This window comes from Blautia sp. AF17-9LB, from assembly GCF_003479185.1.
In the GTDB taxonomy this organism is placed as follows: Bacteria; Bacillota; Clostridia; order Lachnospirales; family Lachnospiraceae; genus Fusicatenibacter; species Fusicatenibacter saccharivorans.
On the sequence record NZ_QUGU01000024.1, the window covers coordinates 1 to 48,914 of the forward strand.

A 48,914-nucleotide genomic window follows, 5' to 3' on the forward strand; every position below is an offset into this window, starting at 1 on the left:
TTTAATTATCAAGGATCTTTGCTGTTCCGACTCGGATCAGCTCGTTTATTTTACCACAGAGCTTTTCGTTTGTCAAGAACTTTTTTGATTTTTTTTGAAGTTTTTTTAACTTCTTCGCTGTTCTTTCAATCAGCAACTCGTTTATTTTATCAAACTCATTCGCTTTTGTCAAGAACTTTTTTAATTTATTTTTTGGATTAGTTTTTTCAAACCTATCACCAACTCTGCTATCTTATCAGATGTGAAACTGTTTGTCAAGAACTTTTTCCACAAAAAATATCATTTTGTTTTTGGCTTTTAAACGGAGAAGGAGGGATTTGAACCCTCGCGCCGGTTACCCGACCTACACCCTTAGCAGGGGCGCCTCTTCAGCCACTTGAGTACTTCTCCAAATGCCTAAATATAAAATGATATGTGCAGTCACTCATTCGTGACGCATGGTTTATTATACAAAAACCTTACGTTCTTGTCAACCCGTTTTTTCGAATTTTTTGTTTTTTTCTTACTATTATAGAAAATATGCCTTACAGAACCCAAATCAGCCCCCAGAATAGCAGAAAAGAGCGCATATCACGCTCTTTTCTGAAACCGCTACGCGGTTACGACGGCTTCAATTCTCTTCTTTACCATCTCGGCAATCTCTGTTGTCTTCATTCCCTGGTATTCCTCGTATGGGATCGGGTCGAGAAAATGGACTTCTACCGTTACGGGACGGACGGTATTGGAGTCAAACGGAACAAAACAGTTTTTTAACGCAACCGGCACGATCGGGCATTTTGCTTTTACTGCGATCTTGAAGCTGCCGCTTTTAAACTCCAGCAGCTGGTTTCCCTTTCTGCTCCTCGTTCCTTCCGGAAACAGAATGACGTTTTTGCCTTCTTTTACGGCATCGGCCGCCTCATTGATAACCTGCATTGACTGCCGCAGATTCTCCCGGTCCATAAACAGCGCGTGGATGCACGCAAAGACCTGTTTTAAAAACGGAATATGCTCTACCTCTTTTTTGGCAACAACTGTAAAGGTACGCGAGCACGCTCCTGCGATCGCCAGCACATCGTACAGTCCCTGGTGATTCGGATACATCACAAAACCGTCCTGCTCCGGAAGATTTTCTGCTCCATAGGATTCCACAATGACGTTTCCGCCTTTGTTCGCCCGCTGTACAATAAAGCGCAGCATTTTAAAGTGCTCTTCCAGACTGTACTTGTCCGGATGCGCTGCATGGTAACAGAGCCGGCACCACATCCACGGAACCAGAAGCAGATTCCGCAGCACCATCAGTAAAATTCGTTTCATATTTTTCTCCCCTTCCCCAAACGAGAAAAACGTGCCTGAGCTTTTTTCTCTCAGACACGTTTTGCGACGCTGTATTATTCCTTCGTTTCCTCAGAAGCACTTTCGGTCTCTTCCACCGAAACCGGAGTCTCCTCGGATGCCTCTTTGTCTCTTACCTTTGCAATGCTGGCAACCTTGATTTCACCGTCCACATCCATCAGCTTGACACCGGACGTGATACGTCCCATAACAGAAATGCCGGAGCATGGTGTACGGATAATGATTCCCTCTGTGGTAATCATCATAATCTCATTATCCTCATTGACTGCCTTGGAACCGATCAGGTTTCCGGTCTTTTCGGTAATCTTATAGCATTTGACACCCTTGCCGCCGCGGAGCTGTACGGTAAACTCTGCCATCGGCGTCCGTTTGCCCATGCCGTTTTCGGATACGACAAGGAGATAGTCTCCCTGCGTGCAGATCTGCATGCCGACTACTTCATCGCCGTCCAGAAGGTTGATGCCGCGTACACCCATGGAAACACGGCCTGTCGTACGCACATCGTTTTCCTTGAAGCGGATACACTGGCCGAATTTCGTTACCAGAATAATCTCTTTCTCGTTATCAGTTGTCTTAACTTCAATCAGTTCATCATCATCGCGGAGCGCAATGGCAGCAAGACCCGTTTTTCTGACGTTCTCGTATTCTTCGAGCGGCGTCTTCTTCACCAGTCCCTTTTTCGTTGCCATAAACAGATAATGGCCCTTCTCATATTTGCGCATTGGAATAACAGCGGTAATCTTCTCTCCCGGCTGCAGCTGGAGAAGGTTGACAATCGCCGTTCCTCTTGCGGTTCTGGACGCCTCCGGAATCTCGTATGCTTTCAGACGGTAGACTCTTCCCGTATTCGTAAAGAACATGAGGTAATGATGGGTCGTCGTCATCAGAAGCTCCTCGATGTAGTCGTCCTCGATGGTCTGCATGCCCTTGATTCCCTTGCCGCCACGGTTCTGGCTGCGGAAGTTGTCAACGGTCATACGTTTGATATAGCCCAGTTTCGTCATGGTGATGACGGTATTCTCGCGCGGAATCAGATCCTCCATGGAGAGATCGTACTCATCAAAGCCGATGGAAGTTCTTCTGTCATCGCCGTATTTTTCGGATACGGTCAGAATCTCCCTGCGGATAACGCCAAGAAGCACCTTGCGGTCTGCGAGGATGGCTTTTAACTGCTCGATGCGCGCCATCAGCTCTTTGTACTCGTTCTCGAGCTTCTCCCGTTCCAGACCGGTCAGAGCGCGCAGACGCATGTCTACGATTGCCTGGGCCTGGGCATCACTCAGATCGAAGCGTTCCATCAGGTTCTTCTTTGCCTCTGCCGCATTCGCGGATGCACGGATGATATGGATCACTTCGTCAATATGGTCAAGCGCTTTTAAGAGTCCTTCCAGAATATGGCTTCTCTCCTGCGCTTTGTTCAGGTCGTATTTCGTTCTTCTCGTCACAACCTCTTCCTGGTGCTGCAGATAATACGTCAGCATCTCCAGAAGGTTCATGACTTTCGGCTGATTGTTTACCAGTGCAAGCATGATCACACCAAAGGTATCCTGCATCTGGGTATGTTTGTACAGCTGGTTTAAGATGACGTTTGCATTGGCGTCGCGGCGCAGTTCGATACAGATGCGCATACCCTCACGGTTGGAGTGGTCCGCAATGCCGGTGATGCCGTCGATCTTTTTATCTCTTACCAGCGCGGCGATGTTCTCGATCAGGCGCGCCTTGTTTACCATGTACGGGATCTCGGTTACGATGATCTCGCTCTTTCCGTTCGGCAGTGTCTCGATGTTTGATACCGCACGAACACGGATTTTACCACGGCCGGTACGGTAGGCCTCGTCGATGCCGCGGGTGCCGAGGATTTCTGCTCCGGTCGGGAAGTCAGGGCCTTTTACAATGCCGAGAATCTCCTCGAGATCTGTCGTACGGTCCTCCTCGATGATATTATCAATAATTTTTACAATGGCACTTACCACCTCGCGCAGATTGTGCGGCGGGATGTTCGTTGCCATACCGACTGCGATACCGGAAGTACCGTTTACCAGAAGGTTCGGGTAGCGGGCCGGCATAACAACAGGCTCTTTTTCGGTTTCATCAAAGTTCGGGGCGAAGTCTACGGTGTCTTTGTTGATATCCGCCAGCATCTCCATCGAGATTTTGCTTAAACGTGCCTCGGTGTATCGCATAGCCGCAGCGCCGTCGCCGTCGACGGAACCGAAGTTTCCATGGCCGTCCACCATCGGATAACGGGTTGCCCAGTCCTGTGCCATGTTGACGAGTGCTCCGTAGATAGAGCTGTCGCCGTGCGGGTGATATTTACCCATCGTATCACCGACGATACGCGCGCACTTACGGTGCGGCTTATCCGGCGTATTGTTCAGTTCACTCATGGAGTACAGAATACGTCTCTGTACCGGCTTTAAGCCATCGCGGACGTCTGGAAGTGCACGGGATGCAATTACGCTCATCGCGTAGTTGATGTAGGATTCCTCCATCGTGTCTTTCAGATCGACCTCGTGAATTTTATCAAAAACATTATCTTCCATCTTTTCCTCCACTTCAGTTCACAGGACTTTTAGATATCCAGGTTGTTTGCGTATTTTGCTCTCTCTTCGATAAAGTCACGGCGCGGTTCTACCTTGTCACCCATGAGTGTATTGAAGGTCAGGTCAATTTCAGAAGAATACTCTTCGTCGAACACAACGCGGCGCAGAACACGGCGTTCCGGATCCATGGTGGTCTCCCAGAGCTGCTCCGCATCCATCTCTCCCAGTCCTTTGTAACGCTGGATCTTATTGTCTCCACGTCCAATCTCATTGAGGATCTGATTCATCTGATCGTCGTCGTATGCGTACCATACTTTTTTGTTTTTCTCAATCTTGAACAGCGGCGGCTGTGCCAGGTAAACGTGGCCCTGTTTGATCAGCTCCGGCATGAAGCGGTACAGGAACGTCAGCATCAGTGTGTCGATGTGCGCGCCGTCGACATCGGCATCGGTCATGATGATGATCTTGTCGTAGCGCAGTTTGGTGATATCGAAATCGTCGTGGATTCCGGTTCCGAATGCCGTAATCATCGCTTTGATCTCGGCATTGGCATAAATTTTATCGAGACGTGCTTTCTCTACATTCAGGATTTTTCCACGCAGAGGCAGGATCGCCTGCGTTGCACGGCTTCTCGCGGATTTTGCGGAACCGCCCGCGGAATCTCCCTCGACCAGGAAGATCTCACAGTTTTTCGGATCCTTGTCGGTGCAGTCTGCCAGTTTTCCAGGCAGGGACATGCCATCCAGTGCGGATTTTCTTCTCGTCAGGTCACGCGCTTTTCTTGCGGCCTCTCTGGCACGCTGGGAAAGCAGGGATTTTTCGATAATCGTCTTTGCAACAGCCGGGTTCTGCTCCAGGAACAGTTCGAGCTGTGTGCTCACGATATTATCGACAGCTCCTCTCGCCTCGCTGTTTCCGAGTTTCTGCTTCGTCTGGCCCTCGAACTGCGGCTCCTCGATTTTGATGCTGACAATCGCCGTCATACCCTCGCGGATGTCTTCTCCGGTCAGGTTCGGCTCGCTGTCTTTTAACAGTTTATTTGCTCTTGCATATTCATTAAAGGTTTTCGTCAGCGCATTCCGGAAGCCCACGATATGGGTACCGCCCTCCGGTGTCGTAATGTTGTTGACAAAACCATACGTATTTTCCTGATAGGAATCGTTGTGCTGCATTGCAACCTCAACAAGAACGCCGTCTCTTTCTCCCTCGCAGTAGATGATGTCCGGGTAGAGCGCCGTTTTGCTCTTGTTCAGGTAGCTGACAAACTCTTTGATACCGCCCTCGTAGTGGAATGCTTTTTCCACTACCGGATCCGTGCGCAGATCGCGCAGAACAATGCGCAGTCCCTTGGTCAGAAATGCGGTCTCGCGGAGTCTTGTTTTTAAAACGTCGTAATCATAAACCGTCTCCTCGAACATCGTGTCATCCGGCAGGAAACGGACCTCGGTACCTGTTTTTTCGATCGGACAGGTATCGATGACCTCCAGCTTATTCATGGTTTTTCCGCGCTCATACCGCTGGAAATAAACCTTTCCATCGTGATAAACGCGCACCTCAAGCCAGTTGGACAGCGCATTTACAACGGATGCACCAACGCCGTGCAGACCGCCGGATACCTTGTACCCTCCGCCGCCGAACTTTCCGCCTGCGTGCAGCACCGTAAAGACAACCTCAACGGCCGGAAGGCCCGACTTATGATTGATGCCGACCGGAATACCACGGCCGTCGTCGATGACGGTGATGGAGTTGTCCGGGTTAATCGTAACGTCAATATTTTTGCAGTATCCTGCCAGTGCCTCGTCTACCGAGTTGTCGACAATCTCATAGACCAGATGGTGAAGTCCCCGTGCGGAGGTACTGCCGATATACATACCTGGGCGCTTCCGTACGGCTTCCAGACCCTCCAGAATCTGAATCTGGTCTGCACCATACTCTGTCTTTTCCATGTTCTCTGTACTCATTTAGATTCCTCCTGTTTCTTTGTGAAACACAGATCCCTCGACCACCTGGAATACGCTGTTTGCCTCAAAATGATTTTCGACAAACTCGTCCAGTCCGGTACAGGTAATCAGTGTCTGTATGCTGTGAATGCTCTGCAGAAGATAATTCTGCCGGCTGCCGTCCAGCTCCGACAAAACATCATCCAGCAGTAAAACCGGTGTATCGTGAATTTCCTCCTCGACCAGACGGATCTCCGCCAATTTCAGCGAAAGCGCCGCCGTCCTCTGCTGCCCCTGGGAACCGTATTTACGGATATCAATGTCGTTGACCCGCACACAGAAATCGTCCCGGTGCGGCCCGGTGTAGGACTGTCCGAAACGCAGATCACGCTCTCTTCCGGCTTTTAACTCTTCGGAAAACGCTTCCTCGGACACATTCGGTTCATAGGTAATCAGAATCTGCTCCTTTCCTCCGGTCAGATTCTGATGGATCTCGGATAAAATATCATTCAGGCGGCTGATAAATTTTTTCCGCTCGGAAATAATGCTTGTTCCATAGCGGACCATCTGCTCATCCCAGATCTCGAGCGTATCCGCCATTCTGCCGGAAAACGAAATCTCTTTAAGCAGCTTGTTTCTCTGCGCCACCACTTTATTATAATTGGCAAGCTCGATCATGTATAGTCTTGACAATTGACAAATTTCGCTATCCAGGAAACGCCGGCGCTCCGCAGGACCGTTTTTGATGATATTCAGATCCTCCGGAGAGAAAAACACAATATTTACAATGCCAAAAAGTTCCGACGCTTTGCGGATCGGAACTCCATCAATGGCGATTCCCTTGGATTTATTTTTTTTTAGATGCATATCGATTTTATGCGTGCTGCCGTTCCGCTCCACCATCATCCGGATATGGGCTTCCTCCCGGTCAAACTGGATGATTTCGCGGTCCTTGCTGCCACGGTGCGATTTTGTCGTACCCGCGAGATATAAAGCCTCGAGAATATTCGTCTTTCCCTGGGCATTGTCGCCGTAGAGAATATTCGTTCCGGGGCTGATATTTATGCATAAACTCTCATAATTCCGATAGTTCTTCAGTTCTAAAGATTTGATATACATGAGCACTCGTCCGTGAAAAATCAGCTTAAGTTTTTAAGCCTTATTTTTTAATTTGTATCTCATTTCCATTGTAGCAGACAACATCTCCGTCATAGAGCTTGCGGCCGCGGCGGGTATCTACTTCACCGTTTACGGTCACTTCGCCGTCCTTGATGACGAGCTTTGCTTCCACGCCGTCTTCTACCAGAGCCGCAGCTTTTAATGCCTGGCCCAGTTTGATGTAATCTTCACGCAGCGTAATAATTTCCATTTTTTCCTCCTGCACTGCCGTGCCTTTTCCTCACGTAAGTTCGCAGTTTTCAACCTGTGTGGCTGTAAAACCGCTGAAAGTTCTTTCAGAAAAGGTTCCGGCAGATTTCAAACTTATGTGACTTATCTCACGGAATTGAAGTTTACCGGCAGAATCAGGTAGATATAGCTCTCTTCTTCGTTCCGGATAAAACATGGAGCCTTCGGGTTGACCAGATAAATCGAAATCTCCTCGTCGTCAATAACACGAAGTGCATCGATCAGGAATTTCGGGTTAAAACCGATCATAATATCCTTGCCTTCTTTGTTGATATCGATCTCTTCTTTCATGGAACCCATCGCGGAGTTGATCTGCAGTTCCATCGCTCCATCCTGGATGTCGATGATGATCGGTTTTTTGTCGCCTTCTTTGACAAGAAGCGTCGCACGGTCGATACAGCTTAAGAATTCTTTTTTGTTGATCGTCACTTTTGTCTCGTAATCACTCGAAAGCATCTGGTCGATGCGGAAATATTCACCGTCGATCAGTCTGGAAACGACCGTTGTATCATCGAACTTGAACATAATGTGGTTTTCCGAGAAGTAAATATCAATCTGATCATCCATCTCACCGGACAGAATTTTGCTGATTTCGTTCAGGGTTTTTCCCGGAACAACGACTTTTCGGTCCGGATACGAATCTTTCAGCTCAATTCTGCGGATCGCAATACGGTGTCCGTCCAGAGATACGACGCGAAGTGTGTTATCTTTGATTTCAAAAAGCTCACCGGTCATCAGTTTGTTGTTCTCATTGGCTGCAATGGAGAAAATGGTCTGACGGATCAGTTCTTTTAAGGTGAACTGGGAAATGGAAACACAATCGGAAGTTTCGAGAATCGGCAGATAGGAAAAATCTTCTCCTGACTGTCCCGGAATGTTGAATTTTGCTTTTTCACATGTAATCGTGGTTACCAGATTTTCATCTGTTTCTATTGTAACCTGATTATCCGGAAGTTTTCTTACAATCTCAGAAAAAATCTTTGCATCCAGAGCAACAATACCGCGTTCCAGAATCATACCTGTGACGATGGTTTCGATTCCGAGTTCCATATCGTTGGAGGTAAATTTGATCACGTTGGAAGATGCATCAATCAGAATGCATTCCAGAATCGGCATGGTTGTTTTACCGGAGACAGCTTTCATAGCGATACCAACGCTTTTTACAAGGTCTGCTTTGTCAAACACTAATTTCATAATTGTGGATAACTCTCCTTTCCTCACTGCTTGGTGAGTCTGCTTATAAAGAAAAAATATAGTAAAAATCCGTAGTCTTAGTCGTAGAGGCTGTGGATATGTGGAAAACCCCGTCAAGAATGCGGAAATACTGGAAAAATCGATCTGTATAACTCTGTGAATAATCGAACGTGAACCTGTGTATGAAATGTTGATAACTTCAGGCCCCAAATTTGTCCACAATTCATCCACAGGCTTTCCACATCGGTTTGTGTATAAATAAGGGCCTGTCAACCGATGAGTTTCTTCTTATATAAATGTAAATCGGTTTTAATCGTTTTGACAGAGTTACAAAGGCTCCGCCTATTTCGACGGGTTGATCTTCTTCTTTAAGATGTCTACCGTGTTGCGGACACTGTCTTTAGCACTCATTTCCTTTTCGATCTTCTCAATGCCGTGCATGACAGTGGTATGATCGCGGTCGCCCATCATTTTTCCGATTCCGGTCAGCGGGGCATCGAGCATTTCGCGGCACAGATACATTGCGATCTGGCGCGGGAATACGATTTTGCTGCTCCGCTTGCTGCCGACAATGTCGGACGGCGTAATATCGAAGTGATCTGCAACGGTGTCGATGATAAATTCCGGCGTGATCACCTTCTTCTCGTTCGGGGAGATGATGTCGCGCAGCACCTGCTCTGCAAGATCAATGTTGATTTCACGTTTTTCAAGGTTTGCGTATGCAATGATTTTGTTGAGAGCGCCTTCCAACTCACGGATGTTCGATTTAATATTGGAAGCGATGTATTCGATCACATCGTCGCTGACGGAATAGCCGTCTAATTCCTGTTTCTTTCGGAGAATGGCGATTCGCGTCTCATAATCCGGGCTCTGGATGTCGGCAAGGAGTCCCCATTCGAAACGGGAACGGATGCGGTCTTCCAGGATATCCATGTCTTTCGGGGGACGATCCGAAGAAAGGATGATCTGTTTGTTGGCGCCGTGCAGCGTATTGAAGGTATGGAAAAACTCTTCCTGCGTGGATTCCTTTCCTATAATAAACTGCACATCATCGATGAGAAGTACGTCGATATTGCGGTATTTCTCACGGAATTTGGTCATTGCGGTGTTGTTGCTGTTTCGGATAGCCTCGATGACTTCATTGGTAAATTCTTCACTCGTTACGTAGAGAATCCGCGAAGACGGGTTCTTCTGAAGAATAAAATGTGCGATCGAGTGCATCAGATGGGTTTTGCCCAGTCCAACACCACCGTATAAAAACAGCGGATTGTAGATTTCTCCCGGGGATTCGGCCACGGCGAGAGAAGCTGCATGGGCAAATTTGTTATTGCTGCCGACCACGAAGGTATCAAAGGTATACTTTGGATTCAGGTTCGGCACATAGAGATTTTTCTGGACGGGAGCAGGCGCTTTTTCCTGTTTCACTTCTTCCGGAAGAATAAAGCGGATCTCATAGTTGACACCTGTGATTTCCGCGATTGCCACTTTAATAGGAAGAGTATATTTTTTGCTCACGTAATCGAGACCCATTTTTTCGGATGGAACCAGGATTGTGATCAGATTGTCCTCAACCGAATGGATCGTAAGTGGTTCAATCCATGTAGTAAAGGAGATCTCAGATAATTCGTGCTCGTCCCGCACTCTCTGCAGTATTTCTTTCCATTTATCTTGTACGATTTCCATGCTTTTTCTGTCGCTCCGCTTCTATAATCATTGCTTTTTGGGGATAACTTCTGTCTGGAAAACGAAATTTCCCCCGAATAGTCGCATTTTTACTTCTATATGATATAATAAAATGCCGTTTTATTCAACCCAAAAATGTGGATAATTATTTTTTTATCCACAGAATGTGTAAAAAATTTTCCTGTTGATGAAATGGAGGATAGTTTGTGGATAACAGGGAATCTTATGTTGATAAAATTGTGGATAGAGGGCTGGAAAAACCGAAATGTGTAAAGTCTGGAAAACTTATATACACATTATACATGGCGTAAATACTGGAAAAATTGGAAATGCCCACAGGTTGTACACAGCAAAACCGAAAGTTATCCACAAGGTTATCCACAGATTGTGGATAATGTTGATTACGGTTACAAGATATCGTGTGGAAAGCACAAAAATCGAACTGGTATTTGTACGCGTGCGGCGGACAGTGTGGATAAGTTGTGGATAAACCGAAAATCAGCACACGGAAGGCACGGGCAGCGGCAGACCGGAAAACCGCGTCAGAGCGGCATTTTTTCCGAAAAAAACTGCGAAAATTATTGATTTTAGGGTTGACGAAATGGGGGTTTATGAATATAATTGAAATGATGTTTTCTGTCATACATGTAGTGAAATACTGCCTTGCAGGCAGTTATTGATTAGAATTTAAAGGAGGTGCCTTATCTTATGAAAATGACATTTCAGCCGAAAAAAAGATCCAGAGCTAAAGTTCACGGATTCAGAGCAAGAATGAGCACAAAAGGTGGAAGAAAAGTTTTAGCTGCAAGAAGATTAAAAGGAAGAAAAAAATTATCAGCATAAAACCAAAGGCCGCATAAAATTTATGTGGTCTTTTCTTCTATCTAAAGCTATTCAATGAAAAGAAAATTTAGACAAATCATGAAGGAAAGAATGGATTCATGAAATATTCGGAAAGCCTGAAAAAAAACAGAGATTTTCAGCTGGTTTATAAGCAGGGAACATCGTTTGCAAACCGATTTCTGGTCATGTATGTGAAGAAAAATCAGCTGGGACGGAACCGGATTGGAATTTCAGTAAGTAAAAAGGTGGGAAACAGCGTTGTGCGCCACCATCTGGCGAGACTGATCCGGGAGAGTTATCGTCTGCATGAAGAGGAATTTCAGTGTGGAATGGATGTAGTTGTGATCGCAAGAGTTAATGCAAAAAACTGTACGTATTTCGAGATAGAGGGAGCACTTTTGCATCTGGGAAAACTACATCATATATTAAAGGAAACAGAAAAATGAAGACGGTATTGATAAAAGGTATCCGGTTTTATCAGAAGTACCTGTCTCCTCTGAAGAGGGTGCACTGCCCTTATACGCCGACCTGCTCGCAGTACGGGCTGGAAGCGATTCAGAAATATGGTGCTTTCAAAGGAAGTCTGCTGGCATTATGGAGAATACTGAGATGTAACCCGTTTTCACACGGAGGTTACGACCCTGTGCCGTAGATAAATAAGGAGGAAAAGACGTTTTGGATATCGTACTGAGTAAGTCAACGTGGCCGATTATCGGGTGGGTATGCCAGATCCTCGGCTGGCTGATCAATGGAATTTATTTTTGCCTGGAAAAAATTGGAATTCCGAACATCGGTATTGCGATTATTCTGTATACGATTATCATTTATCTCGTTCTGACGCCGCTTCAGATCAAGCAGCAGAAGATGTCGAAGATGATGAGCGTAATGCAGCCGGATCTGCAGAGAATTGAAAAGAAATATCAGAACAAAAAAGACCAGGCTTCTCAGATGAAAAAATCTGAAGAAACCATGGCAGTTTATCAGAAATACGGTGTCTCCCCGACAGGAAGCTGCAGTACACTGCTGGTTCAGATGCCGATTCTGCTTGCGCTGTACCAGGTTATCTATCATATTCCGGGATATATCGGAAGTGTCCGCAATGTATTCCAGGGACTGACAACACAGATGATGGGTGTATCAGGATATTCTGACATCCTGACACAGTTTATCACAGATAACCGTGTTACCATGTACAGTAAAGTAAGTGAAACATTAACCGAAAATAACCTTCTGGACATGTTTTATGTGCTGAAACCGTCCCAGTGGACGAAGCTGGCCGATATCAGCGAGTTCTCCGGTATTGCGGATACCATTACAAAAACCGCCGCGGAGTCCAAGCATATCAACATGTTCCTTGGATTTAATATCACACAGTCTCCGATGGATGTCATCCGCGAGGGTATGGCAAACGGATCTGCTCTTCTGATTGTAGGAGCAATTCTGGTGCCGGTTCTGGCATGGTTTACCCAGTGGCTGAATTACAAGCTGATGCCGCAGGCACCATCTTCCAACAACGGAAATAAGACAGCAAACTCCATGGAAAATTCTATGAAGACCATGAACACGGTAATGCCTGTTTTCTCCGCATTTATGTGTTTATCGTTCTCCATCGGTATTGGTATTTACTGGATTGCAGGTGCGCTTGTTCGAAGCGTACAGCAGATTGTGATCAACCGTCATATGTCTTCCATTGACATGGATGAGGTGATCCGCAAAAACCAAGAAAAAGCTGCAAAGAAGAGAGAAAAAGCCGGCCTTCCGCCGCAGAAAATCACACAGGCTGCAACGCAGAGTGTGCGTAATATTCAGGTACAGGAGAACGAAGAGCCGTCTGCTGAGGAAAAAGAGGCAGCAAGAAAAGCTTCGACTGAGTATTACAACAGTAATCAGGAATACCGCGCCGGAAGCATCGCTGCGAAAGCAAACATGGTAAAACAGTTTGATGAAAAGAACAGCAAAAAGAAAAAATAGGGGGTAAATCTTTATGGAGTTTATCGAAGTATCCGCAAAAACCGTGGACGACGCTATTACAAAAGCCTGCATTGAGCTTCAGGCTGCCAGCGATAAACTGGAGATCCAGGTCATCAGCGAAGGCAGTTCCGGATTCTTTGGAATCGGAAGTAAACCGGCTGTGATCCGTGCCGCTGTAAAAGCCGCACCGGAAAAAGAACCGGAAGCACCCCAGAAACCAGAGAAAAAAGAGGCAGCTCCTGCACCGGTAAAGGAAGCGCCGAAAAAAGAAGCTGTAAAGAAAGAAACGGAAAGAAAATCTGCTCCGCGTCAGGCAGAAACTGCAAGACGCTCCGAGCCAAGAGAAGAGCGTGAAGTAGTTCAGAGAACAGACGAGGAAATCGCCCAGATCAAGGCAACGGCACTTGAGTTCTTAAGCGGTGTATTCAAAGCCATGGAGCTCCCGGTTGAGATCCAGATGGAGTACAATGCCGAGAACGGTTCTCTTGAAGTTGATTTTGCCGGTGAGGATATGGGCATCCTGATCGGCAAAAGAGGACAGACGCTGGATTCCCTTCAGTATCTGACCAGCCTTGTAGTCAATAAAGAGCAGAAGGATTACGTTCGTGTCAAACTTGATACGGAAAATTACCGCAAGCGCAGAAAAGAAACACTGGAAAACCTGGCAAGAAACATCGCTTACAAAGTGAAAAAGACCAGAAGACCGGTTTCCTTAGAGCCGATGAATCCTTACGAGAGAAGAATCATCCACTCTGCACTGCAGGGAAATAAATTTGTGGAGACCTACAGCGAGGGCAGCGAGCCATATCGCCACGTTGTTGTAGCGCCGAAACGATAAGAAAGCGTAAAAAATATGCAAAAAGACGGTACCTGTGTAAAATACGGGGTACCGTCTTTTCTGGTTTTCTGCTAAAATGGAACTATTCAGAGCCATGCGAAAGGAAAGAAAAGATGTGGATCTGAATACTGGGATCCCCCAAAAGAGAGGTTTTAGAAAGGACTGGAAACAATGGCAGGATTTCATTTGGATGATACAATTGCCGCAGTGTCCACAGCGATGGCGCCGGCGGGAATTGGTATTGTAAGAATCAGCGGAAACGATGCATTCGAAGTGGCGGATCGCGTATTCCGTGCAAAAAAAGAAGGAAAAAAGCTTTCTGCGGTCAAATCCCATACGATTCATTATGGATGGATTACCGAAGGGGAGGAAGTGATTGATGAGGTCCTTGTCATGGTGATGAAAGGGCCGAAAACATATACGGGCGAGAATACCGTCGAGATCGACTGTCACGGCGGGGTGCTGGCGGTGAAAAAAGTGCTCGAGGCAGTCTTAAATGCCGGTGCGCGGGCGGCAGATCCGGGTGAGTTTACGAAACGGGCGTTTCTGAATGGAAGAATGGATCTGACGCAGGCCGAGGCGGTTATGGATGTCATCTCGGCAAAGAGTGCGTATGCCTTAAAAAGCTCCGAGAGCCAGCTGCGCGGAACGGTGAAAAAGGCGATCCGGGCAATTCGCGAGAAGCTGATTTATGAGATCGCGTTTATCGAGTCGGCGCTTGATGACCCGGAGCACATCAGTCTGGACGGATACCCGGAGCGGCTGGCCGTGGTTGTTGCGGAGCAGAAAAAGCAGGTTGAAAAGCTCCTGGCATCTGCGGATGAGGGTAAGATGATCCAGGAGGGCATCAAGACAGTTATTCTTGGAAAGCCGAATGCCGGAAAATCGTCGCTTTTGAATCTGCTGGCCGGAGAGGAAAAGGCGATTGTAACGGATATCGCCGGAACGACGCGCGATGTGCTCGAGGAAAATCTGGTGCTGAAGGGTATTTCCCTTCGGATTCTCGATACGGCGGGTATCCGCAAGACGGCGGACACGGTCGAGAAAATCGGCGTGGACCGTGCGCTCGAACACGCAAAAGATGCGGATCTGATCCTCTACGTGGTGGATGCGTCGGTGCCGCTCGATGAGAATGATGCGAAAATTATGGAGATCCTGAAAGGGCGCAAGGCGATTGTGCTGCTGAATAAATCAGATCTGACCGCGGTGATCGAAAAAGAGGAGATGGAGCAGAAGACAGGTGCTCCGGTCATCAGCATTTCGGCGCGGGAAGAGACGGGCATGGAAGAGCTGGAAGAGCAGATGAAAAAGATGTTCTTCCAAGGTGAAATTTCGTTCAACGATGAGGTTTACATCACGAATGCGCGCCATAAACAGGCGCTTCTGGAAGCAAAAAAGAGTCTGGAGCTGACGGCAGGCAGCATCGAAATGGGTATGCCGGAGGACTTCTTCTCGATTGACCTAATGAATGCGTATGAGGAACTTGGCTCGATCATCGGTGAAGCGGTAGGAGAGGACCTTGTGAATGAGATTTTCAGCAAGTTCTGTACAGGCAAATAATCACGAAACAGTTCGTAGAGTTTAGATAGAAAAGGACAGGAAAAATGGCAGTTTTAGAAGAAACAATTGATATTGCCGTCATCGGTGCGGGCCATGCGGGATGCGAGGCAGCACTTGCGGCAGCGCGGATGGGGCTGGAAACGGTTGTATTTACGGTAAGTGTCGACAGCATCGCGATGATGCCGTGCAATCCGAACATCGGAGGAACCTCGAAGGGACACCTCGTAAAAGAGATCGACGCGCTCGGCGGCGAGATGGGTAAAAATATTGATAAGACGTTTATTCAGTCGAAAATGCTGAATAAATCAAAGGGACCGGCGGTGCATTCGCTGCGTGCGCAGGCAGACAAGCGGGCGTACAGCCAGTCGATGCGCGAGGTTCTCGAAAACACCGATCATCTGACGATCCGCCAGATGGAGATTGCGGAGCTGATCGTGGAAGACGGCGTTCTGACGGGCGTAAAAGCCGTTTCCGGTGCAATTTACCACTGCAAGGCTGCAGTGCTCTGTACCGGTGTTTACCTGAATGCGCGGTGCATTTACGGTGATGTGAGCACGTATACGGGACCGAACGGTCTGCAGGCGGCAACGCATCTGACGGATTCCCTGAAAGCAAACGGCGTGGAGATGGTGCGCTTTAAGACCGGAACACCGGCGCGTATCGACAAGCGGAGCATCGACTTCTCCAAGATGGAAGAGCAGTTCGGCGATGAGCGGGTTGTGCCGTTCTCGTTCTCGACCGATCCGGAGAGTGTACAGATCGATCAGGAATCCTGCTGGCTGACGTATACGAACGAGGAGACGCACAAAATCATCCGCGAAAATCTCAGCCGGTCGCCGCTTTATTCCGGCATGATCGAGGGAACTGGTCCGCGGTACTGTCCTTCGATTGAGGATAAAGTCGTAAAATTTGCCGATAAAAACCGCCACCAGGTGTTCCTGGAGCCAGAGGGAAGATACACGAATGAGATGTACGTCGGCGGCATGTCGAGTTCACTGCCGGAGGATGTGCAGATTGCGATGTATCACACCGTGCCGGGTCTGGAGCATGCAAAAATTGTGCGGAATGCGTATGCGATCGAGTATGACTGTATCAATCCGAGACAGCTTCTGCCGTCCCTGGAGTTCAAGGCGATCAAAAATCTGTTTTCCGGCGGCCAGTTTAACGGCAGTTCAGGATACGAGGAAGCTGCGGCACAGGGCCTGATCGCGGGCATCAATGCGGCGCTCCGCGTGCAGGGAAAAGAGGAGCTGGTGCTCGACCGTTCCGAGTCGTACATCGGTGTTCTGATCGATGACCTCGTAACGAAAGAGAACCACGAGCCGTACCGAATGATGACGAGCCGCGCGGAATATCGTCTGCTGCTCCGCCAGGACAATGCGGATCTGCGTCTGCGCAAATACGGATACCGCGTGGGACTGATCAGCGAGGAGCAGTATGCGGCACTGAAACGGAAAGAACAGCAGATCCAGGAAGAGATTGAGCGTGTGGAGAACACGTATGTGGGAACGAGCTCGAATGTCAATGAACTGCTGGCAGAATATGGTTCGACGCTGCTTTCCGGCGGAAGCTCACTTGCAGAGCTGATCCGCCGGCCGGAGCTGAACTATAAAATGCTGGCAGAAGTAGATCCGAAACGACCAAAGCTGCCGGAGGATGTGCAGGAGCAGGTCAACATCAACATCAAGTATGACGGCTACATCAAGCGCCAGATGAAGCAGGTGGAGCAGTTCAAGAAGATGGAAGAGAAGAAAATCCCGGAGAACATCAATTACGACGAGATCCAGAGCCTGCGCATCGAGGCGAAACAGAAGCTGAACCTGTACCGCCCGATCAACATCGGCCAGGCGTCACGTATTTCGGGCGTTTCCCCGGCGGATATTTCGGTTCTGCTGGTGTATCTGGGACATAAATAAAAGACGGAGAAAAGTATGAAAGAATATAATCTTGAGGGATTTGAGCGCGGCCTTGCGGAGCTTGGCATCGCGCTCTCCGAGGAGCAGAAAACGCAGTTTCTGCAGTATTATGCGCTGCTGGTGGAGTGGAATTCGTTTATGAATCTGACGGCGATTACCGAGTTCGATCAGGTTATCACGAAACATTTCCTCGACAGCCTGTCGCTGGTGAAGGTCTGTGATGTGGCACAGGCGGGACGCATTCTCGATGTGGGAACGGGAGCCGGTTTTCCGGGAATCCCGCTGAAAATTGCGTTTCCGGAGGTGGAAGTCGTGCTGCTGGATTCGCTGAATAAGAGGGTGAAATTCCTGAATGAAGTGATCGGACAGCTTGGACTTTCCAAAATTACGGCCATTCATGGAAGAGCCGAGGATTTCGCACGCCAGAAGGAGTACCGGGAGCAGTTTGATCTCGTGGTATCGCGCGCGGTGGCGAATTTGAGTTCGCTTTCGGAGTATTGTCTGCCATATGTGAAGGTCGGAGGACGGTTTGTCTCATATAAATCGGGCAAATTGAATGAGGAGCTTGTCGCAGCTCAAAAAGCGATTCATGTGCTTGGCGGCGAGGCAAAAGAGCCGGTTTATTTCCAGCTTACGGGAACGGAGGACGAGAGATCGTTTGTCTGTATCGAGAAGGGGAAGGCAACGCCGAAGAAGTATCCGAGAAAAGCGGGAACACCGGCGAAGGAGCCGATTCAGTAAAGAATAATATATTTTGAAAACTGAGCGTCGCATTCTTGTTATTTCAATGATGAGTTAGACGCGCAAAATTTTGAATAAAAAGCAAGGCAGCATACCACAGAGAAATTTGTGGCATGCTGCCTTGCTTTTTGGTTGGGAGAATAATGGTCAGATAAGCGAACATAATAGATTATCATACAAAAAATATGTGTTCCCAGAGATGCTTTATTATAATGTGTTTGAAAAGAGAAGTTAATGAAATTTTGTGATCACAAGATTCACGTCGAGCATGTAAAATTTTCTGTGATGCAAAATTTTATAAAGAAGGGAACACGCTATGAATATTTATGGTTACATACGAGTAAGTAGCCGAGATCAAAATGAAGATCGGCAGTTATTATCGTTGAAACGAATTGGTGTTTTGGAAAAGAATATTTATCTGGATAAGCAGTCGGGCAGAGATTTTAACCGTCCGCAATATCGTAAAATGATACGAAAATTAAAGAAAGATGATTTGCTGTATATAAAAAGTATTGATCGACTGGGAAGAAATTATGAGGAAATTTTGGAACAATGGCGTGTGCTGACAAAAGAAAAAGGTGTTGATATTGTTGTCCTTGATATGCCATTGCTCGATACTCGAAGGGGAAAAGATCTGATGGGAACCTTTTTGAGCGATATTGTTTTACAGGTGTTGTCTTTTGTGGCAGAAAGTGAAAGCAAAAATATTCGTCAACGGCAGGCAGAAGGAATTGCAGCTGCAAAAGCAAAAGGAGTGAAATTTGGCAGACCGTCGCGGTCGGTACCGGATAATTTTGATGAAGTTCATAGGGAATGGAGAGAAAAAAAGATAACGTTAAAGGAAGCTGCGAAAGCATGTGACATGCCGGTTGGGACGTTTTATGGGAAGATAAGAAAAATGGAAGATGAAAAGCAAATGACAGGAGAGCAGAATTTGTAAATGTGTACTTTTGCAAATTCTGAAAATTCAAGTTACTTTGTTGTATTATACAATATTAGGAAGAAAAAAACAATGTGTTTTAGTGAAAATATATAAAGAAATAGAATGTATTTTCTGATCTGCAAAAGTACACTTTCTGAAAACGGGGGATTAGGTAGGGGGGATGAAAAAGAAAAAATCGAAATCCAAAACCAAAGATATAGAAGCAGGAGGAATGTGTTATGACACGAAAAAAACAGATGTATTTGTTTTTAATGGTCTTAAGCATGATGATGCTAATTGGATGTGGTAAGTCAACATCGGGAACCAAAGAAGTTACAGATGGCAGCATTGTGGTTCAAGTTCCAGAGGGCAGTACTGTAGAGAGTTTATTTGATTTTACATCTACAGAGAATATCAGCTTAAGTGGTGCAGCAAGTGGAATAATTCATGTGGGAAATTTGGCAAACGGCAACTCAGTAGTATGGAAATCAGATTCAGTTTTTCTGTATCTGCAAGGAAAAGCCCAAGATGTAAGTGTGATATATTACTCGAACAGGCTTGATGATGATCCGATTCCCTATAGCGAATTTAAAGAATAATTTATGGTTCATGTTTGAAAAGAAGGAGAAAAATTAAATGACATATATACGTATCGGTGGCAGCAGTTTTTCTGATGAAGATATTTTTGCGTTTGTTATAGTTGTTTTAGTGATAGGAATCGCTTCCTGGATTGGATACTTTATTTTGAAATCAAAGGACAATTCCAAGCCACTGGAAAAATCGAAAGTAAAAATTCTTGAGAAACCAGTACAAAAAGGAAACATTGAATGGTATGTGGTTGAATTTGAAAATGGAGAGCGTAAAAAGCTTAGAAGTTTTCATGCAGACACCATATTTATTGCAGTAGGAGATGAAGGCATCCTAGAATATCGGGGAATTACAATTCAATCGTTTCGGCCATTAACAGCAAAAAAATAGATAAAAAAATAAATTAAGAGAGAAGGAAGGATATGGGAACAGCTACATATGTAAAAATTTGTTGTCCACGGTGTGGAGAAAAAGACTTAAATATTATAGGAGATCGGGATATAGGAGGTGCTGTAGCAAGCGGAATGGGTGTTTCTGTGTTTGCTGGTACGAAAGCTGGAGTATTAGCCGGAGCGAGTGGCTTACAACAGAAGACATATTGGATCTGTAAAAAATGTGGAAGAAAATTTAGAAATCCAGATGAACTTATGGCAGAGATAGAAGCATACCAAAAACGGGCTAAAGGATTTAAAATTGTAGGAATAATAATGTCAGTATTGATGCTGGTAGCGGCGGCAGGAATGCTCATTAATGGAATCGGAATCATGGCATTGTTTTTCTTGATTCTGGATGCACCATTTATTTTATGTATGCGGGTATCTGCATACCAAGTTCAGAGCCGAAAACAAGAGCTGAACGAAATTATGGAAGGGATGCAAAGAATGTGGCAATCTGGATCCAAATAAAATAGTGTTCGTGATAAAAATTTCAAAATGTGGAGGGAAATAAATGCTTTGCAAAAAATGCGGAACAGAAAATCCAGATGGGGCAAAATATTGCAGTAAATGTGGAAAAGCGCTAAATGAAAAGTCACCTGCAAAAAAAAACAGAGAAAAGGGTATTGTATTAGCATTGTGTGTGATTGTAGCAGTCGTACTTCTTGTTTATACACTTGGGGGAAGAAGCTACAAAAAGACAATAGATACATTTGTAACGTCGCAGTTTGCGGTAGATGCACAATCTATTGTAGAATTGCTTCCGGAAAAGGTAGTAGATAAAGCATTAGAGGAGACAGGATATAGCAAAACAGAGTTGGTAGATGAGGCGAATGATTCTCTCAAGAAACAAGTGGATTCCTTGGATCAATCGCTGGGAGATGACTGGAAACTGTCTTATAAAATGACAAATGTTGAAGATGTGACAGATGATGACCTGGATGATTTAAAAAGCAATTATGAAGATATAAACGTAAAAGTATCTGCAGCTAAAACTGTAGAGGTTGAGTTTACTTTGAAAGGAGATGAAACAGAAGTAAGCAATTCTCTGGAAATATCTGTAATAAAAGTAGATCGTTCTTGGTATTTAGATCTGTATACAATGGGAAACCTGTTTTAGAAGAAAAATCAGATGAAAAAAGGACTCTGTATGTTTTATACGGGGTCCTTTTTTGAAAGGAGCACAAATGGAAAAGAAAATGAGGAATATTTTGATCGCGTTGATAATAGGGTTTCAAGTATTTCCGATTACGGTATATGGAAAAGGGAAAGATGCTTTTCTGGCATATCAGGAAGCAATGCAGAAAACAGTCGTGTCAGGAAACTGGAAAGAAGAACTGGATATGGATGCAGATATGACAATTATCCAGGGAAAAGCAAAAACGAAAACGAAAGTTACATTGGATGCAGTTACAGAGGTATCTGGTTATGATGAGAATGACAGTTCTGCAGTTCAAATGACAGGCTCTGCCAGTATGGCTGTACTTGGACAAAAATATATATGGAATATGACGTATCGAGATGGGACGGCTCATTATGAATATAAGGAACCAGTAAGCAAAACGGTAGATGTTGAGATGAATCCAAATTATTTTCAGTTCTCTTCATTAACGCAGAATATGATGAAAAAGAGTAAAATTTCTGGAAATGAGATTACCTTTACAATTCCGGCAGAGAAAGCGAATGAGATAGGAGTAGCCGCTGCTCAGATGGTAGAGGGAGTAGAAAATTTAAAATACAGCGATATAGAAACAAAAATAACCATAGATAAAACAACAGGAAAGATTGATGAAATTCTTATGGACTTTCAGGCATCTATGCAGTATCAGGGATATGATGCGGATATGCAGTATACAGTAAAATATAAATTTTTAAGTCTCGATCAGGGTGGAGCAGAGGAAACGGAACAGCAGAAGAATGAGGAGGAAAGCACACCAGAAGATGGATTAGCGGTTTATTCAGATTATACCAGTCTGAGTATTTGTAAAGATAATATCATTACGTTAAGTGCTGGAATTTTCAACAATGGAGAACTGATGGATGATGTTTCCGGAATTACATTTTGGGTAGATGATTCATCAGTTCTTGAACTAAAAAAAACAGGTGTGGCAGATAAACGACGTTATACAGAATGGAAAGGAATTCAGACGGGAACGGCACATGTGTTTTTTCAAGACACAAATACAGGGTATATGAGTGAGATTCCAGTTACAGTGTATAAAGACCATGAGTATTCCTATACGGTAAATGCTGTGCCTGTACAATATATTGAAAAAGAATATGCTACCAATATTTATAATATGAATGGTTTATATATTGACAATTATGCATATGAAATAAATAAAGATAATAGGACAGCAAGTGTATCGTTTGATGTATACAACAGCAGTTACATATATGGAAGTGTAGAGACGTATGATGAAAATGGACGTTTAAAAGATGTGATTTTGATTAAAAAGATGAGTTCCAGTAATACGAGTATGAAAGGTGCATTGTGGGATAACACAAGTGGATTGATTTCTGATTTGAAAGATGGAACAATAGGAAGTTATCGACAGAAAAGTGGATTTTCAAAAAAGACGTCAGTCAAGATAGAAATACCAAAAGATGGGTATATTAAAATCAGCAATGATCCACAGGATTCGGCAGTGGTCAATATTATAAATTCAGCGGATCTCCTGATTGGCATTGGCAAACTGGCAAAGACGATCAAAAATTTTGATGTGGACAGTGAAGTATTTAGCAAAGCATTGACTAAAAAACTTCTGGAAAGTAAAACATTTGTGACTTTAATTGAAGATGGAAGCGAGCTTCCGCAAAATTTATGTAAAGGTGTTTCAGATAAAGTATTTTTTTCGACAGAATCGTTGGGTTCATTTAGCGAAACCATTATAAAAAATTTAAATGAATTTGATTTGATGGAGGTCATTGAGGATACAGCTAACGATTTCGGTGTGAGTATTGGCGAAAAAATATTTCATTTTGTATCTGGTCCTGCAGGAAAAGCTTTAGATGCAATATTTGTTATGGGAAAAGTTGAAAATGAATTTTTGCAGCATATGAATTTTATCAGGTCGCAGGGCGTGGGTTCTGTTTATATTCAAAATCAAAAAGGATTTCGGGCATCGCAGCAGATCAGGGTGGAGAGCAAAAATGGATTTTCAGATGAAACATCGTTGAGCGTTTTTAAAGTGGAGTTGGATTTTGAAAAATTGGAGGAACTAAAGAAAACAAATTTAGCGGCTTACAATGCGATTAAAGATCGAACATCTTACACATACAATATTTCACTTATGGAAAGCGGAGAAGAAATACAGCCAGAACAAAATGTGCAGGTATATATTCCAATTCCAGAAAAAATGAAGCTTTTTGCCTATCTTGGAAAAACAAAAATTTACAGGGTGGAAGCGGATGGATCCTTAACAGAAATGGATGTGAAAATAAAAAATGGAGAATTTACATTTGAAACATCACATTTTAGCGTTTATACATTGATAGAGGAGAGTCTAAGAAAAGAGATTATGTTAGTAATATTAAGCATTTTAGTTTTTGCTGGAATATTAGTATATTTGAGGAAAAGAAAAAAATAAATTGTAGGGCATTGTGTAACAAAAAAAGAATGTATTAAATCAAGTATAAAAAAGCAAATAAAGGTCATATCCAGTTATGGTGTAGAATTACGAAAACAAAATATTCCGATCAGCCAGACACTGGAGATTCACTGTTCCGCAGTTGCTGATTCGTCTTATATCGAAACTGACGATGCACAAGGAGGAACCAATATTGTCCTTGATGTTGCAAATCAGCCGGTGAAACATCAAAATAAGATGTTGGTAATTACTTTAGGAATTGGGATTCTGGCAATTGTTGTTATAGCTATTTTAGCAATTAAAAGGAAACAAAGAAAGTGAAAGGAAAGACCGGATGAAACATATCTAAAAACTAAAAGCTTGTAATGAAGAAACAGGTGCTATCTGAGAAAAAGAGATAGCACCTGTTTCTTCGTTATCCACAGCAGCCCGGAATCAGAAATCCGATGTAGCTGATGAGAAACAGTACAAGCCAGACTGCTCCCGGCAGGAGTGTCAGATGGCAGGAGGCGCGTTTCCACTCACCGGGAAGCTTTGCAGTGAGTGAAGAATAGCCGTCATCGATCCAGACCATCAGCGGGACGAGCGCCGGCATCAGGTAGCGGCCCTGCGACTGGTAGTCGCTGAAATACGTGTTGTACATGTCCATGAACAGCGTGATCAGGCAGGCGAGGAACAGCATCACAAAGAGGAGAAGCTGCGGCTTTTTGCGGAACCAGTGCGGAACCATGCCGAGGAACAAAAACACTAGGAATCCGAATGCCATCAGGGCGCCGTACAGCAGATAAAGCACCATCGGGAGATGAACGGTCATGTAGGAGAACGAGCCGATGAAGCTGCTGACGGTCGAGAACAGCCAGTTGGAAGTGCGGCCCTCCGGGGTTTGTAAATACGTCTGCTTAAAGCTCCAGCCTTCGGATGCCGGTGTCTGCCGGTTTTCCGGTTTGTACTCCTCAGTGGCATACAGCGATGCGGATTCCTTTGTGGTGCGCATGCCGAGCAAGTCTCCGTCGTGGATGACGGCATTGCGGATGAAGAACCAGCCGCCGATCAGGAAGGCGATAGCGAAAACAGCCAGCGCTTTGACAAAAATTTCTTTTGCCGGTTTCCGGAAATGAATCATCAGCGCGAAGAACAGCAGAATGCTGCACAGCAGGTACGCGTAGGCGTTATAGTACGACAGCGCGCAGAGTCCGCAGCCTGCTCCCAGGCCGATACAGTCTTTTTTGCAGAATGCGCTTTTCATGCCGCGAATCCAGAAATAGATGATCAGTGCGACCGTGAAAACGGCGAACGAGTCGTTGTTCACATAGCAGGAGAGGAACACGAACTGCGGCAGAAATCCGACGAAAATACCGCCAAGCAGTGCCGATTCGCGGCGTTCAAAGAGCTCTTCTCCGATCAGAAAGACAACGATCAGTGTGCCGGTGCCGGAAAGGACGCTGGTGAGGCGGGCGGCAGTTAAAAGAGCCGCTGCACTTTTCGTAAACAGCGATGTAATGGCCATAAACACGGAGCTGATGATCGCGGTCAGATACGGATACAGCGCATAGGAGAATCCCCACAGCGGATGGCGCACCGATTCTTCCATGCCGTTCGGCAGTGTGTGGTGTGAGACGATGTATTCCGGAATCAGCATCCGCATCGCCTCATCGGGGGCGTGTTCGGTTTTCAGGAAAATCGAGGTGCCAAAAGAGATGCAGAAAAAGCCGAAAATCAGCATATACTTGGCCCAGTAGTAGTCTTTTTTATTCATAGAGTCTCCTAAAATCTCCAGTCCCGGACGGGAAAAAGTCCGGCGTAATATTTTGCGGCGGAACAAAAATGGAAAAGCGTCCGTCCGCGGATACGTTATAGTATACATGATTCTTATGGTAAAAGAAATTGATTTTTCGTCGAAAAACAAACAAACTGCTCCATGGCTTCACTGTTTTTTCACAAATTTTCCAGCAAATTATCACATTTTCAGAATAAGATAAAGTGTCTTTAGAAAATGAGAGCATCTCCGGCTCTTTCACCCCCAAGGGCGGGCCGGAACTGCTTTAAGAAACAAGGAGGAAGGAACATTGATAGAGGTTAAAAATCTGGTGAAACGCTATGGCGACCACGTAGCTGTCAACAACCTGAGTTTTACCGTAGAAGAAGGCCAGATCTATGGTTTTCTTGGCCCAAACGGTGCCGGAAAATCAACGACCATGAACATCATCACCGGCTATCTGGCATCTACGGAGGGCGAGGTGCTGATCAACGGCCACAATATCCTGGAGGAGCCGGAGGAGGCAAAGAAATGCATCGGCTATCTGCCGGAGCTGCCGCCGGTCTACACGGACATGACCGTTCTGGAATATCTGAAATTCGTGGCGGAATTAAAGAAAATTCCAAAGGATCAGAGAAAGAAACAGATTCTTGAGGTCATGAATCTGGTGAAGATCACCGATATGCAGAACCGTCTGATCAAGAACCTGTCGAAAGGATACCGTCAGAGAGTCGGACTGGCACAGGCGGTGCTCGGTTATCCGCCGATCATCATTCTCGACGAGCCGACCGTAGGTCTGGACCCGAAGCAGATCATTGAGATCCGCGATCTGATTAAATCACTGGGCAAAAAACATACCGTTATCTTAAGTTCCCATATCCTTTCCGAGGTCAGCGCCGTCTGCGATTACGTCATGATTATCGCAAAGGGACAGCTCGTTGCGAGTGATACCCCGGAAAACTTAAGTAAACTGATGCTTGGATCAAACACGGTTACATGTACCGTTCACGGAACGAGAAAGCAGCTGGTTCCGGCGCTTAATGCGCTCGATGCAAAAGAGATCCAATATGAAAATACGCCGAATGAGGAGCAGATTAAGGTAAAAATTACCACGGAAAAGGATAAGGATATCCGCGAGGAGCTGTTCTATGCACTGGCAAAGGCCAACTGCCCGATCCTCGAGCTGACTTCCTCCTCGATGTCTCTGGAAGACGTCTTCCTGGAGCTGACCGATGATTCCGGAAAGGCTGCAAGAAAGCTGAAAAAAGCAGAGAAAGAACAGCTGAAACAAAAAGAATGTGAAAAAGAATGTGAACCAGAAGCAGACAAAACGGCTGTCGGGGAAACGTCTGAAGAAAAAAGCACAGATGCAGCGGAATCAGCCGCTGAAACAAAACAGGAGGAGGGAGACGCACAATGACGGCGATTTATAAAAAAGAGTTAAAAAGCTATCTGACAAGCATGATCGGATATCTGTTTATGGCGTTTACTCTGGCGCTGTTCGGCCTGTATTTTACGGCCATCAACCTGCAGCAGGGTTACCCGGAGATCGGATACGCGCTGCAGAATTCCGCATTTATTCTGCTGATCGCAGTACCGGTTCTGACAATGCGTGTCCTGTCGGAGGAGCAGAAAAATAAGACGGATCAGCTGCTCCTTACCGCACCGGTAAAAATTTCCGATATTATCCTTGGAAAATATCTGGCACTTCTCACCATTTATGTGATTCCAGTGCTGATTATGTGCCTGTATCCGCTGCTTCTTGGAACCCACGGAACAGTTTCCTACGCTGTATCCTACACTTCGATCCTTGGCTATTTCCTGCTGGGAGCAGCCTATATTTCGGTCGGTGTGTTCGTTTCCTCCATCACCGAGAGCCAGGTCATCGCAGCCGTTGTCGGCTTTGTGATCCTGTTCCTGTGCTACGTGGAGAGCGGTATCGCAAACTTCTTCCCGGAAGGAGCCGGAAGCTCTTTCTTTGCTTTCTTTATCATCATTGCACTGGTATGCCTCTGGATCGGCAGTATGATTAAAAACCCGATCATTACAGGTGTGATTGCCGTGATCGGCGAAGGCGCGCTGACGGCAGTTTACTTTACAAAATCCACCCTTCTCGAGGGCAAAATCCAGGATCTGCTCGGTGTATTCAACATGGCAGGCCATATGGATAACTTTGTGAACGGTATTCTGGACATTGGCGGTGTTGTTTACTACCTGTCCGTCATTGCAATCTGCACTTTCCTTGCAATGCAGTCCCTGCAGAAGAAACGCTGGAATTAGGAGGTGGAGACGATGAGCAGCGAAAAGAAAGAAAAGAAACAGCATAAAATGAATTTTAATATTAAAGAAAAGCTGAAAAAGACGTTCTCCAAAGAACATCTGAAGGAAGTGTTTACCGGCGAGGAGCAGAAAAAGCATCTGAAACAGGGCTCTTATTCTTCGATTATGACGGTGATTGTTCTGGCTGTGATTGTGGTTATTAACCTGATTGTGGCGCAGATTCCGACCAGCAAAACACAGATTGACCTGAGTACGCAGAAAATGTATTCCATTACAGATGAGACGAAAACGGCATTAAAGGATCTCGATCAAGACGTTACCCTGTATTATATTGTGCAGAAGGGCAGTGAGGATGACACCATCGAGAAGCTGCTGGAGCACTACGATGAGCTTTCTGACCATATCAAAGTAGAGACAAAAGACCCGGATCTGTATCCGAAATTTACGAGTCAGTATACCGATCAGACGGTAGCTGCAAACAGTGTAATTGTCGTATGCGGCGATAAGAGCAAGGTGGTCAGCAACAGTGATATGTGGGAGACTTCCACAAACTATCAGACCTATCAGACACAGACAACCGGCTTTGACGGCGAGGGTCAGATTACCAGCGCCATCACGTATGTGACGAGTGAAAACAACCCGAAGGTTTACTGGGTAACCGGCCACGGCGAGGCTTCCGAGAGTGATCTCTCTACAAACTTTAGTGATGCCATTAACAAAAACAATGTGGAAATCAGTGATCTTGCCCTGATGACAGACGATATCCCGGAGGATGCCGAGGAGCTTGTGATCATGTCCCCGACCACCGATTTCTCCGAGGATGAGGCAAATAAAGTCATTACCTACCTGGAAAACGGCGGAAAGCTTCTGATGTTCACCAGCTATACCGGAACGGATATGCCGAATCTGGATTCCATTCTGGAAAATTACGGCGTGAAACGCTCCAGCGGAATTGTTGTGGAGACCGATTCCCAGCATTATTATCCGCAGATGCCGTATTATCTGCTGCCGAACATTCAGAGTGATGACATTACAACCGAAGTAAAGAGTAATTACATTCTGATGCCGGTTGCACAGGCAATTCAGAAGCTCGATTCTTATCGTGATACCATTACGATCAAGAGCCTTCTGACGACCACCGAGGACGCTTATATTGAAAATGACCCAGAGAACAGCACCTGGTCGAAGAGCGCGGACAGTGAGACGGGCGCATTTGACCTTGGCGTTTCCATCACAGAGACCGTAGATGATAAAGAGACACAGATTATTTATTTCTCGAGTGCATCGATGCTGAGCAGCCAGATTGACCAGGCAATCAGCGGTGCGAACTCGAAGCTTGCAGCGACTGCACTGACCTCCATGTGTGATGTGGAGCAGACCGTCGTTATTCCAAGCAAGAGCACAAGCTATACAAACCTGGTATTTACCCAGGGGGCAGTTAACACCTGGTCTATTATTACCATTGCGGGAATTCCGCTGGTACTTGTTGTGATTGGCGTGATGATCTGGATGAAGAGGAGAAAACAGTGATGAAGAAAAAAGGAAAGATGGCGGCCTGCCTGATCCTTTTGGTACTGCTTCTTGCCGTACTGGTGGTGCTGACGAAGAAAAACAGCACCGCCGATGCGGACAGCGGCAGTTCGAATTCTGGTGCAGACGCCGAAAAAGTGGTTGATTTTTCAAAAGATGATGTAACAGCGCTTTCGTTCCAGATCAACGGAGAGACGGTGTCCTTTACGAAAACAGCAGGAGACGATGATACCGATATCTGGACATACGATCAGGAGGATGGATTCCCACTGGATGAGGGCAAGATAACGAACGTTTTAAGCTCTCTTAGCAGCATGACAGCAGAAAGAGTCATTGAAGGCGATGAAATCGATTCTATGGCCGATTTTGGGCTCGAGACGCCGTCTCAGGAGGTTGTAGTGACTGCGGGAGACGAGAAAACGACGATTCATGTCGGAGATAAGAACAGCTCGAGCAGATACTATATTTATCTGAACGATGATACGAGTAAGGTTTATCTGGTAAGCACATCGCTTGGAACGATGTTCCCGTCCGATATGATGGAGTGGGCGACAACGGAATCCATGCCATCTGTGACGGCGGAAAACATTACAAAGCTGCAGGTGGAGGGTGAGAACGGATATACGCTGACAAAAGAAGTAAGCGCTGCTGATTCGGCACTCCAGACGGATGAATGGCAGGTTGTGGACGCAGATGGAGCGGCACATGGCGGTGATGCGGATTCGATCGGCACCATGACAAGTGCAGTGGCATCTCTTAGCTTTGGAGATCTTGTTACGTACAACGCATCGGATCTTTCCCAGTACGGACTGGATCAGCCAAAGACGACGATTCGCGTGCATTACACGGAAGAGCAGGAGGTTGAGGCTGACGATACAACAACGGCAGATACTTCTTCGGATTCCACAACAGATTCTGCATCAAGCGACAGCACTGCAACGAGCTCTTCTTCCGAAACGACAACCGTTACGGTGGAGAAAGATCTGGTATTGTATGTCGGCAATGCAAATGAGGACGGCGGTTCTTATTACGTGAAGCTGGACGGCTCGAATGAAGTTCATCTGATGACGGCTTCGAACGTTGAAAGCTTCACCGGAAAGAAGGCATCTGATTTCTGGAACATGTATATCGGCATGGAAAATGTATCGGATCTGACGAGCCTTGATATTACGTATAACGGCGAGACGAAGACGTATGTACGCCATGTGGAGGAGAAAAAGGATGACGACAGCGATTCCACAACACAGGAAATCAGTTACACCTGCGGCGATGAAACGATTGATAAATCAACGTTTACCACCTTCTATTCTTCACTCATTGGCCTGAAGGCACAGACGAAGGATGAAAGCCTCGTGCAGGCCAAGGATGCCGAGTTTACCGCAGTCTTCCATATGACAGACGGCGACCTGACATTTGCTTACAGCCCGTATGATTCGAGCTTCTATTACACGGTAGATGAGGACGGAGTTCCGTCACTCGTGAATAAAAATAACGTGAAGACCATGCTGGAAAATTACGAGACACTGCTTGCGGCAAAGACGGAGGATGACAGTTCTTCGGATACGGCGGAGTAAAGAGTCATTAAAGGCTGGTTAAAATTGAAAACGGAGGATTTACTGACATGGAAATATCAGTAAATCCTCCGCTTTTTTTGTCTCATTTTTTCGCTCGCGGCCGGGAGCAGAAGGGGGTATTACTGTACCGGTGCGAAGAAGATCTGGATCTGGTCTAAGAGGGCCTGCGGGGCCTCCATCTGTGGCATGTGCTTTGTTTTCGGCAGGATCTGGGTTTCGATGGAGGTGTTGAGCGCTGTGTACAGCGCAAAGGTTTCTGCGATGCCCGGCTCTTCCTCGCCGCCGATGAGGAAGATGCTGTTGTCAATGTGCTTTAAGGCGTGGCCGATGTTGAGGTTCACGTAATTGCCCGCAAGGCTTGCAAAAAGGTACTTTCCGGCGCTGCTCTGGAGGTGGGCTGACTCATAGAATGCGTCTACGTCCTCCGGCGAGCGGTGGAACGGGTTGTGGTAGTAGCTCTCGGTGAATAAAAGCTCGATGTTGGATCGGCCGGTGAGCGTGTGGTACAGCAGCGTTCCGACGAGCGGGAGCTCGATCATGCGTTTCAGGAAGCGGCTGCGTTTATCCGGGATTTTGTTGAGCTTGGCAAGGTCGGTCGGGTTGATCATCATGATTCGGCCGAAGCATTTCGGGGCTGTATTGCAGGCGGTTACAACGAAAGAGCCGGATAAACCGGATGCAATTACGTCGGTTGGACATCCGATGACCTGTTTGATGAAGGTGACGATGAGCTGTACGTATAAAAAGTTCGTGTACGTGATCGCCGGCTTGTCGGAACGGCCGCAGCCGAGGAGATCGAGTGTGTAGACGGTGTGATCCTGGGCAAGAGCATCCTCAATATACTGCCATTCGCGGCCGCTGGAGGCACAATGTAAGTCATGAAGTAAGAGCATCGGGGTTCCGGTGCCTTTTTTTGTGTAAAAAATATCGCCGAACTGCCAGGAAAAGCTCTCTTTTTCAGCCGATGCGAGCAGGTTTTTCCGTACGGCGGCGGTATCGAGCGTTTTATTCAGAAAGTAAATCGCTGCGCCGGACATCGTGGTGAGGACACTCAAGGTGACCAGTTTTTTGCTGTGTTTCATATGATAAAACTCCTTTCAGGGGTCTCCCGGAGGGGAGGAATCGGTTCAAAACGTTGTGTTGAGCTTATTATAAGCGAAAAAAGGGAAAGATACAATGCAAAAATTAAGGGAAAAATGAGAAAAAGAGACGAAAATAAGGCGCAATTCGGCGAAAAGCGTAGACAATTCTAGGAAAACTACATTATGTCAACTACTGGCGAATGGCATATTTAAATGGTTTACATAACTGTAAAAAACAGAGAAAAAATGATGCAATAATACACATAAAAGCATGAAAACGGCACTATGGGATAAAATCCTTCCAGATTGGCAAAAATCCCTGAAAAAATGGCCTCAAAATGCGTTTAGTAAATGGTTTGGAAAATCCGAAAAAACGAATGTAAAAGTTCAATTCATACGAAAATATAAAAATATAATTAAATAATTTAATAAAAGAGAGAAAGCAGAGACGAAAAACTGCGTGAAACACGCAAAAATACAGGAAAAATGTAGAAAAGACGGGAAAATCAAAAAAAGAATAGAAAATACGATTGTTTTAAAAATAAGAGAGGTGAAAAATGAGAGTGATTTTCGGAAAGTCGGGAAGCAAATCGCTTCTCATTGATCGCCGAAGACCGAAAATCGTAAAAACGATGTTTCACGTGAAACATTTTGAGAGACGTGAAACGTGAAAAATGAGACGGGGAGAGTGACATAAGTAGAACGAAAAAATAAAGGACGATCTAAAAAAAATGGCAAAAAGAGGGTGTAAAACGATGGAAGAGGCGGAAAAAGCAAAAAAAGATAAAAATGAGTTGAGAAAAGGCAAAAAACTACTGAAAAGGGGAAAATGTAGTATAGACATGGGCGAAAAGAATAAAAACGGGAGGGAGAGGCAGTGAAAGGCGAGAAAATGGTGTGAAATGGCGATGAGGGATAAAAAACGGAGAGAAGGAATAAAAAATGTTGATAAAAGAGAAAAAGTGAGATCGTTTACAAAAAAAGAGAAAGGTAAGCCAGAAAGATGGAAAAGAGGATAAAAGACGTGGCAGCGAGAGAAAAATATTAAAACCATAAAAACAGAAAAATTATAGTGAAATCAAATAAATCGATAAAAAACAGAAAATGTGCAGCTTGGCCTGTAAAATGAAAAAAATCAAAGAAAAACCGCCCAAAAAGAGAAAAACTGGAGAAAAAATAAAAAAGAGGATGCCTCACGGATTATGCCTCTTACTGATGAAAATAAAGAGAAAAATGCTGAAAATTTGAAAAAAGCGAGGAAGAACGATGAAAAAACAGAGCCCTGGTGAATAAAAATACATTTTATATACAAAAGAGACATTTACGATCACCGAACAACCATAAACAGTTTTGATTCCTGATCTATGTATCAATAATATCCTGATAAGTTGATTTTTTCTTCCTAATCACCTGAGATTTCCTTGAAAAAGAGCATCACACGATTAAAATAACGTTTCCAGTATATTTGTACCTCAAAAACGTCAAAAATTAAAATGTTTCACGTGAAACATTTTATAAAAACTGTGTGAAACAGAAAAAAAATGTTCTGACATCGCAGAATTACTTGGAAACCATCAAAAAATGCAAAATCATCGCTGAAAAAATTCCAAAAAGCCTTTAAACAGCGTAAAAACCGAGAAAAATCATTGTAAAACAGTGCTTTTCAAAATGTTTCACGTGAAACATCGCCAAAAATCTCCAATTTTCTTATGCTTCACACCGTCTAATCATGCAAAAATGCAGAAAATGTTTCACGTGAAACATTTCCAGTAGTAAAATCCGGCGTAGTATGATAAAATATCTTTGTCCCAAATTGGGGCAATTTTGAGATAGAATCTGAAGAATTCCTCAGATAGACTGGCATAGAAAAGGAGATTTTTCCTATATATATGCCAAAACACCTGCCGCATGAATCATTTTTTTGAAAGAAGTGCCGGCAGGTCATTTCCTGTAAAAAGGAAAAACTGCAAATGGAAAACAAAAAGATGAAAGGAGGCAATACATATTTTGGGAAGAACAATTGCAATTGCAAACCAGAAAGGCGGCGTAGGTAAATCTACCACCGCAATTAACCTTTCTTCCTGTTTAGGAGAAATGGGACAAAAAGTTCTGACCATTGATATGGACCCGCAGGGAAATACCACCAGCGGAATGGGAGTAGAGAAAAATGAAGTGGAAAATACCATCTATGAGCTGCTTCTTGGAGAGTCAAAACTGGAGGACTGCATCATTCCTCTGAATTTTGACAATCTTTCCCTTATCCCTTCCAATGTCAATCTGGCCGGAGCGGAGATCGAGCTGATCGGGGTGGAAGACAAAGAATTCATCCTGAAAAACGCAATTGATCAGGTCCGCGATCAGTACGACTTCATTATTATTGACTGTCCGCCATCCTTAAATATGCTGACAATCAACGCGATGACCACCGCGGACACCGTTCTGGTGCCGATTCAGTGTGAGTATTACGCACTGGAGGGCTTATCCCAGCTTATGCACACGATTGAGCTGGTGCAGGAGCGTCTGAATCCGGAACTGGAGATGGAAGGCGTTGTCTTTACCATGTACGATGCGAGAACGAATCTTTCTCTGCAGGTAGTAGAAAACGTAAAAGACAGCCTGGATCAGAATATCTACAAAACCATTATTCCGAGAAATGTCCGCCTTGCGGAGGCACCGAGCTACGGTATGCCGATCAACTATTACGACAAGCGGTCCACCGGTGCAGAGAGCTACCGTCTCCTGGCAGACGAAGTGATTCACAGGGGGGATGAAGAGTAATGGCAGCGAGAAGAGGAGGCTTAGGCAAGGGCCTGGATTCCCTGATTTCACCGGGACATTCGGCCAAAGCAGAAGCAAAAGAGAAACCGGCAAAACCGGAGGTCAAAGTAGTCGAGAAGGTTGTTGAAAAAGTTGTCGAAAAACCAGTCGAGATGAAACTGAAAATCTCCGAAATTGAACCGAACCGCGAACAGCCGCGAAAATCCTTTGACGAGGACGGCCTGATCGAACTTTCGGAATCCATCAAACAGTTCGGAGTTCTGCAGCCGATTTTGGTGCAGAAAAAAGATGATTATTATGAGATCATCGCAGGGGAACGGAGATGGAGGGCTGCAAAGCTTGCCGGAATCAAAGAAGTACCGGTCATCATCAAAGATTTTACCGAGCAGGAAGTTGTCGAGATTTCCCTGATTGAAAATATTCAGAGAGAATCCCTGAACCCGATTGAGGAGGCACACGCATACAAACGCCTGATGGAAGAGTTCCATCTCCGCCAGGATGAAATCGCAGAGCGCGTTTCCAAGAGCAGAACGGCGGTTACAAACTCGATGCGTCTCCTGAAACTGGACGACAGGGTACAGCAGATGGTTGTCGATGAAATGCTGACAACCGGTCATGTGCGTACGCTGCTGGCGCTGGAGAATAAAGAGCTCCAGTACAATACGGCAATGAAAATCTTCGATGAAAAGCTCAGTGTCCGTGAGACCGAGCGCCTGGTCAAAGAGATCCTGAATCCGAAGGTGAAGAAAGAAAAGAAAGTCAATCTGGAAGAGGAAGCCATCTACGAAGGTCTGGAAGAGAAAATTAAGAGCATCATTGGTACGAAGGTTTCCATTCACCGCGGGGCAAAGCACAAAGGAAAGATCGAGATCGAGTATTATTCCCAGGAAGAGCTCGAGAGAATCATGGATCTGTTTGAATCAATACAGTAAGAGGTAGAATAATGAGCGATTTATTTAGTAAGGTAGGAATTGACCTTGGCGTTGTTGTACTTCTTCTGATTGTACTGATTATCGTGATGATGATTATGACGGTCAGCATGTCGCTGCGTCTGAGCAGACTGAACCAGAAGTACAGAAGCTTTATGAAGGGAAAAGACGCCCAGTCACTCGAAAAGCTGTTTCATCAGCGGTTCAAGGAAATTGACAAACTGAACAAGCAGAATGAGCTGACGAAAAAAAATCTTGCGGATCTGAAAAAGATCCAGGGCATGACGCTGAACAAATACGGAATCGTAAAATATGATGCGTTTGACGATGTGGGCGGAAAGATGAGTTTTGCGCTGGCAATGCTCGACAAAGAAAACACAGGTTTTATCCTGAATGCAATCCACAGCCGTGACAACTGTTTTTTATATCTGAAAGAGATCGTAAAAGGCGAGTCCTATATCATGCTGAGCGCCGAGGAAATCGACGCGCTGCGCCAGGCAATTACGATGAATTCGATCGATCTGATGTAAAAGCGGACCGCAGAAAAACAGCATGAAAGAACGCTTGAAAAAATGCATATACTGTTATATGATGGTACTGGAACGCGCCAAACCCGCATAAATGCTGGAAAAACGGCAGTGGTTCCGGGCTGGAAAGAACAAAAAGAATCCCGCCAAAATGAGGGGATAAGATCTACTAGGAGGAAATTATGTTAGACATTAAGTTTTTAAGAGAAAACCCGGAAGTTGTAAAACAGAATATCCGAAATAAATTCCAGGATCAGAAACTGGAGCTGGTTGATAAAGTCATCGAGCTGGATAAAGAAAACCGTGACATCAAACAGGAAGTAGAAGCACTTCGTGCAAAAAGAAACAAAATCTCCAAACAGATCGGCGCACTGATGGGCCAGGGCAAGAGAGAAGAGGCTGAGGAAGTAAAGAAACAGGTAGCTGTTGACGGTTCCCGCATCGAGGCTCTTTCTGCAAGAGAAAAAGAAGTAGAAGAAGAAATCAAGAAGATCATGATGGTGATCCCGAACATCATCGATCCTTCCGTACCGATCGGAAAAGATGACAGCGAGAACGTAGAAGCAGAGCGCTTCGGCGAGCCGGTTGTACCGGATTTTGAAATCCCGTATCACACCGACATTATGGAGTCCTTCGACGGAATCGATCTGGACGCAGCAAGAGAAGTTGCAGGAAACGGATTCTATTATCTGATGGGCGACATTGCACGCCTCCACTCTGCCATCCTTTCTTATGCAAGAGATTTCATGATCGACCGAGGATTTACCTACTGCGTACCGCCTTTCATGATCCACGGCAACGTCGTAAACGGTGTTATGAGCTTCGCTGAGATGGAGTCCATGATGTACAAAATCGAGGGCGAGGATCTGTACCTGATCGGAACCAGCGAGCACTCCATGATCGGTAAATTCATCGACAGCATCATCCCGGAGGAGAAACTGCCTCTGACCCTGACCAGCTACTCTCCGTGCTTCCGTAAAGAAAAAGGAGCACACGGCATCGAGGAGCGTGGTGTTTATCGTATCCACCAGTTCGAGAAACAGGAGATGGTTGTTGTCTGCAAACCGGAAGACAGCATGATGTGGTATGACAAACTGTGGAAGAACACCGTAGACCTGTTCCGTTCCATGGATATCCCGGTTCGTACTCTGGAGTGCTGCTCCGGTGACCTGGCTGACCTGAAAGTAAAATCTGTCGATGTTGAGGCATGGTCTCCGCGTCAGAAGAAATACTTCGAGGTAGGAAGCTGCTCCAACCTTGGCGATGCACAGGCAAGACGTCTGAAAATCCGTGTCAACGGCGAGGACGGAAAGAAATACCTGGCACATACCCTGAACAACACCGTAGTTGCTCCGCCGCGTATGCTGATCGCATTCCTGGAGAACAACCTGAATGCAGACGGAACCGTAAGTATTCCGGAAGTTCTTCGTATGTACATGGGCGGAAAAGAGAAACTGGTTCCGAAACACTAATCGCATAAGAAATACAAAGGAATGAGAGGAGGTGTTCTTATGCACGCTTACCTGAAAACCATTGGATTTTCAAAGATCAAGACGACGAAGGAACTCCAGGAGATTCTTCGTGATGTAGTAGAAAACTACGACCGTAAAAAGATTGTGGAAACAGAAGAACACCACCTTTTTGCTGAATTTTCGAAAGAATATGCATATGACTGTGGTATCACGGTCTGTGGGGAAATTGATGAGAACAACCGTTTCCAGATGGAATATTATTATCCCTATTTCGAGGGCGGGCAGATCAGCTCCTACGAGGAGGTATCGGTGGAGCGCCACGTCGATAAGGAATCGTTTGCAGGCGCCTGCGACGATATGCGGCTTGGCATCACGATGATCTTTTATCTGACGCATGTAGCGGAATATCTTGAGATGAAACAGAAAAATGCGCTGCAGCCGCTTCCGCTCCCGCTTTCTGTCTCCGGTCTTGCAGCAGAAGGAACAATTCTGCTTCCGATCCAGAAAGACCCGGAACAGGTCGAGAAAGAGCGCCGCAGCACGCAGCAGAAGAATTCACTGATCTCGGCTGCCAGAAACGGGGATGAGGATGCGATGGAAAGTCTCACCATGGATGATATTGACACATATGCCATGATTTCCCAGCGTCTGACGAAGGAAGATGTCTTTTCTATTGTAGATAGCTTTTTTATGCCGAGCGGTCTCGAATGTGACCAGTACAGCGTGATGGGTGAAATTACGGAGATGAATACAACGAAGAACGCGGTAACGGGCGAGCGGGTGTATGAGCTCGGCCTCGTCTGCAACGATGTGCCGATAGACATCTGTATCAACGAAAAGGATTTATTTGGAGTACCGGAAGTGGGAAGACGTTTCAAAGGCCAGATCTGGCTGCAGGGAATGCTGGAACATCTGTAAGGGAAAAATAAAAAGAGCGAGGACGGAAAAAGAGAAAATTCAGTCCTCGTTCTTTTTTTGCAGATTTTTATAGCGATAAACGGATGTTTACTGGTTCTGCACCAGATTCAGATGCTTACGCACCCGCTCGATCAGCATTTCAAGCGCAACGGTGTTCTGTCCGCCCTCCGGGATGATCACGTCGGCACGGCGCTTGCTCGGCTCTACGAACTGCTCGTGCATCGGTTTTACGGTCGTCAGGTACTGCGTTACAACGCTGTCCAGAGAACGGCCGCGCTCTTTTACATCGCGCAGGATCCGGCGGAGAATCCGCACGTCCGCATCGGTATCGACAAAGACTTTGATGTCCATCAGATCGCAGAGATCCTTCTCAACGAAGAGGAGAATGCCCTTGAGCACGATAACCGGGGCAGGATGGACCAGAATCGTTTTATCCGAGCGGTTATGCATGGCATAATCGTAAACCGGCATCTCGATGGATTTTCCGGCTTTCAGTTCGAGAATGTGCTGGCATAACAGGTCGGTATCAAAGGCATCGGGATGATCGTAATTTAATTTGGCACGCTCCTCAAAAGGAATATCGTCATGGCGTTTGTAATAGTTGTCATGGCGCAGAATGCTCACTTCATCGCGTCCAAAACTTTCTACCAGCTTATCTGCCAGTGTCGTTTTTCCACTGCCGGTTCCTCCGGCAATTCCTATCAGTATCGTATCCATAAGAAACTCCTTTTTATCCGATGATAGCCAGTGTTGCGCTTGTTCCGAGACGGCTTGCGCCGGCATCTACCATAGCCTGTGCCTCGTCTGCGTTGTGGATTCCGCCGGAAGCTTTTACGCCCATATCCGGGCCTACGGTCTTTCTCATCAGGGCAACATCAGCCGCTTTTGCACCGCCGGTAGAAAATCCGGTGGAGGTTTTTACGAAGTCAGCGCCGGCTTCTTTTGCGAGCTCGCACGCTTTTACTTTCTCTTCATCGGTTAAAAGGCAGGTCTCGATGATGACTTTCAGAACGATGTCCTTGCCGCATACTTCTTTTAAGGTCTGGATATCGGAGCGTACGAAGTCGTATTTGCCGTCTTTGAGGGCTCCGACGTTGATGACCATATCAACCTCCTGTGCACCGTCTTCGATGGCCGCACGGGTCTCAAACGCTTTTACACGGGTATCGGACATGCCCAGAGGGAAGCCGACAACGGTGCAGACTTTGACGTCAGATCCTTTGAGCTTTTCAGCAACGAATTTGGTGTAGTACTGGTTGACGCAGACAGAAGCAAAATCATGTGCAAGTGCCTCGTCGCAGATCTTTGCAACCTGTGCTTCGGTTGCGTCTGCTTTTAAAATAGTGTGGTCAAATAATTTGGTGTTCAGCATAATTTTTTCCTTTCTTTGATGAAAAATAAATCAGAATGATAGAGAAAAGGCAGAGCCGAAAAAACACAGTTCGGATTTAACGGCTCTGCCTTTAAAAATTGTAACTATTCAGAGCCACATCTCGATTCCGCTGCGCTACATCTCGATGTGGCTGCTCGCCATATGAAATTCCAGAAAAAACCGCTCATTCATGCAAGCATGATTCGCAATTTTTTCTTCCATTTCACATGGCTCTGAATAGTTACATATTATCTTGCGCCCTTATCGTACGGAATACCTTCGGCTTTCGGAGCCTGGGAATTCTTGGATGTGAAGGCGAGAATAATCATGGATGCGATAAACGGCATCATGTTGTAAATGTTCTTGGACAGTCCCAGATGGGAGAGGACGGTGGAGTCCGCAATGTTTGCCAGGGAACGGAATACCGCAAAGAATACGGCTGCTCCGGCAATGTGGAACGGTTTCCACTGACCGAAGATCATAACAGCGAGGGCAAGGAATCCGGCACCGGCTACGCCGACTTCGAAGTTCCAGGTGGTAACGGACGGAACGATGTAGGCAAATCCGCCGATACCGCCGAGTGCACCGGAGATGATAACACCGGTGTATCTCCACTGGTATACGTTGATACCAACAGAGTCGGCTGCCTGTGGATGCTCACCGCAGGCACGCAGGCGCAGTCCCCATTTCGTTTTGAAGAGGAACACGTAGCTGCAGATCAGAAGGATGATGCCGATGAACAGGAAGATGTTCACGGTAAATGGTCCGATCTTGTAAATGAAAGCGGCGTTGGTGTAGTTCAGCTTTGCGGAAGCTGCACCGTTTCCGGCATCCGAGCCGTTGTTGAATGCTTTTACCAGGACGATGGCAATGGCAGTAGCCAGCATGTTCAGCGCGGTTCCGCCGATCGTCTGGTCTGCTTTCAGTGTGATGGCGGAGAAGCCAAGCAGCAGAGAGTAGATCATACCGGATACGGCGCTCGCCAGAATGGAAAGTGCCACAAGTGCAGGAGCCGGGAGGTCCGGGAACAGAACCAGGACGAAGACACCGGCAAGGCCGCCGATCGCCATGATTCCTTCCAGCGCGATGTTGATGACACCGCTTCGCTCGGAGAACATACCGCCCATCGCAACGAGCATCAGAACAACGGCGTACAGTAAGGTAAATTTAATTAAAAGGAACATTATTTCTTCTCCTCCTTTCCGTTGTCTGCATTGGCATTTGCTTTCTGCTCTTTTTTGCTCTTGAACAGGTTTGCAACGATGCCCTTGAACAGGGTAACGAATGCGCAAAGGTAAATGATAACGGCAACGATCAGGTCCGCGATCTCCGGCTGATAATATTTCGTAGGCAGGTAAGCACCGCCGACCGAAATATGAGCAACGAAGAGAGCAGCGAAGATAACGCCGATCGGGTTGCTAAGTGCAAGAAGCGCAACCGGGATACCATTAAATCCGATGGCCGGGAGTGCTGTCGATACCTGCGGGTTCCACTCGGATGCACCGGAGAGGAAGTAGAGGCCTGCACCGATTCCGGCAAGCGCACCTGCGATGGTCATGGAGAGAACAACGTTTCTCTTCTCGTTGATGCCGGCGTATTTGGCAGCATCCTTATTGAATCCGCAGGCTTTCAGCTCATAGCCGAAGGTTGTTTTGTTCAGAACGATGTAGATGATGACCGCAATGGCAATCGCAATGAAAATCGCAATCGTTGTGGAACTGGTACGGAAAATGGAGTTCATGCCGCAGTCCGGAATCAGGGATTTCGGAGAAGCGGAGCTTAATTTGTAAGTACGTGTGGTCTTCTGATCATACATGTCCGGGATGGTGTTGTACATCAGCTCATTGACAAGATAAAGACCAATCCAGTTGAACATGATGGAAGTAATAACTTCATTTACGTTGAAGTATGCTTTGAAGATACCAGGAACTGCTCCCCAGATGGCTCCGCAGACCATAGCAGCCAGAAGGCATACATACCATGGCATGTGGAGGATGATGGCAAAATACAGGGCGCCGAAGACACCGACGGTGTACTGTCCGGCAGCACCGATGTTGAACAGACCTGTTTTAAAAGCAAATGCAACCGAAAGTCCGGTCATAATCAGGGGAGCGGACTGAGCGATTTCACTTCCGATTCCCTTCGGCTTTAAGTAAAAGCCGCCTTTGATGATTCGTGTAAATCCATCCACTGCGTTCTCCGCGTTGATGCAGTATAAAATGATAAATCCCACAAGAAGACCGATCACAATACATACAAGAGAAGCGACAATGGACAGAAGAGCGTTTTTCGTTTTTTCGTTCATGCTTTTCTTACCTCTCTTTTATACTTCTTCGGGAACCGGATCCCGTTTTGCACCTGCCATGTAGAGACCGAGTTCTTCGACAGAAACGGTTTTCGGATCCAGCTGGCCGACCAGCTCTCCTTCGTACATAACAAGAATACGGTCGGAAACATCCATAACCTCATCCAGTTCCAGAGAAACCAGAAGAACGGCTTTTCCCTTGTCGCGCTGTGCAACGAGCTGGCTGTGAATGTATTCGATGGCTCCGACATCAAGACCACGGGTAGGCTGTACCGCAACGAGAAGATCAGGATCTTTGTCGATCTCACGCGCGATGATCGCTTTCTGCTGGTTTCCGCCGGACATGCTGCGGGTGATGGTCACAGGACCCTGGCCGCTGCGGACATCGTACTGCTCGATCAGGCGCTCGGCATATTCGCGCACGGCTTTTGATTTGATAAAGCCGAAGGATTCAAATTCCGGCTGCCAGTAACGCTGCAGCACCATGTTCTGCTCGATGGAGTAATCCAGCACGAGGCCGTGTTTATGGCGGTCCTCCGGGATGTGGCTCATGCCCATCTTGGAGCGGTCGCGGATGGAAGCTTTCGTGATGTCCTGTCCGTTGAACAGAATTTTACCGCCGGATACTTTTTCCAGTCCCGTGAGGCCCTGAACGAACTCGGACTGGCCGTTTCCATCGATACCTGCGATGCAGACAATCTCGCCTTTTCTTACATTAAAGGAAACATCTTTGACGGCGTTGTTTCCGTGCACCTTGCTCGGTACGGTCATGTGCTCTACTTTCAGAACGGTGTCGCCCGGTTTTGATGGCTTTTTGTTGACGGAGAAGCTGACGTTTCTTCCGACCATCATGCGGGAGAGCTCTTCTTTGGAAGTTTCGCTGATGTTGACGGTTCCGATGTATTTTCCTTTGCGGAGAATCGTACAGCGGTCGGCAACTTCCATGATCTCGTTGAGTTTATGGGTGATGAAGAGGATGGATTTTCCTTCTTTTGCGAGGTTCTTCATGATCTTCATCAGCTCATCGATTTCCTGCGGCGTCAGAACCGCGGTCGGCTCGTCGAAGATCAGGACTTCGTTGTCACGGTAGAGCATTTTCAGAATTTCGGTACGCTGCTGCATACCGACGGTGATATCCGAGATCAGAGCGTCCGGATCGACCATCAGACCGTATTTCTCGCTCAGTTCCATGACTTTTGCACGGGCATTCTTTTTCTCGAGGAAAAGGCCTTTGGTCGGCTCTACGCCGAGGATGATGTTGTCGAGAACCGAGAAACATTCGACCAGCTTAAAGTGCTGGTGAACCATACCGATGTTGAGATCATTGGCGTCGTTCGGCGTGTTGATATGGACTTCCTGCCCATTCTTCTTGATGATTCCGGAGGTAGGCTGATACAGACCAAAAAGAATACTCATCAGGGTCGATTTTCCTGCACCGTTTTCTCCAAGCAGAGCATGGATTTCTCCTTTTTTGAGCTGTAATGTAATGTTGTCGTTCGCCTTGATACCCGGGAATTCTTTGGTGATGTTCAACATCTCAATAATGTACTCATTTTCCATATACATATTCCCTTTCAAGCGTGGTTTTGCAGGACTGCCGAAGCTATGGAAAATAAGGCAGAACTGCGGGCTTTCATTATGTCTAGTATAGCATTTTGCGTGGCAGAAAAAAAGGGGAAGAGAAATAATATTCTCTTCCCCAAAAGGCATATTGTTACAGAAACAGTATGCACATTAGCTGATGTAATCAACGGTTACGTGAGAACCTACTTCCGGCTGATTTTCTGTATCGCTGGAGATTTCGATGGAACCATCGCGGATACCAGCCAGTACAGTTTCATACTGATCCTGTGTGAAGGTTGTGAATCCCCAGGATTCGGAATCGGTAGGAAGGCCGATGTAATCTCCGTCTTTCAGTCCAAGCTGCTGAGCAGTTCCGCCAAGTTCAGAGAAGTTTCCGCTGAAGTAGGAATCCAGAGCGTTGTTGATGGCGCTTGGAAGACCTTTCATAGCGGAAGTCAGGCAGCGCTCGCCGATTTTGGAACGCTGGTCAACGTCTACACCAATAACTTTTCCGTCGTGTGTCTCAGCTGCATCCAGAGCAGATGTCCAGATACCGCCGCCGCAGGCGAATACAACCTGTGTTCCGTCTGCATACCAGCCCTCCATACGGGCGGTGATGGAGTCATCGCCGTAGAACTGGCCGCCATAGTAATATTTTACGTTTACATCTACGCCGTCTTCTTCAGCAGCAGCGTTGATACCCTGTACATAACCGTAACCGAAACGGATAACGGCCGGAACAGCGATACCGCCGAGGAAACCAAGACTTGTGTAGCCGTCTTTTACTGCAGCGTATCCAGCCAGGTAGCCGGCCTGCTCTTCTTCGAAGGAGCAGATGTACACGTTCTTTCCGAGATCAACAGCTTTGCCGTTTTTTACAATATCACCTTCGGTAACATCGACTGCGATGAAGGTTACATCCGGATAGGTGTCCTGCTCTTCAGCGATGGCAGGTCCGAACAGGTAACCTGGCATTACAACAACGGTAGCACCCTCGGAAACAGCAAGATCGATGGAGTTGATACGCTCTTCATCGGTATCCTCTGCCGGTTTGTAGTACTCGTACTCTACGCCGTTTGCATCGCCGTAGGCGCATACCGTTTCCCAGGTGATCTGGTTGAAGGATTCGTCGGTGATATCTCCGGAGTCTGTGATCATGGCAATTTTCTCACCTGCGGCGTCTTTTTTTTCTCCATCTGTGGAAGCAGAAGCGGAAGTTGCGCTGGTGGAATCGGCGCCTGTGGATGCGTCGGAGGAAGAGGAGCCGTTGGAGGAACCGCATCCTGCGAGTGCAGCAGTTGTCATGGCGGCTGCAAGCAGTAAGCTAACTACCTTCTTTTTCATAATAGTATTCTCCTTTCAAGAGGTACAGCGTTTTTGCGTGTATGGCTACATTATAATATAAAAGAAAAAAGTATGTCAAGCAAAGGAAAAACTGCGTGAAATCCACTAATTATCTGCATGCGAGCCGGAAATTCTTCGGATAATGGCGTTGGATCTTGCATAAATTTCTTCCGGGTCAAAGCCGATATGGAATTCGCCGTTTTCGTAGAGGATTTGACCGTTTACCATGGTAAGCTTTACGTTCTGTTTGCTGCCGCTGTAAACGAGGTTTTTGATCAGATTATTCTCCGGCTGCATGTTCGGCTGATGGAGGTCAATCATGACGAGATCGGCCTTTTTGCCGGCAGCGAGACGGTCGCAGTCAGTAAGCTGCATCGCGTGTGCGCCGCCTGCGGTTGCCATGTAGAGTATCGCATCAGCCGGGATTCCTGCGGCGTCCATCTCACGGACTTTGGAAAGACCGGTGGTCAGGAACATTTCGCGGAACATGTCGAGGCAGTTGTTGCTGGCCGGTCCGTCGGTGCCGATGGCGAGGTTGATGCCGTTATCGTAAAAACGCTTCAGCGGGCAGATGCCGGAGGCGAGCTTCAGGTTTGAGGAGGGATTGGTAACGGCCGTCAGTTTCCGGTCACGGAAGATCTCAAAATCGCGGTCCTCCATCCAGATGCAGTGGTAGCCGCCGCCTCCGTACTGGAACATGCCTAAGCGTTCCATCAGCTGTGTCGGGGTGAGTCCCCAGCGCTCTTTACAGCCCTCGACTTCGCTTTTTGTTTCGGCGTTGTGTGTCCAGACAGGGGAATGGTATTTTTCGGCGAGTTTGGCAACGGCTTCAAGAAGCGGGCCGCCGGTCGTATATTCGGCGTGGAAACCGAGCAGATACGAGGTGCGGTCGGAGAGTTCGTTGACATAGTTATACATCTCTTCGAGAATTTCCGGGCTGTCGACGAAGTTGTTGAGACCGCTGGTAAGAACGGTGCGGAATCCGGTGTCGACCGTGGCAGCGATGCTGTTTTTCTGCTGGATGTACATGTCGAAATTGGAGGTGATGCCGCTCGTCAGATATTCCATGATGCCGAGGATATTGAGCCAGTAAACGTCGTCCCCGGCGAGCTTTGCCTCGTTCGGGAAGACCTGGCGCTCGAGCCATTCGTGGAGCGGGAGATCGTCCGCGTAGGAGCGGAGGAAGGTCATCGGGGTGTGCGTGTGTGCGTTTTTAAAGCCCGGGATCAGGAGATTGCCGCGGGCGTCAATTTCGCGGTCGAAGACAGTGGTCTCTGCGGCATCTGGATCTGCTTTTCTACCAGGTCCGATATAGGTGATGGTGTCGCCGGTGACATGAAGTTCGTCTTCGGCGATGGAAAAATGGTTTTCAGCGTCGAGTACGAGAATTTTGGCGTTGTAAAAACGTGTATTCAAAAAAGATCTCTCCTTTATTTTACGTGCTGTTTACAGTGTCTTTGCGATGCCCTGAATCGTTGCGGCAACGAGTTTTTTGAACTGCGGTGCAACCATGTCAGCTGCCTCCTGAACTTCCGCATGGCACAGAGGCTGCGGGGAGATGCCGGCGGCAAGATTGGTAATGCAGGAAATACCGATGACGCGCATGCCCATATGGCGTGCAGCGATGGCTTCGCAGGCGGTGCTCATGCCGACCGCGTCTGCGCCGAGGGTGCGGCACATGGCGATTTCCTGCGGGGACTCGTACTGCGGGCCGGTGAGCTGCAGATAAACGCCTTCCATCAGGTCGATATCAAGGCTGGCTGCGGCTTTCCGTGCGATTTTCTGGAATTCAAGGTCGTAGATCTGGCTCATATCCGGGAAACGGGTGCCGAGCTCGTCGATGTTCGGTCCGATAAGCGGAGATGGAACGAAGCAGGCGATCTGGCCGTTTAACAGCATCAGAGAGCCTGGCTTTGTGCCCTGTTTGATGCCGCCGGCGGCGTTGGTTAAGAACAGTGCTTTTGCGCCCATCAGCTTCATGAGGCGGGTCGGGAGAACGACGTCGGTCATCGGATAGCCTTCATAATAATGAACGCGGCCCTGCATGCAGACAACCGGCACATCGCCGACGTAGCCGAAGATAAAACGGCCCGCGTGGCCCGGAACAGTGGAAACCGGGAAGCCTTCGATATCGTGGTAATCGAGGGTTGCGGTAACGCGGATATCATTCGCAAAATCACCGAGGCCGGAACCGAGAATCAGTGCGACTTCCGGCTGGAAATCGATCTGGGAGCGGAAGCTCTCGTAGCATTTCATCAGTTTTTCGTAAACAGGGTTTGGGGTGTTGCTCATAGGAAAAACCTCCTTAATATAAATGATTTTCTGCTTTTTGAGTCTTTTTTCGGCTATTTTTAGGGAAGAAAAGCCTGCCACAGAGATGTGAGTCCCGGAGGCAGGCTTTTCTTTTAGAAAAAAGATCATCTGGTAGTTCTATTGTAGTATAGAAAGCGCGGAAAAGCAATGATTTCAGTCATCAAAAATATTCAGATGCTGTTTCATGATATTTCCCAGCCATTCAATGACCGGACCGAGGGTAATAACCATCAGCACGGTGACAATGCCGAGTTTTCCGCCGAGCAGAACGGCGATCGCGGTGACAACGAAGTCGTAGACGATGCGGATCACACGGAACGAAACGTTCGGCAGGTGGGTGGAGATAATGAAGGATACTGCGTCGTACGGTGCAGTTCCCATATCAACATCCATATAGAAGGATGCGGCAAGGATAAACAGGACCAGCGCCGGGATCAGCACGGCGATTCGCACACCCATCGAGGTGAAGAGGTCTGCCGGAAGGACTTTCGCCCAGATCCAGGAGAAAAAGTCGATGGAATATCCCACGAGAAACATGTTTGCGAGGGTTCCGAAGCCTAAGTTTCTGCCGCCGAAAATGATAACGAAGATGAGCAGGACGGTATTGAAGAGCGCCTGCCAGTTTCCGATGCTGATGCCGAGGCGGGTGGAGATGGTCTGGTTTAACAAGGTACACGGATCGGTGCCGAGATCGACGAGAAGCAGCCATGAGAGCGCAAAGCCCATCAGGATGACGGCAGCGATGACCAGAATCAGGCGGGTCCAGAAATGTTTCTTCTGGTAGAAGCCCTGGATGATTTCTTTCATAGTATGAGTTCCTCCCTGTGATTTATGCTTGGTTTTTCACCTTTTCGGGCGGATTTTCTACGCATTTCCTTCGAAATTTTTCGATCGTCTTTCCAACACGTTTTTCGCCCTTCTTTCCAGAAAAATCTCCGCCGTTTTTTTCGGCGGAGATTTGACCGTTTCTGTTATTTTAGTATATTTTTCCCAAAATGTAAACTATTTTCTTTTAATGATGTCAACTTAATGTTCACAAAATGATGAACGATAAAGGGACACAAATTAACATAAAACATAAAATTGAAAAAATATGTTCATTAATAAATTAACTAAATGAACATGTGAGCTGAATGAAATTTGTGCATTCTACAATGTGTCCACGCGAGACGGACAGAACCTTGAAAAGAACTACAATATACGGATATACGAATTAACGCCATAAACAGAAACCAAAGTTATAGAACCAGCTCCACGTTTTTACCGAAGACTTCGCGGTATAACTGTTCGCGTTCCACGGTGATCAGCCGCCCGACGGAATCGGTTGCCGCACCGAGACAATCGGCGCAGGTGAGGATCTGGTAGAGAATGGCGTTGTCGTTGCCTTTATGGGTATACTCGCGCGGATAGCCGCCTTTTTCGTCGTACCAGAGATGGTGGTAGAGCGCCGCCTCGGCGTATGGTCTTGTGGAATCCCATTTGCTGAGGAGCTCATAGCCCATCTGTGGGTGGAGACGGATCAGATCAAAGAGAAAAAGTACATTGCATCATTGGAACCGTATATTGGAGATATTCTACTGGTTGGAATTAATTATGATAAAAAGACCAAAAAGCTATAAATGAGCAAATATCGAATTTTGCACAAACTTATCCCACAAACTTAAAA

43 protein-coding genes and 1 tRNA gene are annotated in these 48,914 nt (G+C 46.5%); 24 read left to right on the plus strand and 20 right to left on the minus strand.

The window, feature by feature from the left end; genetic code table 11:
* Positions 1-302 precede the first annotated feature (302 nt).
* The 8 genes from DWX00_RS18210 to dnaA form a co-directional block, all read right to left on the minus strand.
* Positions 303-390, minus strand: a tRNA-Ser gene (locus tag DWX00_RS18210).
* Between the two features lie 201 nt (positions 391-591).
* A complete protein-coding gene (locus DWX00_RS18215) occupies positions 592-1,296 on the minus strand; it encodes a lysophospholipid acyltransferase family protein (protein ID WP_117762034.1) in 705 nt (234 codons plus the stop codon).
* A gap of 74 nt (positions 1,297-1,370) precedes the next feature.
* On the minus strand, positions 1,371-3,878 hold the full coding sequence (gene gyrA / locus DWX00_RS18220; RefSeq protein ID WP_118595954.1) for a DNA gyrase subunit A: 2,508 nt from the start codon (positions 3,876-3,878) through the stop codon (positions 1,371-1,373).
* 29 nt (positions 3,879-3,907) lie between these two features.
* Entirely contained in the window at positions 3,908-5,839 is a 1,932-nt protein-coding gene (gyrB, locus tag DWX00_RS18225) for a DNA topoisomerase (ATP-hydrolyzing) subunit B (RefSeq protein ID WP_055221593.1), read from the minus strand.
* Positions 5,840-6,937, minus strand: coding sequence for a DNA replication/repair protein RecF (gene recF, locus DWX00_RS18230; protein WP_022462276.1), 1,098 nt, complete (start codon positions 6,935-6,937; stop codon positions 5,840-5,842).
* A gap of 40 nt (positions 6,938-6,977) precedes the next feature.
* Complete coding sequence (locus tag DWX00_RS18235) at positions 6,978-7,187, minus strand: RNA-binding S4 domain-containing protein (protein ID WP_022462275.1); 210 nt, start codon at positions 7,185-7,187, stop codon at positions 6,978-6,980.
* A 122-nt stretch (positions 7,188-7,309) separates the two neighbouring features.
* Positions 7,310-8,419: a DNA polymerase III subunit beta gene (gene dnaN, locus DWX00_RS18240; protein ID WP_022462274.1), complete on the minus strand. Its 1,110-nt coding sequence runs from the start codon at positions 8,417-8,419 to the stop codon at positions 7,310-7,312.
* A gap of 342 nt (positions 8,420-8,761) precedes the next feature.
* The gene (gene dnaA / locus DWX00_RS18245; protein ID WP_022462273.1) at positions 8,762-10,102 is read right to left on the minus strand and encodes a chromosomal replication initiator protein DnaA; all 1,341 of its coding nucleotides are present in this window, start codon (positions 10,100-10,102) and stop codon (positions 8,762-8,764) included.
* Positions 10,103-10,810: 708 nt separating this feature from the next.
* On the opposite strand from dnaA, the gene rpmH reads away from it, so the two are divergent.
* The 14 genes from rpmH (at position 10,811) to DWX00_RS18315 (ending at position 23,505) form a co-directional block, all read left to right on the plus strand.
* Complete coding sequence (gene rpmH, locus DWX00_RS18250; RefSeq protein WP_005952426.1) at positions 10,811-10,945, plus strand: 50S ribosomal protein L34; 135 nt, start codon at positions 10,811-10,813, stop codon at positions 10,943-10,945.
* Positions 10,946-11,043: 98 nt separating this feature from the next.
* A complete protein-coding gene (rnpA, locus tag DWX00_RS18255) occupies positions 11,044-11,391 on the plus strand; it encodes a ribonuclease P protein component (RefSeq protein ID WP_022462272.1) in 348 nt (115 codons plus the stop codon).
* The gene (yidD, locus tag DWX00_RS18260) at positions 11,388-11,597 is read left to right on the plus strand and encodes a membrane protein insertion efficiency factor YidD (RefSeq protein ID WP_022462271.1); all 210 of its coding nucleotides are present in this window, start codon (positions 11,388-11,390) and stop codon (positions 11,595-11,597) included. Before rnpA ends, yidD begins: the two co-directional genes overlap by 4 nt.
* A gap of 23 nt (positions 11,598-11,620) precedes the next feature.
* The gene (gene yidC, locus DWX00_RS18265) at positions 11,621-12,916 is read left to right on the plus strand and encodes a YidC/Oxa1 family membrane protein insertase (RefSeq protein ID WP_117510648.1); all 1,296 of its coding nucleotides are present in this window, start codon (positions 11,621-11,623) and stop codon (positions 12,914-12,916) included.
* A gap of 13 nt (positions 12,917-12,929) precedes the next feature.
* Positions 12,930-13,754, plus strand: a complete 825-nt coding sequence (gene jag / locus DWX00_RS18270; RefSeq protein WP_022462269.1) for an RNA-binding cell elongation regulator Jag/EloR — start codon at positions 12,930-12,932, stop codon at positions 13,752-13,754.
* Positions 13,755-13,925: 171 nt separating this feature from the next.
* Positions 13,926-15,314, plus strand: a complete 1,389-nt coding sequence (gene mnmE / locus DWX00_RS18275; RefSeq protein WP_055225963.1) for a tRNA uridine-5-carboxymethylaminomethyl(34) synthesis GTPase MnmE — start codon at positions 13,926-13,928, stop codon at positions 15,312-15,314.
* Between the two features lie 44 nt (positions 15,315-15,358).
* Positions 15,359-17,230: a tRNA uridine-5-carboxymethylaminomethyl(34) synthesis enzyme MnmG gene (mnmG, locus tag DWX00_RS18280; RefSeq protein WP_118595955.1), complete on the plus strand. Its 1,872-nt coding sequence runs from the start codon at positions 15,359-15,361 to the stop codon at positions 17,228-17,230.
* Between the two features lie 15 nt (positions 17,231-17,245).
* On the plus strand, positions 17,246-17,971 hold the full coding sequence (gene rsmG, locus DWX00_RS18285) for a 16S rRNA (guanine(527)-N(7))-methyltransferase RsmG (protein ID WP_118595956.1): 726 nt from the start codon (positions 17,246-17,248) through the stop codon (positions 17,969-17,971).
* A gap of 316 nt (positions 17,972-18,287) precedes the next feature.
* A complete protein-coding gene (locus DWX00_RS18290) occupies positions 18,288-18,911 on the plus strand; it encodes a recombinase family protein (protein ID WP_117805249.1) in 624 nt (207 codons plus the stop codon).
* A 221-nt stretch (positions 18,912-19,132) separates the two neighbouring features.
* Positions 19,133-19,492: a hypothetical protein gene (locus DWX00_RS18295; protein WP_117805248.1), complete on the plus strand. Its 360-nt coding sequence runs from the start codon at positions 19,133-19,135 to the stop codon at positions 19,490-19,492.
* Between the two features lie 37 nt (positions 19,493-19,529).
* Positions 19,530-19,871 carry a hypothetical protein gene (locus DWX00_RS18300; protein ID WP_118595957.1) on the plus strand — a complete coding sequence of 114 codons (342 nt, stop codon included), beginning with the start codon at positions 19,530-19,532 and terminating at the stop codon, positions 19,869-19,871.
* 32 nt (positions 19,872-19,903) lie between these two features.
* On the plus strand, positions 19,904-20,386 hold the full coding sequence (locus DWX00_RS18305; protein ID WP_118595958.1) for a hypothetical protein: 483 nt from the start codon (positions 19,904-19,906) through the stop codon (positions 20,384-20,386).
* Between the two features lie 43 nt (positions 20,387-20,429).
* Complete coding sequence (locus tag DWX00_RS18310) at positions 20,430-21,035, plus strand: zinc ribbon domain-containing protein (protein WP_118595959.1); 606 nt, start codon at positions 20,430-20,432, stop codon at positions 21,033-21,035.
* Positions 21,036-21,102: 67 nt separating this feature from the next.
* Entirely contained in the window at positions 21,103-23,505 is a 2,403-nt protein-coding gene (locus DWX00_RS18315) for a hypothetical protein (protein ID WP_118595960.1), read from the plus strand.
* Between the two features lie 415 nt (positions 23,506-23,920).
* Here DWX00_RS18315 and DWX00_RS18320 read toward each other — a convergent pair whose 3' ends face one another.
* On the minus strand, positions 23,921-25,261 hold the full coding sequence (locus DWX00_RS18320; RefSeq protein WP_158578911.1) for a glycosyltransferase family 39 protein: 1,341 nt from the start codon (positions 25,259-25,261) through the stop codon (positions 23,921-23,923).
* Between the two features lie 310 nt (positions 25,262-25,571).
* Between DWX00_RS18320 and DWX00_RS18325 the strand changes: the two genes are divergently transcribed.
* Genes DWX00_RS18325 through DWX00_RS18340 form a run of 4 tightly spaced genes read left to right on the plus strand, consistent with a single transcriptional unit; the run spans position 25,572 to position 30,645 of the window.
* Positions 25,572-26,681, plus strand: coding sequence for an ABC transporter ATP-binding protein (locus DWX00_RS18325; protein ID WP_022462026.1), 1,110 nt, complete (start codon positions 25,572-25,574; stop codon positions 26,679-26,681).
* Positions 26,678-27,541, plus strand: a complete 864-nt coding sequence (locus DWX00_RS18330; RefSeq protein ID WP_022462025.1) for an ABC transporter permease subunit — start codon at positions 26,678-26,680, stop codon at positions 27,539-27,541. The genes DWX00_RS18325 and DWX00_RS18330 overlap by 4 nt, the downstream gene beginning before the upstream one ends.
* A gap of 12 nt (positions 27,542-27,553) precedes the next feature.
* Positions 27,554-29,071, plus strand: coding sequence for a GldG family protein (locus DWX00_RS18335; RefSeq protein ID WP_022462024.1), 1,518 nt, complete (start codon positions 27,554-27,556; stop codon positions 29,069-29,071).
* Positions 29,071-30,645, plus strand: coding sequence for a DUF4340 domain-containing protein (locus tag DWX00_RS18340; RefSeq protein ID WP_118595962.1), 1,575 nt, complete (start codon positions 29,071-29,073; stop codon positions 30,643-30,645). Before DWX00_RS18335 ends, DWX00_RS18340 begins: the two co-directional genes overlap by 1 nt.
* Positions 30,646-30,764: 119 nt before the next feature.
* On the opposite strand, the gene DWX00_RS18345 is transcribed toward DWX00_RS18340, so the two are convergent.
* Positions 30,765-31,727: an alpha/beta fold hydrolase gene (locus tag DWX00_RS18345; protein WP_118595963.1), complete on the minus strand. Its 963-nt coding sequence runs from the start codon at positions 31,725-31,727 to the stop codon at positions 30,765-30,767.
* A 755-nt stretch (positions 31,728-32,482) separates the two neighbouring features.
* Here DWX00_RS18345 and DWX00_RS20330 point away from each other — a divergent pair.
* The 6 genes from DWX00_RS20330 to DWX00_RS18370 all read left to right on the plus strand — a co-directional run bounded on the left by DWX00_RS20330 (position 32,483) and on the right by DWX00_RS18370 (position 38,351).
* Positions 32,483-32,608, plus strand: a complete 126-nt coding sequence (locus DWX00_RS20330; protein ID WP_279220436.1) for a hypothetical protein — start codon at positions 32,483-32,485, stop codon at positions 32,606-32,608.
* 1,126 nt (positions 32,609-33,734) lie between these two features.
* Positions 33,735-34,505 carry a ParA family protein gene (locus DWX00_RS18350; RefSeq protein WP_022461756.1) on the plus strand — a complete coding sequence of 257 codons (771 nt, stop codon included), beginning with the start codon at positions 33,735-33,737 and terminating at the stop codon, positions 34,503-34,505.
* Positions 34,505-35,437, plus strand: a complete 933-nt coding sequence (locus DWX00_RS18355) for a ParB/RepB/Spo0J family partition protein (RefSeq protein WP_022461755.1) — start codon at positions 34,505-34,507, stop codon at positions 35,435-35,437. Before DWX00_RS18350 ends, DWX00_RS18355 begins: the two co-directional genes overlap by 1 nt.
* An 11-nt stretch (positions 35,438-35,448) precedes the next feature.
* Entirely contained in the window at positions 35,449-35,964 is a 516-nt protein-coding gene (locus tag DWX00_RS18360; protein WP_022461754.1) for a DUF4446 family protein, read from the plus strand.
* A 179-nt stretch (positions 35,965-36,143) separates the two neighbouring features.
* Positions 36,144-37,433, plus strand: a complete 1,290-nt coding sequence (serS, locus tag DWX00_RS18365) for a serine--tRNA ligase (protein ID WP_022461753.1) — start codon at positions 36,144-36,146, stop codon at positions 37,431-37,433.
* Between the two features lie 39 nt (positions 37,434-37,472).
* On the plus strand, positions 37,473-38,351 hold the full coding sequence (locus DWX00_RS18370) for a DUF3881 family protein (protein WP_118595964.1): 879 nt from the start codon (positions 37,473-37,475) through the stop codon (positions 38,349-38,351).
* Between the two features lie 87 nt (positions 38,352-38,438).
* Here DWX00_RS18370 and udk read toward each other — a convergent pair whose 3' ends face one another.
* The 10 genes from udk to DWX00_RS19770 form a co-directional block, all read right to left on the minus strand.
* On the minus strand, positions 38,439-39,068 hold the full coding sequence (udk, locus tag DWX00_RS18375; protein WP_118595965.1) for a uridine kinase: 630 nt from the start codon (positions 39,066-39,068) through the stop codon (positions 38,439-38,441).
* 13 nt (positions 39,069-39,081) lie between these two features.
* Positions 39,082-39,723 (minus strand): deoxyribose-phosphate aldolase, encoded by a 642-nt coding sequence (deoC, locus tag DWX00_RS18380; protein WP_022461750.1) that lies wholly within the window; start codon positions 39,721-39,723, stop codon positions 39,082-39,084.
* 248 nt (positions 39,724-39,971) lie between these two features.
* Positions 39,972-40,907: an ABC transporter permease gene (locus tag DWX00_RS18385; RefSeq protein ID WP_055225933.1), complete on the minus strand. Its 936-nt coding sequence runs from the start codon at positions 40,905-40,907 to the stop codon at positions 39,972-39,974.
* Positions 40,907-42,028, minus strand: a complete 1,122-nt coding sequence (locus DWX00_RS18390; RefSeq protein ID WP_117762018.1) for an ABC transporter permease — start codon at positions 42,026-42,028, stop codon at positions 40,907-40,909. Before DWX00_RS18390 ends, DWX00_RS18385 begins: the two co-directional genes overlap by 1 nt.
* An 18-nt stretch (positions 42,029-42,046) precedes the next feature.
* Positions 42,047-43,594, minus strand: a complete 1,548-nt coding sequence (locus tag DWX00_RS18395; protein WP_373141908.1) for an ABC transporter ATP-binding protein — start codon at positions 43,592-43,594, stop codon at positions 42,047-42,049.
* A gap of 168 nt (positions 43,595-43,762) precedes the next feature.
* Complete coding sequence (locus tag DWX00_RS18400) at positions 43,763-44,935, minus strand: BMP family lipoprotein (RefSeq protein ID WP_055225931.1); 1,173 nt, start codon at positions 44,933-44,935, stop codon at positions 43,763-43,765.
* 105 nt (positions 44,936-45,040) lie between these two features.
* Positions 45,041-46,351 carry an amidohydrolase family protein gene (locus DWX00_RS18405; protein WP_118595966.1) on the minus strand — a complete coding sequence of 437 codons (1,311 nt, stop codon included), beginning with the start codon at positions 46,349-46,351 and terminating at the stop codon, positions 45,041-45,043.
* Between the two features lie 30 nt (positions 46,352-46,381).
* Positions 46,382-47,227, minus strand: coding sequence for a purine-nucleoside phosphorylase (locus DWX00_RS18410; protein WP_022461581.1), 846 nt, complete (start codon positions 47,225-47,227; stop codon positions 46,382-46,384).
* 174 nt (positions 47,228-47,401) lie between these two features.
* Positions 47,402-48,055, minus strand: coding sequence for a YczE/YyaS/YitT family protein (locus DWX00_RS18415; RefSeq protein ID WP_118595967.1), 654 nt, complete (start codon positions 48,053-48,055; stop codon positions 47,402-47,404).
* A gap of 431 nt (positions 48,056-48,486) precedes the next feature.
* On the minus strand, positions 48,487-48,750 hold the full coding sequence (locus DWX00_RS19770) for a hypothetical protein (protein WP_118595968.1): 264 nt from the start codon (positions 48,748-48,750) through the stop codon (positions 48,487-48,489).
* Positions 48,751-48,914: the final 164 nt, after the last annotated feature.

Excerpts from the sequence above, each read along its gene's own strand:
- DWX00_RS18215 (WP_117762034.1), bottom strand. The coding sequence starts at position 1,296 with ATGAAACGAATTTTACTGATGGTGCTGCGGAATCTGCTTCTGGTTCCG.
- gyrA (WP_118595954.1), bottom strand. The coding sequence starts at position 3,878 with ATGGAAGATAATGTTTTTGATAAAATTCACGAGGTCGATCTGAAAGAC.
- gyrB (WP_055221593.1), bottom strand. The coding sequence starts at position 5,839 with ATGAGTACAGAGAACATGGAAAAGACAGAGTATGGTGCAGACCAGATT.
- recF (WP_022462276.1), bottom strand. The coding sequence starts at position 6,937 with ATGTATATCAAATCTTTAGAACTGAAGAACTATCGGAATTATGAGAGT.
- DWX00_RS18235 (WP_022462275.1), bottom strand. The coding sequence starts at position 7,187 with ATGGAAATTATTACGCTGCGTGAAGATTACATCAAACTGGGCCAGGCA.
- dnaN (WP_022462274.1), bottom strand. The coding sequence starts at position 8,419 with ATGAAATTAGTGTTTGACAAAGCAGACCTTGTAAAAAGCGTTGGTATC.
- dnaA (WP_022462273.1), bottom strand. The coding sequence starts at position 10,102 with ATGGAAATCGTACAAGATAAATGGAAAGAAATACTGCAGAGAGTGCGG.
- rpmH (WP_005952426.1), top strand. The coding sequence starts at position 10,811 with ATGAAAATGACATTTCAGCCGAAAAAAAGATCCAGAGCTAAAGTTCAC.
- rnpA (WP_022462272.1), top strand. The coding sequence starts at position 11,044 with ATGAAATATTCGGAAAGCCTGAAAAAAAACAGAGATTTTCAGCTGGTT.
- yidD (WP_022462271.1), top strand. The coding sequence starts at position 11,388 with ATGAAGACGGTATTGATAAAAGGTATCCGGTTTTATCAGAAGTACCTG.
- jag (WP_022462269.1), top strand. The coding sequence starts at position 12,930 with ATGGAGTTTATCGAAGTATCCGCAAAAACCGTGGACGACGCTATTACA.
- mnmE (WP_055225963.1), top strand. The coding sequence starts at position 13,926 with ATGGCAGGATTTCATTTGGATGATACAATTGCCGCAGTGTCCACAGCG.
- mnmG (WP_118595955.1), top strand. The coding sequence starts at position 15,359 with ATGGCAGTTTTAGAAGAAACAATTGATATTGCCGTCATCGGTGCGGGC.
- rsmG (WP_118595956.1), top strand. The coding sequence starts at position 17,246 with ATGAAAGAATATAATCTTGAGGGATTTGAGCGCGGCCTTGCGGAGCTT.
- DWX00_RS18290 (WP_117805249.1), top strand. The coding sequence starts at position 18,288 with ATGAATATTTATGGTTACATACGAGTAAGTAGCCGAGATCAAAATGAA.
- DWX00_RS18295 (WP_117805248.1), top strand. The coding sequence starts at position 19,133 with ATGACACGAAAAAAACAGATGTATTTGTTTTTAATGGTCTTAAGCATG.
- DWX00_RS18300 (WP_118595957.1), top strand. The coding sequence starts at position 19,530 with ATGACATATATACGTATCGGTGGCAGCAGTTTTTCTGATGAAGATATT.
- DWX00_RS18305 (WP_118595958.1), top strand. The coding sequence starts at position 19,904 with ATGGGAACAGCTACATATGTAAAAATTTGTTGTCCACGGTGTGGAGAA.
- DWX00_RS18310 (WP_118595959.1), top strand. The coding sequence starts at position 20,430 with ATGCTTTGCAAAAAATGCGGAACAGAAAATCCAGATGGGGCAAAATAT.
- DWX00_RS18315 (WP_118595960.1), top strand. The coding sequence starts at position 21,103 with ATGGAAAAGAAAATGAGGAATATTTTGATCGCGTTGATAATAGGGTTT.
- DWX00_RS18320 (WP_158578911.1), bottom strand. The coding sequence starts at position 25,261 with ATGAATAAAAAAGACTACTACTGGGCCAAGTATATGCTGATTTTCGGC.
- DWX00_RS18330 (WP_022462025.1), top strand. The coding sequence starts at position 26,678 with ATGACGGCGATTTATAAAAAAGAGTTAAAAAGCTATCTGACAAGCATG.
- DWX00_RS18335 (WP_022462024.1), top strand. The coding sequence starts at position 27,554 with ATGAGCAGCGAAAAGAAAGAAAAGAAACAGCATAAAATGAATTTTAAT.
- DWX00_RS18340 (WP_118595962.1), top strand. The coding sequence starts at position 29,071 with ATGAAGAAAAAAGGAAAGATGGCGGCCTGCCTGATCCTTTTGGTACTG.
- DWX00_RS18345 (WP_118595963.1), bottom strand. The coding sequence starts at position 31,727 with ATGAAACACAGCAAAAAACTGGTCACCTTGAGTGTCCTCACCACGATG.
- DWX00_RS20330 (WP_279220436.1), top strand. The coding sequence starts at position 32,483 with ATGGAAGAGGCGGAAAAAGCAAAAAAAGATAAAAATGAGTTGAGAAAA.
- DWX00_RS18355 (WP_022461755.1), top strand. The coding sequence starts at position 34,505 with ATGGCAGCGAGAAGAGGAGGCTTAGGCAAGGGCCTGGATTCCCTGATT.
- DWX00_RS18360 (WP_022461754.1), top strand. The coding sequence starts at position 35,449 with ATGAGCGATTTATTTAGTAAGGTAGGAATTGACCTTGGCGTTGTTGTA.
- serS (WP_022461753.1), top strand. The coding sequence starts at position 36,144 with ATGTTAGACATTAAGTTTTTAAGAGAAAACCCGGAAGTTGTAAAACAG.
- DWX00_RS18370 (WP_118595964.1), top strand. The coding sequence starts at position 37,473 with ATGCACGCTTACCTGAAAACCATTGGATTTTCAAAGATCAAGACGACG.
- udk (WP_118595965.1), bottom strand. The coding sequence starts at position 39,068 with ATGGATACGATACTGATAGGAATTGCCGGAGGAACCGGCAGTGGAAAA.
- deoC (WP_022461750.1), bottom strand. The coding sequence starts at position 39,723 with ATGCTGAACACCAAATTATTTGACCACACTATTTTAAAAGCAGACGCA.
- DWX00_RS18385 (WP_055225933.1), bottom strand. The coding sequence starts at position 40,907 with ATGTTCCTTTTAATTAAATTTACCTTACTGTACGCCGTTGTTCTGATG.
- DWX00_RS18390 (WP_117762018.1), bottom strand. The coding sequence starts at position 42,028 with ATGAACGAAAAAACGAAAAACGCTCTTCTGTCCATTGTCGCTTCTCTT.
- DWX00_RS18395 (WP_373141908.1), bottom strand. The coding sequence starts at position 43,594 with ATGTATATGGAAAATGAGTACATTATTGAGATGTTGAACATCACCAAA.
- DWX00_RS18400 (WP_055225931.1), bottom strand. The coding sequence starts at position 44,935 with ATGAAAAAGAAGGTAGTTAGCTTACTGCTTGCAGCCGCCATGACAACT.
- DWX00_RS18410 (WP_022461581.1), bottom strand. The coding sequence starts at position 47,227 with ATGAGCAACACCCCAAACCCTGTTTACGAAAAACTGATGAAATGCTAC.
- DWX00_RS18415 (WP_118595967.1), bottom strand. The coding sequence starts at position 48,055 with ATGAAAGAAATCATCCAGGGCTTCTACCAGAAGAAACATTTCTGGACC.
- DWX00_RS19770 (WP_118595968.1), bottom strand. The coding sequence starts at position 48,750 with ATGGGCTATGAGCTCCTCAGCAAATGGGATTCCACAAGACCATACGCC.